At 69.2% G+C, this 56969-nt stretch carries 50 protein-coding genes and 3 tRNA genes (1 of these 53 running past the window's edge); 32 read left to right on the top strand and 21 right to left on the bottom strand.

Features of this window, described 5'->3' with window-relative positions:
- On the top strand, positions 1-631 hold the 3' portion of the coding sequence (locus tag H516_RS0104580) for an acyl-CoA dehydrogenase family protein (protein WP_022888540.1). 1508 nt of this gene lie to the left of the window's left edge; the window shows 631 of its 2139 coding nt (coding positions 1509-2139); its start codon lies off the left edge, out of view; the stop codon is at positions 629-631.
- A gap of 115 nt (positions 632-746) precedes the next feature.
- Positions 747-1517, top strand: a complete 771-nt coding sequence (locus H516_RS0104575) for a TetR/AcrR family transcriptional regulator (RefSeq protein ID WP_026378425.1) — start codon at positions 747-749, stop codon at positions 1515-1517.
- 14 nt (positions 1518-1531) lie between these two features.
- Here the strand turns inward: H516_RS0104575 and H516_RS21985 are convergent, their stop codons facing one another.
- Both H516_RS21985 and H516_RS0104565 read right to left on the bottom strand, forming a co-directional pair.
- The gene (locus tag H516_RS21985; RefSeq protein ID WP_022888538.1) at positions 1532-1705 is read right to left on the bottom strand and encodes a hypothetical protein; all 174 of its coding nucleotides are present in this window, start codon (positions 1703-1705) and stop codon (positions 1532-1534) included.
- A gap of 40 nt (positions 1706-1745) precedes the next feature.
- Positions 1746-2756: a malate dehydrogenase gene (locus H516_RS0104565; RefSeq protein ID WP_022888537.1), complete on the bottom strand. Its 1011-nt coding sequence runs from the start codon at positions 2754-2756 to the stop codon at positions 1746-1748.
- A 40-nt stretch (positions 2757-2796) separates the two neighbouring features.
- Here H516_RS0104565 and H516_RS0104560 point away from each other — a divergent pair, with 40 nt between their 5' ends.
- From H516_RS0104560 to H516_RS0104535, 5 genes are all read left to right on the top strand, one after another.
- A complete protein-coding gene (locus H516_RS0104560) occupies positions 2797-3468 on the top strand; it encodes a hypothetical protein (protein WP_022888536.1) in 672 nt (223 codons plus the stop codon).
- A 77-nt stretch (positions 3469-3545) separates the two neighbouring features.
- The gene (pip, locus tag H516_RS18300) at positions 3546-4628 is read left to right on the top strand and encodes a prolyl aminopeptidase (RefSeq protein WP_022888535.1); all 1083 of its coding nucleotides are present in this window, start codon (positions 3546-3548) and stop codon (positions 4626-4628) included.
- 9 nt (positions 4629-4637) lie between these two features.
- Positions 4638-5519, top strand: coding sequence for a KPN_02809 family neutral zinc metallopeptidase (gene ypfJ, locus H516_RS0104550; RefSeq protein WP_022888534.1), 882 nt, complete (start codon positions 4638-4640; stop codon positions 5517-5519).
- 328 nt (positions 5520-5847) lie between these two features.
- Complete coding sequence (locus H516_RS18295) at positions 5848-6084, top strand: hypothetical protein (protein ID WP_022888532.1); 237 nt, start codon at positions 5848-5850, stop codon at positions 6082-6084.
- A gap of 165 nt (positions 6085-6249) precedes the next feature.
- Positions 6250-7290, top strand: a complete 1041-nt coding sequence (locus H516_RS0104535) for a zinc-dependent alcohol dehydrogenase family protein (protein WP_022888531.1) — start codon at positions 6250-6252, stop codon at positions 7288-7290.
- 123 nt (positions 7291-7413) lie between these two features.
- Here H516_RS0104535 and H516_RS0104530 read toward each other — a convergent pair whose 3' ends face one another.
- Positions 7414-8856 carry an MFS transporter gene (locus H516_RS0104530; RefSeq protein ID WP_022888530.1) on the bottom strand — a complete coding sequence of 481 codons (1443 nt, stop codon included), beginning with the start codon at positions 8854-8856 and terminating at the stop codon, positions 7414-7416.
- 128 nt (positions 8857-8984) lie between these two features.
- On the opposite strand from H516_RS0104530, the gene H516_RS0104525 reads away from it, so the two are divergent.
- Positions 8985-9998, top strand: a complete 1014-nt coding sequence (locus tag H516_RS0104525; protein ID WP_022888529.1) for a PHP domain-containing protein — start codon at positions 8985-8987, stop codon at positions 9996-9998.
- A gap of 62 nt (positions 9999-10060) precedes the next feature.
- Positions 10061-10693 carry a VOC family protein gene (locus tag H516_RS0104520; RefSeq protein WP_026378424.1) on the top strand — a complete coding sequence of 211 codons (633 nt, stop codon included), beginning with the start codon at positions 10061-10063 and terminating at the stop codon, positions 10691-10693.
- 22 nt (positions 10694-10715) lie between these two features.
- Here the strand turns inward: H516_RS0104520 and H516_RS0104515 are convergent, their stop codons facing one another.
- The gene (locus H516_RS0104515) at positions 10716-11036 is read right to left on the bottom strand and encodes a DUF3467 domain-containing protein (RefSeq protein WP_022888527.1); all 321 of its coding nucleotides are present in this window, start codon (positions 11034-11036) and stop codon (positions 10716-10718) included.
- 106 nt (positions 11037-11142) lie between these two features.
- Here H516_RS0104515 and H516_RS0104510 point away from each other — a divergent pair, with 106 nt between their 5' ends.
- Both H516_RS0104510 and cls read left to right on the top strand, forming a co-directional pair.
- A complete protein-coding gene (locus H516_RS0104510) occupies positions 11143-11928 on the top strand; it encodes a phosphotransferase (protein WP_022888526.1) in 786 nt (261 codons plus the stop codon).
- Positions 11929-12050: 122 nt separating this feature from the next.
- On the top strand, positions 12051-13523 hold the full coding sequence (gene cls, locus H516_RS0104505) for a cardiolipin synthase (RefSeq protein ID WP_022888525.1): 1473 nt from the start codon (positions 12051-12053) through the stop codon (positions 13521-13523).
- 56 nt (positions 13524-13579) lie between these two features.
- Here cls and H516_RS0104500 read toward each other — a convergent pair whose 3' ends face one another.
- Genes H516_RS0104500 through H516_RS18290 form a run of 3 tightly spaced genes read right to left on the bottom strand, consistent with a single transcriptional unit; the run spans position 13580 to position 15455 of the window.
- Positions 13580-14326, bottom strand: coding sequence for a hypothetical protein (locus tag H516_RS0104500; RefSeq protein ID WP_157432143.1), 747 nt, complete (start codon positions 14324-14326; stop codon positions 13580-13582).
- Entirely contained in the window at positions 14323-15105 is a 783-nt protein-coding gene (locus tag H516_RS0104495; protein WP_022888523.1) for a hypothetical protein, read from the bottom strand. The genes H516_RS0104500 and H516_RS0104495 overlap by 4 nt, the downstream gene beginning before the upstream one ends.
- Positions 15102-15455, bottom strand: coding sequence for a PadR family transcriptional regulator (locus H516_RS18290; protein WP_022888522.1), 354 nt, complete (start codon positions 15453-15455; stop codon positions 15102-15104). The genes H516_RS0104495 and H516_RS18290 overlap by 4 nt, the downstream gene beginning before the upstream one ends.
- Positions 15456-15627: 172 nt before the next feature.
- Here H516_RS18290 and H516_RS0104485 point away from each other — a divergent pair, with 172 nt between their 5' ends.
- The gene (locus H516_RS0104485; RefSeq protein ID WP_022888521.1) at positions 15628-16788 is read left to right on the top strand and encodes a DUF4232 domain-containing protein; all 1161 of its coding nucleotides are present in this window, start codon (positions 15628-15630) and stop codon (positions 16786-16788) included.
- Between the two features lie 459 nt (positions 16789-17247).
- Here the strand turns inward: H516_RS0104485 and H516_RS18285 are convergent, their stop codons facing one another.
- From H516_RS18285 to H516_RS18280, 3 genes are all read right to left on the bottom strand, one after another.
- Entirely contained in the window at positions 17248-20646 is a 3399-nt protein-coding gene (locus H516_RS18285) for a tetratricopeptide repeat protein (RefSeq protein ID WP_084620341.1), read from the bottom strand.
- Between the two features lie 167 nt (positions 20647-20813).
- Positions 20814-24209 (bottom strand): DUF5703 domain-containing protein, encoded by a 3396-nt coding sequence (locus tag H516_RS0104475; protein WP_084620338.1) that lies wholly within the window; start codon positions 24207-24209, stop codon positions 20814-20816.
- Between the two features lie 284 nt (positions 24210-24493).
- Positions 24494-25444: a hypothetical protein gene (locus H516_RS18280; RefSeq protein WP_022888518.1), complete on the bottom strand. Its 951-nt coding sequence runs from the start codon at positions 25442-25444 to the stop codon at positions 24494-24496.
- A gap of 164 nt (positions 25445-25608) precedes the next feature.
- On the opposite strand from H516_RS18280, the gene H516_RS0104465 reads away from it, so the two are divergent.
- On the top strand, positions 25609-26466 hold the full coding sequence (locus tag H516_RS0104465) for an AraC family transcriptional regulator (RefSeq protein WP_026378422.1): 858 nt from the start codon (positions 25609-25611) through the stop codon (positions 26464-26466).
- A 56-nt stretch (positions 26467-26522) separates the two neighbouring features.
- Here the strand turns inward: H516_RS0104465 and H516_RS0104460 are convergent, their stop codons facing one another.
- From H516_RS0104460 to H516_RS0104450, 3 genes are all read right to left on the bottom strand, one after another.
- The gene (locus H516_RS0104460) at positions 26523-27347 is read right to left on the bottom strand and encodes a carbohydrate ABC transporter permease (RefSeq protein ID WP_022888516.1); all 825 of its coding nucleotides are present in this window, start codon (positions 27345-27347) and stop codon (positions 26523-26525) included.
- Complete coding sequence (locus H516_RS0104455; RefSeq protein ID WP_211217069.1) at positions 27347-28318, bottom strand: carbohydrate ABC transporter permease; 972 nt, start codon at positions 28316-28318, stop codon at positions 27347-27349. Before H516_RS0104455 ends, H516_RS0104460 begins: the two co-directional genes overlap by 1 nt.
- A 76-nt stretch (positions 28319-28394) precedes the next feature.
- Positions 28395-29687, bottom strand: coding sequence for an ABC transporter substrate-binding protein (locus H516_RS0104450; RefSeq protein ID WP_022888514.1), 1293 nt, complete (start codon positions 29685-29687; stop codon positions 28395-28397).
- 340 nt (positions 29688-30027) lie between these two features.
- On the opposite strand from H516_RS0104450, the gene H516_RS0104445 reads away from it, so the two are divergent.
- A complete protein-coding gene (locus tag H516_RS0104445) occupies positions 30028-31086 on the top strand; it encodes an ROK family protein (RefSeq protein ID WP_169513498.1) in 1059 nt (352 codons plus the stop codon).
- On the opposite strand, the gene H516_RS0104440 is transcribed toward H516_RS0104445, so the two are convergent.
- From H516_RS0104440 to mobF, 3 genes are all read right to left on the bottom strand, one after another.
- Positions 31073-33241: an alpha-galactosidase gene (locus tag H516_RS0104440; protein ID WP_022888512.1), complete on the bottom strand. Its 2169-nt coding sequence runs from the start codon at positions 33239-33241 to the stop codon at positions 31073-31075. The genes H516_RS0104445 and H516_RS0104440 overlap by 14 nt on opposite strands.
- A gap of 125 nt (positions 33242-33366) precedes the next feature.
- Positions 33367-34845, bottom strand: a complete 1479-nt coding sequence (locus tag H516_RS22650; protein ID WP_245561724.1) for an ATP-dependent DNA helicase — start codon at positions 34843-34845, stop codon at positions 33367-33369.
- 92 nt (positions 34846-34937) lie between these two features.
- Positions 34938-36056 (bottom strand): MobF family relaxase, encoded by a 1119-nt coding sequence (gene mobF / locus H516_RS22645; protein WP_245561723.1) that lies wholly within the window; start codon positions 36054-36056, stop codon positions 34938-34940.
- Positions 36057-36338: 282 nt separating this feature from the next.
- On the opposite strand from mobF, the gene H516_RS0104430 reads away from it, so the two are divergent.
- Positions 36339-38393, top strand: a complete 2055-nt coding sequence (locus tag H516_RS0104430; protein ID WP_084620327.1) for an ATP-binding protein — start codon at positions 36339-36341, stop codon at positions 38391-38393.
- Positions 38371-39426 carry a DNA cytosine methyltransferase gene (locus H516_RS21560; protein ID WP_084620324.1) on the top strand — a complete coding sequence of 352 codons (1056 nt, stop codon included), beginning with the start codon at positions 38371-38373 and terminating at the stop codon, positions 39424-39426. The genes H516_RS0104430 and H516_RS21560 overlap by 23 nt, the downstream gene beginning before the upstream one ends.
- 136 nt (positions 39427-39562) lie before the next feature.
- Here the strand turns inward: H516_RS21560 and H516_RS0104425 are convergent, their stop codons facing one another.
- A complete protein-coding gene (locus tag H516_RS0104425; RefSeq protein WP_022888510.1) occupies positions 39563-40252 on the bottom strand; it encodes a hypothetical protein in 690 nt (229 codons plus the stop codon).
- A 139-nt stretch (positions 40253-40391) separates the two neighbouring features.
- Here H516_RS0104425 and H516_RS0104420 point away from each other — a divergent pair, with 139 nt between their 5' ends.
- Positions 40392-40589, top strand: coding sequence for a hypothetical protein (locus tag H516_RS0104420; RefSeq protein ID WP_022888509.1), 198 nt, complete (start codon positions 40392-40394; stop codon positions 40587-40589).
- Positions 40589-41818, top strand: coding sequence for a tyrosine-type recombinase/integrase (locus H516_RS0104415; RefSeq protein ID WP_022888508.1), 1230 nt, complete (start codon positions 40589-40591; stop codon positions 41816-41818). Before H516_RS0104420 ends, H516_RS0104415 begins: the two co-directional genes overlap by 1 nt.
- A gap of 34 nt (positions 41819-41852) precedes the next feature.
- On the opposite strand, the gene H516_RS0104410 is transcribed toward H516_RS0104415, so the two are convergent.
- From H516_RS0104410 to H516_RS0104400, 3 genes are all read right to left on the bottom strand, one after another.
- Positions 41853-41928 (bottom strand) — tRNA-Phe (locus tag H516_RS0104410).
- A 71-nt stretch (positions 41929-41999) separates the two neighbouring features.
- A tRNA-Asp gene (locus H516_RS0104405) sits at positions 42000-42073 on the bottom strand.
- Positions 42074-42109: 36 nt separating this feature from the next.
- Positions 42110-42182: transfer RNA gene (locus H516_RS0104400), tRNA-Glu, on the bottom strand.
- Positions 42183-42563: 381 nt separating this feature from the next.
- On the opposite strand from H516_RS0104400, the gene H516_RS18270 reads away from it, so the two are divergent.
- Positions 42564-43775 carry a peptidoglycan DD-metalloendopeptidase family protein gene (locus H516_RS18270; protein ID WP_245561721.1) on the top strand — a complete coding sequence of 404 codons (1212 nt, stop codon included), beginning with the start codon at positions 42564-42566 and terminating at the stop codon, positions 43773-43775.
- Positions 43768-45060 carry a C40 family peptidase gene (locus H516_RS0104390; protein WP_022888506.1) on the top strand — a complete coding sequence of 431 codons (1293 nt, stop codon included), beginning with the start codon at positions 43768-43770 and terminating at the stop codon, positions 45058-45060. The genes H516_RS18270 and H516_RS0104390 overlap by 8 nt, the downstream gene beginning before the upstream one ends.
- Positions 45061-45207: 147 nt before the next feature.
- Here the strand turns inward: H516_RS0104390 and ppa are convergent, their stop codons facing one another.
- Positions 45208-45693 (bottom strand): inorganic diphosphatase, encoded by a 486-nt coding sequence (ppa, locus tag H516_RS0104385; RefSeq protein WP_022888505.1) that lies wholly within the window; start codon positions 45691-45693, stop codon positions 45208-45210.
- Positions 45694-45760: 67 nt separating this feature from the next.
- Here ppa and tilS point away from each other — a divergent pair, with 67 nt between their 5' ends.
- The 12 genes from tilS to panC all read left to right on the top strand — a co-directional run bounded on the left by tilS (position 45761) and on the right by panC (position 56618).
- Positions 45761-46855, top strand: a complete 1095-nt coding sequence (tilS, locus tag H516_RS0104380) for a tRNA lysidine(34) synthetase TilS (RefSeq protein WP_051138700.1) — start codon at positions 45761-45763, stop codon at positions 46853-46855.
- A gap of 137 nt (positions 46856-46992) precedes the next feature.
- Complete coding sequence (hpt, locus tag H516_RS0104375; RefSeq protein ID WP_022888503.1) at positions 46993-47544, top strand: hypoxanthine phosphoribosyltransferase; 552 nt, start codon at positions 46993-46995, stop codon at positions 47542-47544.
- Positions 47545-47766: 222 nt separating this feature from the next.
- Positions 47767-49782, top strand: a complete 2016-nt coding sequence (ftsH, locus tag H516_RS0104370) for an ATP-dependent zinc metalloprotease FtsH (RefSeq protein ID WP_022888502.1) — start codon at positions 47767-47769, stop codon at positions 49780-49782.
- 23 nt (positions 49783-49805) lie between these two features.
- Positions 49806-50402 carry a GTP cyclohydrolase I gene (gene folE / locus H516_RS0104365; protein WP_022888501.1) on the top strand — a complete coding sequence of 199 codons (597 nt, stop codon included), beginning with the start codon at positions 49806-49808 and terminating at the stop codon, positions 50400-50402.
- 109 nt (positions 50403-50511) lie between these two features.
- A complete protein-coding gene (gene folP, locus H516_RS0104360; protein WP_033196842.1) occupies positions 50512-51303 on the top strand; it encodes a dihydropteroate synthase in 792 nt (263 codons plus the stop codon).
- Positions 51296-51682 carry a dihydroneopterin aldolase gene (gene folB, locus H516_RS0104355; protein WP_026378416.1) on the top strand — a complete coding sequence of 129 codons (387 nt, stop codon included), beginning with the start codon at positions 51296-51298 and terminating at the stop codon, positions 51680-51682. The genes folP and folB overlap by 8 nt, the downstream gene beginning before the upstream one ends.
- On the top strand, positions 51679-52164 hold the full coding sequence (folK, locus tag H516_RS18265; RefSeq protein ID WP_033196818.1) for a 2-amino-4-hydroxy-6-hydroxymethyldihydropteridine diphosphokinase: 486 nt from the start codon (positions 51679-51681) through the stop codon (positions 52162-52164). Before folB ends, folK begins: the two co-directional genes overlap by 4 nt.
- A complete protein-coding gene (locus H516_RS18260) occupies positions 52161-52634 on the top strand; it encodes a DUF3180 domain-containing protein (RefSeq protein WP_022888499.1) in 474 nt (157 codons plus the stop codon). The genes folK and H516_RS18260 overlap by 4 nt, the downstream gene beginning before the upstream one ends.
- Positions 52627-53205: a PH domain-containing protein gene (locus H516_RS18255; RefSeq protein WP_022888498.1), complete on the top strand. Its 579-nt coding sequence runs from the start codon at positions 52627-52629 to the stop codon at positions 53203-53205. The genes H516_RS18260 and H516_RS18255 overlap by 8 nt, the downstream gene beginning before the upstream one ends.
- Complete coding sequence (locus H516_RS21980; protein ID WP_051138699.1) at positions 53202-54998, top strand: PH domain-containing protein; 1797 nt, start codon at positions 53202-53204, stop codon at positions 54996-54998. Before H516_RS18255 ends, H516_RS21980 begins: the two co-directional genes overlap by 4 nt.
- Entirely contained in the window at positions 54988-55746 is a 759-nt protein-coding gene (locus H516_RS18245; RefSeq protein ID WP_084620465.1) for a Rossmann-like and DUF2520 domain-containing protein, read from the top strand. Before H516_RS21980 ends, H516_RS18245 begins: the two co-directional genes overlap by 11 nt.
- Positions 55743-56618: a pantoate--beta-alanine ligase gene (gene panC / locus H516_RS0104325; RefSeq protein ID WP_022888495.1), complete on the top strand. Its 876-nt coding sequence runs from the start codon at positions 55743-55745 to the stop codon at positions 56616-56618. The genes H516_RS18245 and panC overlap by 4 nt, the downstream gene beginning before the upstream one ends.
- Positions 56619-56969 lie beyond the last annotated feature (351 nt).

Raw genomic sequence — 56969 nt, 5'->3', positions numbered from 1 at the left:
GCGCGCGTATCACGGCACCGGCCTTCGTCGCCTCGCCCAGACGATCGCCGACTTCGGCTCGACCGCGCGATCGGTGAGCGAGCTCCGCGACGAGAAGTCGCAGCGCGAGCTGCTGACCGATCGCGTCGAGACGATGATCGCCGAGATCGCCGGTCGCCTGCGCGACGCGCGCAAGCTGCCGAAGGCCGACGCCGCCGCCGCGTTCAACCGCAATCAGAACCAGCTGATCGAGGCGGCCCGCGCCCACGGCGAGCTGCTGCAGTGGGAGGCGTTCACCCGCGGCCTCGCCCGCGTCGAGGACGAGGGCACCAAGCAGGTGCTGACCTGGGTGCGCGACCTGTTCGGGCTGGGCCTCATCGAGAAGCACGCCGCCTGGTACCTGATCAACGGGCGTCTCTCGCCGCAGCGCGCGCAGTCGGTGACCGCGTACATCGACCGGCTGATCGAGCGGCTGCGCCCGCACGCGCAGGGCCTCGTCGACGCGTTCGGCTTCGGGCCCGAGCACCTGCGCGCGACGATCGCGAGCGGCATCGAGCAGGAGCGCCAGGACGAGGCGCGCGCGTACTTCGAGGAGCAGCGTCGTGCGGGCACGCTGCCCGTGCCCGAGAAGGCGAAATCGAAGAAGAGGTAACGACGAGCGAGCGGCTCGGGGCCGGGGCATCCATTTCTCGGATGCCCCGGCCCCGACTCGTTCGCGGGCGCCCGTGAAACTTCGTGAGGGCTACGGAGAATGTATGCTGGCGCGCATGGCCGGCGATTCGACGGGGCTCGAGGAGCCCGACCTGACGCTCCGACTGCTGTGGCGCGAACGGCTCGGCCGACCCGTCGGCAGCCGAGGCCCCAAGCAGAGCTCGAGCATCGACGAGGTGCTCGGCGCGGCCATCCGGCTCGCCGACGACGAGGGCATCGGCGCGCTCTCGATGCGTCGCGTCGCCGATCGGCTGGGGCTCAAGCCCATGTCGGTCTACACCTACGTGCCCGGCCGGGCCGAGCTCATCGACCTCATGGTCGACCACGTGGCCGGAGAGGTGCCGCTGCCGCGCCCACGCGGATCGCTGCGCGACCGGCTCGCGTTGATCGCCCGCATCCAGTGGGAGGAGTACCTGCGCCATCCGTGGTTGCTCGACATCGACACCAGCCGTCCGCCGCTCGGTCCGCACATCTCCGACCATTGGGAGTGGTGCCTGCGCGCCCTCGACGGTTTCGGTCTCGACGACGTCGACCTCGATCGTGTACTCACGATGCTGCTCGGCTTCGTCGCGGGGCCCGCCCGGTCGCACATCGACGCCCAGCGGCTGCAGCGCAGCTCGGCCCAGACCGACGACGACTGGTGGGCGCGAAACGCGCCGCTGCTCGACCGCATCATGGACCCTGGGCGCTATCCCGTCTCGGGCCGTGTCGGCCGGGCCGCCGGTGCCGTCGAGACCGCACCGGGCGAGGCGTTCGAGTTCGGGCTCGCACGCCTCATCGACGGTATCGAGGTCTACGTGCGGTCGCGCCTGCGGGAGTCCGCGTAGGGGAGGGTCGGGGGCTATTCGGCCGGCGGGCGCATCAAGAGGCCCGCGACCGCGCCGACCACGGCGCCCGCGGCGAGCCACAGCCAGAACCCCGTCCAGAGGCTCACGCCCACGCCCACGAGAAGGCCGACGACGAGGCCGACGATGAGTTGCTTGCGACGGGCTGCGGGCGAGGGGGAATCGGCCATGCCCTCAGTCTACGAGGCGCCGTGACCGGGGGGCTCGGGCTCAGATGAGCCCCAGCGCGCGCACGGCATCGCGCTCATCGGCGAGTTCGGCGACGGATGCCGCGATCCGGCCCCGCGCGAACTCGTCGACCTCGAGGCCGGAGACGATGCGCCACTCGCCGTCCACCGACTCGACCGGGAAGGAGGAGATGAGCCCTTCGGGCACCTCGTAGGAGCCGTCCGAGACGACCGCAGCGCTCGTCCAGCCCTGGGCCGTGCCGAGCACCCAGTCGCGCAGGTGGTCGACCGTCGCCGAGGCGGCCGACGCCACCGACGAGGAGCCGCGCACCTCGATGATCTCGGCGCCGCGCTTCGCGACCCGGGGGACGAACTCGTCGACGAGCCACTCGCGGTAGCCGTCGAGGCCGAACCTCGCCGTGAGCAGGGCCGGCACCGAATCGCCCGACGCGGTCGCGTGCGCGAGGTCGGGGAACTGGGTGGCGGAGTGGTTGCCCCAGATCGTCACGCCGCGGAGCTCGCCGACGGGCGAGTCGACGGTGGCGGCGAGTTGACCGAGTGCCCGGTTGTGGTCGAGCCGGGTGAGCGCGGTGAAGCGCTCGGCCGGGACATCCGGTGCATGCGATGCGGCGATGAGTGCGTTCGTGTTCGCCGGGTTGCCGACGACGACGACCCTGATGTCGTCGGCGGCGCCGGCGTTGATCGCCGCACCCTGAGGGCCGAAGATGCCGCCGTTCGCGGCGAGCAGGTCGCCGCGCTCCATGCCGGCCGTGCGCGGTCTTGCGCCGACGAGCAGCGCGACGTTCGCACCGTCGAACGCCGCGGTCGCGTCGTCGAAGACCTCGACGCCGTGGAGGAGCGGGAACGCGGAGTCCTGCAGTTCGAGTGCGGCGCCCTCGGCGGCTCGCACCCCTTGGGGGATCTCGAGCAGGTTCAGTCGCACGGGAGTGTCGGGGCCGAGCATCGCACCGGAGGCGATGCGGAACAGGAGTGCGTACCCGATCTGACCGCCCGCGCCCGTGAGCGTGACGGTGACCGGCTTCTTCGCTGCCATACCGAAAGCCTAGCCGCGTGGCGGGAGTAGCATCGGCCGCATGGAACGCCATCCGGCGGGGACCTCGGCCGAGACCGCGTCGGTGCGAGCATGGGCGCTCGTGACCGGCTATGTCGGCGTCGCCTCGGCGCTCGCGCTCGTACTCTTCTTCGGCCTCTCCGACCCGTTCGGGCAGAACCTCCGCACCTGGTCGTGGCTCGGCCCGGCGAACGACGTGCTGTTGATCGTGATGGTGCCGGCACAGGCGGTCGCAATGGTGCTCGTCTGGCGGGCGATCCGGCCCGCCCCGATCGTGGCCGGCCTGACCTGGCTCACGATCGCCGCGCTGGTCGCCGCTGCGACCGTCACGGCGCGCATGCTCGCGGGGGCGGCGACGCTCGACACCCAGTTCATGTTCGCGGTCCCGCAGATCGTGCTCATGTTCTGGTGGCTGCTCGCCGTCGGGCTCCGTGCGCTTCGGCGACGCCGCGATGCGGCGCCCGATGCGGCGCGCGATGCGGCGCCCGACGCGCTCACCCGCGGACTCGCGCGGTGGGCGGTCATCACCGGAGGTGCCGGCCTCGCCGCGCTCCTGCTGTTCGCGCTCGCCTACGTGTTCCCCGCCGAGTCGGCAGGCCGACTCGCCTTCTTCGTCATCGGCGGCGTGCCCGGCGCGGTCGCCTACCTCGGGTTCCCCGTGTGGTGGCTCATGCTCGGGGTGCGACGCAGCTGACTCGCCCTGCCGCGAACCGGGGCTGCCCTGCGGCGCGGCGCCGGGACGCGGCATCCGCCGCTCGCTACCGTGAGCAGATGCGAGAGATGTATCCGGAGATCGAGCCGCTGGAGACCGGCATGCTCGACGTGGGGGACGGCCAGCACATCTACTGGGAGGTGTCGGGCAACCGCGAGGGCAAGCCCGTCGTGTTCCTGCACGGGGGCCCCGGGGGAGGCACCAGCCCGTCGCACCGGCGTCTGTTCGACCCCGAGCGCTACCGCATCGTGCTGTTCGACCAGCGCGGCTGCGGCCTCTCCATTCCGCATGCCTCCGAGCCCGAGGCCGACCTCTCGTCGAACACCACGTGGCACCTCGTCGCCGACATGGAGCGCCTGCGCGGGCACCTCGGCATCGACCGCTGGCAGCTCTTCGGCGGCTCGTGGGGGAGCGCGCTCGCCCTGGCCTACGCGCAGACCCACCCCGAGCGGGTGACCGAGATGGTGCTGCGCGGCATCTTCACGCTGCGCAGGCAGGAGCTCGACTGGTTCTACGAGGGCGGCGCCTCGGCGATCTTCCCCGACCTGTGGGAGGAGTTCCTCGCCCCGGTGGCACCCGCCGATCGCGCGCACCTCATCGACGCGTACGGGCGGCTCCTCACCGACCCCGACCCGCTCGTGTACGAGCCCGCCGCGATCGCGTGGTCGCGTTGGGAGTCGTCGACCATCACGCTGCTGCCGCAGGCCGAGAACATCGCCCGGTTCACGGCGCCCGAGTATGCCGCGGCGTTCGCGCGCATCGAGAACCACTACTTCCGTCATGGCGGCTGGTGGGAGGAGGGGCAGCTCATCAGGGATGCCACGCGACTGCGCGACATCCCCGCGGTGATCGTGCAGGGCCGGTACGACATGTGCACGCCCGTGATGACCGCTTGGGATCTGCACCGCGCCTGGCCGGAGGCCGAGTTCACCATCGTCGACGACGCCGGGCACGCCTTCGACGAGCCCGGCATCCTCGACGCGCTCATCACCGCCACGGATCGCTTCGCGGAGGAGTCCGCGCTCGCCGAACGTGCCGAGTCCTACGAATCGGACGAACCGGGGCAATCGGATGAACCGGGGGATCCGGAGGATCCGATCGAACCGCGCGCGGATGGCCCGGCCGAGGCCGCGTCGGAGTAGCGTCGGGCCATGACGTTCAATCCCGAGGCGGACATCAGCGGCGGCAAGGCCTCCAAGCGCGGAAGGAACACGGGCATCGCCGTCGGCGGCGGCCTCGGTGTCGTCGCGCTGTTCGTGCTCTCGCAGTTCCTGGGGGTCGACCTCACGGGCCTCCTCGGCGGCGGCGGCGGCGGTGCTCCGGCGGCGAGCGACTCCTCCCTCGAGCACTGCCAGACCGGCGCCGACGCGAACGAGGACGTCGAGTGCCGCATGCAGGGCGCTTCGGCGTCGCTCGAGGAGTACTGGGAGCGGGAGTCGGTGGACCTCGGCTTCGACTACGCCGGCCCGCAGGCGTTCATCCTCTTCGACCAGGCGACGACGACGGGGTGCGGCAACGCCTCCTCGGCCACGGGGCCGTTCTACTGCCCGCCCGACCAGACCGTCTACATCGACGTGACGTTCTACGACGAACTGCGTCAGCGCTTCGGCTCGAACGGCGGACCGCTGGCCGAGATGTACGTGATCGCCCACGAGTGGGGCCACCACGTGCAGAACGTGCTCGGCATCCTCGAGCGGGCACAGGACGGCCAGACCGGGCCCGCGTCGAGCGCCGTGCGGGTCGAGCTGCAGGCCGACTGCTTCGCGGGGGCGTGGGCGGCGGACGCCTCGGAGGTTCCCGACGACAGCGGGGTCCCGTTCCTCCAGCCGATCAGCCAGACGCAGTACCGCGACGCGTTGAGCGCCGCCGCCGCCGTGGGCGACGACCGGATCCAGCAGGCCGCCCAGGGACAGGTGAACCCGCACACCTTCACGCACGGCACGAGCGAGCAGCGGGTGCGCTGGTTCGAGACGGGCTTCGAACAGGGCGCAGGAGCGTGCGACACCTTCGCCGTGTCGGGTTCGCAGCTCTGAACCGATTTCGGCGAACGGCGTCATGATCGGCACGTCGATCGGTCTCTTCGGATGAGGGACGCCGACGGGGTGCGTCCGACGGGAGCTCCGAGGCCATGCGACGACGACGTGCAGTTCAGATTCCGCACCGCGAGTTCTTTCGCGCGGTGACGATCGAGGAGACCGTGGCGCTCGCGTGTTCGTGCCCTCGTGGTGAGGACCACTGGTACGCCGAACCCCGGCGCCCCGGGAAGCAGGCGACGGCCGTGCCGGTGTCGATCGCGCCGCTGTCGACCGCGCCGGCACCGCGTGATTGATTAGTGTACTAACAATCAGTACACTGAAGACCGTGAGCAGCACGATGAACCCGTACAAGGGTCGCCCCGGCTTCTGGAATCGTCTGAGCGCGGCCATCTACCCGATCACCGGGCCCGCCGACGTCGGCATCGGCGTCGGGGTGACCGAGGCGCCGTACGTTCCGCCCGCGAACCCGAGATGCCCGATCTGCGCGGCACCGATGGCCGATCACGCCATCGCCCGCGGCGACGCCTCGACGCCCACCTACTTCACCTGCCCGCGCCCCTGACCCTCGGCGACCGGGTCTCCGCCCGGCGCGTGCGTCGCGTGCACCGCGTTCGCCGCGGTGCAGGTAGGCTCACGGATGTCGCGCACGCGGCGCGGTGAGGGGGCCGCCCGGCCACGCGGCATCCCGGCCCGACCCGACGGGCCCGCCTGAACCGAGAGGACCCCTGTGCGCGCCGTGCTCTTCACCGAATTCGGCGCCCGGCCCGAACTCGCCGAAGTCCCCGAGCCCGTCTGCCCGCCGCGCGGTGCGGTCATCCGCGTGCGCGCCACGGGCGTGTGCCGCAGCGACTGGCACGCCTGGATGGGGCACGACGAGGGAGTGACCCTGCCGCACGTGCCCGGCCACGAGTTCGCGGGCGAGATCACGGCGCTCGGCTCCGAGGTCTCGGTCGAGAGCGGCTGGCAGGTCGGCGACCGCGTCACCGCACCTTTCATCTGCGCGTGCGGCCGCTGCGCCGAGTGCCGTTCGGGCAACGAGCAGGTCTGCGACCACCAGTCGCAGCCGGGCTTCACCCACTGGGGCTCGTTCGCCGAATTCGTCGCGATCGACGAGGCCGAGCTCAACCTGATCCGGCTGCCCGACTCGCTCGGCTTCGTCGAGGCCGCCTCGCTCGGCTGTCGCTTCGCGACCGCCTACCGCGCGATCGTCTCGCGCAGCCGACTCGCGCCGGGCGAGCGCATCGCCGTGCACGGCTGCGGCGGCGTCGGCCTCTCGGCGATCATGATCGCCGTCGCCGCCGGCGTCGAGGTCTACGGCGTGGATGTCTCGGACGCCGCGCTCGCCGCGGCCGCCAAGCTCGGTGCGGTGCCGGTGCAGGGCGGTGACGGCGCCGCCGAGCGCATCATCGACGCCTCGGGCGGCGGGGTGGATGTCTCGGTCGACGCGTTCGGCTCGAGCCAGACCTCGTTCGCCTCGGTGCGCAGCCTGAAGAAACGCGGCCGCCATGTGCAGATCGGTCTCATGGTCGGCGACTCGGCGCTCTCGGCGATGCCGATGGACGCGGTCATCGCCGGTGAGCTCGAGATCCTCGGTAGCCACGGCATGTCGGCGCACGAGTACCCGTCGATGCTCGGGGCCGTCGCCTCGGGCGACTTCCGGCCGATCGAGCTCGTCGGTCGGCGCATCGCACTCGACGAGGTGCCCGATGCCCTCGTCGCGATGGGCGCCGCTTCGACCGGATCGGGGATGACGGTCGTCGAGCTGTAGTCGCCGCCCGGTCGACCCCAGCACGAGTGAGTGAGGTTCGCGCCGCTGAGGCGAGTTCGAGTCTCGCTCAGGGGCGCGAACCTCACTCGGGCGTGCGAACGCCGAGGCGACCGCACGTGCCGATCAGGCGTCGACCGTTGCTCGCGCCGCGGTGTCGGTGCCGGATGATGCGGCCGTTGCGCGGGCCCCGCGCAGCAGGACCGCGGCGGCGAGGAGCCCGGCGAGGGCGAGGATGCCGGCCCCGAGGAACGCCGCCGAGAACCCGCTCGTCAGCGCCGTGGCATCCGACCCGCCTGCGGTGACCGCGGCACTGATCGCGGTGAGCACCGCGAGCCCGACCGCCGAGCCGATCTGGTAGCTCGTGTTGACGAGGCCCGAGGCGACACCCGTCTCCTCGGGGCGGGCGGCGCCGATCGCCGTGCCGAGCGAGGGCACGAAGGCGAGCGCCATGCCGAGGGCGGCGACGAGCGACGCGGGCAGCACATCGGCGACGTAGCTGCCATCGGGGCGAACCAACGCGAGCCAGCCCAGCCCGACCGCGAGCAGGGCGAAGCCCGTCACGATGAGCGGCTTCGCGCCGAAGCGCGCCTGGAGCCGCGGGGCGAGTGCGACCATGCCGATCACGATGAGGGCCGTCATCGGCAGGAGCGCGGCGCCCGAGGCGAACGCGCCGGCGCCGAGCACCTGCTGCAGGTAGAGGTTCAGGAAGAACCACATCGGCACCCACGCGGCGCCGAGCAGGAGTTGCGCGAGGTTCGCCGCGCCGAGTTGCGGAGCTCGGAAGATGCCGAGTCGCAGCAGCGGCTGGCGGCTCTTGGCCTGGATCACGAAGAATGCGATGAGGAGGGCGGCACCGGCGACGAGCGCCGTGATCGTCTCGATCGAACCCCAACCGACCTCGGGTGCGCGCACCACGCCGTAGACGACGGCCGCGAGGCCGGCGGTCGCGGTGATCGCACCGGCGAGGTCGACCGCACCCCGTCCGCCGCGGACGGCGGGCAGCGCGAGCGGGGTGAGTGCGACGACGAGCACGGCGATCGGCACGGTCACGTAGAACACCCACGGCCAGCTCGCGTACTCGGTGAGCACGCCGCCGAGGAACACGCCCGCGGTTCCGCCGATCGGCGCAGCGGCGCCGTAGACGGCGAAGGCGCGGGGGAGCTCGGGGGTGCCGCCGAAGAGCACCATCAGCAGGGTGAGCGCGGCGGGGGCGATGAGCGCGGCGCCGGCGCCCTGCACGGCGCGGCCGGCGATCTCGAGGCCGACGTTCGACGCGGCGCCGGCGAGCACCGAGCCGAGCGCGAGGGTGACCCAGCCGGCGATGAACACGCGTCGGGCGCCGAACACGTCGGAGAGCCGGCCGCCGAGCAGCAGCAGTCCGCCGAAGGCGACGACGTACGCGTTGAACACCCACGAGAGCGACTCGGGCGTGAAGCCGAGTTCGGCCTGGATGTCGGGCAGGGCGACGCCGATGATCGACGTGTCCATGATGACGACGAACTGGGCCGCGGCGATGAGCGCGAGGCCGAGCCACCGGCGTGGTGCCGGTGCGGTGGAGGTGGACATGGTCTGATTCCTTCTCTCGATCTGAATACCCCTAGGGGGTATAGATATACCGAGGTTTGGATGCCGCTGTCAACTCCCGTGACGATCGGACACTCGCGGCGCGCCGAACGTCGCGCCACAATGGGGGGATGGATCCGGTCGCGGCACTCGAGGAGATCGCGTTCCTCCTCGAACGCGACCGCGCCTCGGCGTTCAAGTCGAAGGCGTTCCGCAAGGCCGCCGACGCCATCCGGCAGCTCGCGCCCGACGAGGTCGCCGCGCGCGTCGTCGACGGGCGACTCAGGCGGATGCCGGGCATCGGCGACTCGAGCTTCACGGTGATCGCCGAGGCCGCCGCGGGCACGGTGCCCGAACGACTCGCGTCGCTTCGCGCGAACGCCGGGCTCTCCCCGACCGGCGAGGTCGCCGGACTCCGCGCCGAACTCCGTGGCGACCTGCACAGCCACACCGACTGGTCCGACGGCACGACGAGCCTCGAGGTGATGGCGCGCGCCGCCGAGGCGCTGCGCCTCGAGTACCTCGCGGTCACCGACCACTCGCCGAGCCTGCGGGTCGCGAACGGGCTCAGCGCCGAGCGGCTCACCGAGCAGCAGTCGCTCATCGACGAAGTGCAGGCGCGGGTGCCCGGCATCCGGTTGCTGCGCGGCATCGAGGTCGACATCCTGGTGGGCGGCGAACTCGACCAGACGCCCGAGATGCTCGGCCGGCTCGACGTCGTCGTCGGCAGCGTGCACTCGAAACTCCGCATGGAAGGCGCCGAGATGACGGCACGGATGCTTCGCGCCATCGCCGACCCGCAGCTGAACGTGCTGGGTCACTGCACCGGAAGGCTCGTCGAGGGTGCGCGCGGCACCAGGCCGCAGTCGACCTTCGACGCCGAAGCGGTGTTCGCCGCGTGCGCCGCGCACGACGTCGCCGTCGAGATCAACTCGCGCCCCGAACGGCAGGATCCGCCCGACGAGCTCATCGCGCTCGCGCTCGACGCCGGTTGCCTGTTCTCGATCGACAGCGACGCCCACGCGCCCGGCCACCTCTCGTTCCTCGAGCTCGGCGCGGCCCGCGCCGAGGCGAACGGCGTGCCGGCCGATCGCATCATCACGACCTGGCCGGTCGAGCGGCTGCTGGAGTGGACGCAGGGCTGAGCCCGGCGATCGGTCAGGAATCGAGAAGCAGCCCGGCGGGCCGCGGAAATAGCGTGATCGACATGAACACGAGAACCGCATCCACCGCCATCGACTCCATCGTCATCGAGGCTGCCGACCCGGCCGCCGCCGAGCGCTTCTACGCCGATGCCTTCGGGCTCGGTCGCCGCCTCCGCGTCCGCGCGGCCGACTCGCCGTCCACCGGCTTCCGCGGCTTCATGGCCTCGCTCCTCGTCTCTCAGCCGGCCGCCGTGCGCCGGATCGTCGACGCGGCCGTCGCCGCCGGCGGCACCCTCGTGAAGCCCGCGGCGAAGTCGATGTGGGGCTTCGGGGGCGTCGTGCAGGCGCCCGACGGCAGCGTCTGGAAGATCGCGACCGCCGCGAAGAAGGACACCGGCCCCGACACCGGCGAGATCGACCGGATCGTGTTGCTGATCGGCGCCGACGACATCCTCGCGAGCAAGCGCTTCTACGTCGAGCAGGGCTTCAGTGTCGGCAAGAGCTTCGGCCGCAGCTACGTCGAGTTCGCGAACCCGGAGGGGGCGATCCAGCTCGGCCTCTACCGCCGCGGCCCGCTCGCGAAGGACGCCGGGGTCCCCGCGGAGGGGTCGGGCTCGCACCGCCTCGTCCTCGTCGGCGGCCGTGCAGCGGCGATCGACCCCGACGGATTCGAGTGGGAGCCAGCCGAGCACTGAGCCCGGGTCGACTTCGCGCCGGTCAGCCGTCGAACAGCGGCCGCTCGGGAGGCTTGCGCCCGGTCTCCTGCTCCCACGCCTCGAGTTGCTGGGTGAGCGCCTTCGCCAGTTCGAACACCTGCTCGGGCGGGATGCGGATCCGGCTCACGATCTGACCGGGCACGGCAACCGCCCGCGTCCCGTCGGCGTCCTCGACGGTGGCGGGCGGTTGCGTCAGTGCGACGTAGTCCATGACGAAGACGTTCGGTGTGTGCCAGACCCGCGCGAAGTCGGCGAAGACGCCCTGCGCCCGATCCGACGGCAGATCGATCTGGAATCGGCGCGGGAGGTGCTCGTCGGTCATAGTGCTCCTTCGCGTTCGCTCGGCGACGTGACTCGTCGTCGCATTCTCGCCGACCGTCGACGCTCCGACAAGGGAGACGGTCGCGCGGCTCTGGCAAAGTGGTGGGGTGGATGCCGCGGACGAGCCCCAGGAGACCGAGCTCTCCGGGGGCAACATGGAGCCCGTCGTGCGGATCGGCGACACCGTGCGCCGTGTCGCCGGGCCCTGGACGCCGGCGGTGCACACGCTCCTCGCCGCCCTCCGCTCGGCGGGCATGCGCGAGGTGCCCGAAGTGCGGGGGTTCGACGCCGCCGGGCGCGAGGTGCTCGGGTTCCTGCCCGGCACGATGCTCGTCGATGCTCCGCCCGAGGTGCTGTGGTCGAGTTCCGTGCTCGATCAGGCCGGTCGGTTGCTGCGGCGCGTGCACGAGGCATCCGTCGCCCTCGCGACCGAACCGGGGCGCATCTGGCGCGCGCCGGTGCGCGAGCCCGTCGAGGTCGTGTGCCACAACGACGTCGCGCCGTACAACCTCGTCGTTGACGGCGGGCGAGTGACCGGGCTCATCGACTTCGACTTCGCGGCTCCGGGGCCGCGCCTGCGCGACCTCGGGTATCTCGCGTACCGGCTCGCGCCGATCGCCGAAGACGCCGAGGGCTACGACGCCCGACGTACCTCCGAGGGGGAGGATCCGATCACGAGGGTTCGGCGCCTGATCGTCGCGTACGACCTGCCGTACGGCGTCGGCGAGGTGCTGGCGGCCGCAGCCGACCATCTCGACGACCTCGCCGCGTTCACCGAGGCGAGGGCCGTCGAAACGGGCCGCGACGACTTCGCCGGGCACGCGGCGATGTACCGGCGAGACGTCGAGCGGCTGCGGGCCATGCTCGACTCACGGGTCCGGCCCGTGAGTTGAGCCGGTCCCCTCCGGCATCGCGTGTCGCCGCTATCGTTGTTCCGACCCTCCGGCGCATCGGCCGACGGGCGGCGCCGTTCGAGGAGGACCATGCACATCGACATCGCCCGGAGTGCGCACCGATGAACATCGACCCCGCGGTCGTCACCACCGTCGCGCTCGTGGTGGCCGACTGGACCATCCGCATCGTCGCGCTCATCGTCATCCCGCGCGATCGCAAGCCGACCGCCGCGATGGCGTGGCTGCTCGCCGTCTTCCTCATCCCGTTCATCGGGGTCGCGCTTTACCTCCTCATCGGCAACGTGCGTCTGCCGAAGCAGCGCGTCGAACGCCAGCGCGAGATCGACGCCGAGATCGCCGCGCGCACCGCTGATCTCCCGCCCGTCGAAGGGCAGGCCGAGTGGCCCGCCGCGTTCCGTTCGATCACCGAGCAGAGCCGGGTGCTCGCCGCGCTGCCCGCCGTCGGGGGCAACGACGCCGAACTCATCGGCGACTACCAGGCCTCGATCGATCGCATGGCCGCCGAGATCGATACCGCCACGAGCTTCGTGAACATCGAGTTCTACATCGTCGCCTTCGATGAGACGACCCGCGGGTTCTTCGCCGCGATGGAGCGCGCGGTGGCGCGCGGCGTGACGGTGCGTCTCCTCGCCGACCACGTCGCCTCGCGGCGCGTCACGGTGAGCGACGCGACCGCCGCCGAACTCGACCGCATCGGGCTCGAGTGGCACTACATGCTGCCGGTCCGCCCGTTGAAGGGCGAATTCCAGCGGCCCGACCTGCGCAACCACCGCAAGCTCGTCGTCGTCGACGGGCGGGTCGCGTTCACCGGCTCGCAGAACCTCATCTCGCGCGACTACGACTCGCCGAAGAACCAGAAGCGCGGACTCATGTGGCAGGAGCTCGTGACGCGCGTCACCGGCCCGGTCGTGGCATCCGTGAACGCCGTCTTCTGCTCGGACTGGTACATGGAGACGGGCGAGTCGCTGCTCGAGACCGCCCATGTACCGGCCGCCGAGGCCCGGGCCGAGGGCGGGGCCGGTGCTCTCGTCTGCCAGATCGTGCCGAGCGGTCCGTCGTTCGCGCAGGAGAACAACCTGCGGCTCTTCCTCTCGCTCGTGAATTCGGCGCAGGAGCGGGTGATCATCACGAGCCCCTACTTCGTGCCCGACGAGGCGATGATGTACGCGATCACCTCCGCCCGCTACCGCGGCCTCGACGTGCAACTGTTCGTCTCGGAGATCGGCGACCAGGGCTCGGTGTGGCACGCGCAGCGCTCGTACTACACGCCGCTGCTCGAGGCGGGCGTGCGCATCTTCCAGTACCCGGGCCCGTACATCCTGCACTCGAAGCACCTCTCGGTCGACGACGACGTCGCGGTGATCGGCTCGAGCAACATGGACATCCGCTCGTTCAACCTCAACTTCGAGATCTCGATGCTCGTGCACGGCGCCTCGTTCGTGCGCGACATGCGCGAGGTCGAGGAGGGGTACCGCTCGATCAGCCGCGAGCTCACGCTCGAGGAGTGGCGGCAGGAGCCGGCGACCGCAACGTTCCTCGACGGAGTGGCACGGCTGACGTCGGCGCTGCAGTAGGGCGGATGTCCCGCGGTGCACTCGACCGTCGGCGCGGGTGTTCCGGGTGTGCGCGATCAGTGCATGTTGTCGTTGCCGGTGGCGTGGGTGGCGTAGCCCGAGCAGCCAGCCTCCTCCCATCGGTAGGCGGCCCCGGCGCCGGTGTCGCCGTACATCGCGAGCTCCCACGCCGGCGTGCCGTCGTCGTCGAGGCCGAAACCCGCCTCGGCCATGCACGACTCGATCACCCCCCAGAAGGCGGTGAGCTCCTCCTCCTCGGTCAGCGCGTTCGGGTCGGGCTCGGGTAGCGGTGCCGACAGCGGGGTGCCGGCTGCCCGTGCGACGGCGACCGCGTGATCGCCGACCCCGAGGCATCCGCGTCGCTGCCAATCCGACGCCGGAACAGCCCAACCGTCGCGCGCCTCGCCGTAGTAGGCGTTGAGCCAGATGACCGACTGCTCGAAGCTGAGGCCTCGTGGCTGTCTGTCCTGATTCAGCCAGGGCGCGGCGGGCAGGTACTCGACGCCCTGCCAGCCCATGCACTCGGCGATGACCTGCTCGCGGCCCATGTACTCCGAGCGGTCTTCGTCGGACTCGAGCGGCGAGTCGAACGCCTCGACGATCACGCCGTCGTCGGTCGCCGTGCCCGCTGCGCTCGCGGCGGCGAGGTCGCCGCCGCCGGTCACGGCCGTCCGGGATGCCGCGTCGTTCGGCAGCTCGAACGGCGTGAACCCGTACGCGCCCGCGACGGTGAGCCCGACGGCGACGGCGCACACGACGAGGCCGCCGAGGGCGATGGGCGCGGTCAATCGTCTGAGGTTCATCGCGACGCTCCAGTCGGCTCGGCGGATGCCGTCGGCACGGTCTTGGGGTCGGCCCACCAAGCCCCGATCGAGAGGAAGAAGAGCGCCGCCGCACCCGTCGCAACCCGGTTCAGCAGCACCATCTGCGCCGTCGAGGACGAGTAGAACGCCGTGAGCGTCACGCTCGTCTCCACGAGCGCGTACATGCCGAAGCGGATCAGCAGATAGGCCGCGACCGCGAGCACGAGCCCCGCGAAGCCACGACGTCGCAGGGCCACGAGCAGCCACGAGCCGAGGAGGGCGAGCACGAGACCCACGACCGTGAGCTCGGCCACGTCGGCCGCGCCGCGCCAGTCGCCGAGGAGCACGCTGCGGGCGACCCGCCAGACGACGAACACGCCCCAGGCCACGAGGGCGAGCGCGGCGAGGTGCGCGAGCGCCGGCATCGCGAGCGGGAAGGTGCCCGGCGGTGCACCGAGCGCGACTCGCCGGAGGCGCGCACCGCGCCAGGCGAGGTCGGCGGGGATGCCGCGGATCGCTCGGCCGAGGATCGATGCGGATGCGGATGCGGATGCGTTTGCGTGCGCTCGCTCTTCGAAGAGGTCTGAGGCGAGTTCGGCCCGACGCTCGGCGGCGACCTCGTCGGGCAGGTCGGCGGTGTACCAGCGGCACCAGCCGACAACGACGGCGTCGATGCGCCCGGCAGCGGGGTGCCGCGTGCGAGCGGATGCCTCGAGTGCGAGTGCTCCGTCGGGCACTCCCTGGCGCGCGGCCTCGGGCTCGAGCGTGGTGTCGCTCATGCGAACGCCGATCGCGGGCTGGGTACGGGCGCGGTGCGCAGTTCGGTCTCGGCGCGGCACGCCGCCGCGCCGGCGCCGGTCACCCGGTAGAGCCGTCGTCGTGGGCGGCCTTCGGCCGCGGCGATCTCGGGATCCTCCCACTCGGATTCGACCAGACCGCGCTCGGCGAGACGGCCGAGCGCCTTGTAGAGCGTGCCGTGCGCCGTGAGCGCCGAGGCTCCCGAGCGGTCGGCGATGCGTTTGGCGAGGGCGAAACCGTAGAAGTCGCCGTCTTCGACCTGGAGTTCGATACCCGCGCCGAGGATGTCGACCTCGAGGTCGACCAGTCGGCCTTCTCGTCTGCGTGGCATGGGGCCAGTATAGGAAGATATCGCCGGGCTGTATAGGAAGATATCGGTCGGGCTGTATGGGAAGATATCGGTCGATCGGGGAGAAGATCTCGATTCTTCTATAGGAAGATATCTGCCCATATGCTAGCGTCCCCCTCGAGCCGCCTGATCGGGCGGCGCAGAAGGGAACGACATGTACACCAAGAGGGTGATGTTCCAAACACTCGTCGGGGTGGCGCTGACGGTGGCGCTCACCGGCGGTTCGGCGCTCGTCGCCGGCGCGCTCGACGCCGGCGGTGCGAAGGCCGCAGCCGCGGCATCCGCGCCCTCGGCGGCAGATGACGTCGTGACTGCCGATGCCCGCGCGACCAGCGCCGCCCTGCGGGCGGCGAACGCGAATCGTGGCCAGGCAGCCGCTCGAGTGGACCAGAACGACCGCGCCGCGATGACCGGGCCCGTTCGCTGCGAAGACGCGCAGCTGAGCATGGATTACGTCGAGCGTCCCGACCGCTCGACGTCAGGGGTGGACGCCTTCGATCTCGTGTTCACGAACATCGCGTCGCAGCCGTGCTCGCTCGACGGATGGCCGGGTCTCGTCGCGGAGGACGCCGACGGTGCGACTCTGACATGGGCGCTCGCCTCGGGAACGACGAGCAAGCCGGCCGTGCTGCCCCCGAACGGCGGCCGTGCCGTCGCCGAGGGGACGGCCGACGTGCCCGCCGCGACGGGGTGCGCCGAGGCGACCTCCGACCATCTGCGCGCCTACATCTCGTCGGACGGCGCGGGCGGCGGCATCGTCGACGATGTGCAGCTTCCGGTCTGCACCGACGGCACCTGGACGCTGTGGCTCGGGCCACTGACGGCGCTTCACGGCAAGCCCGGCGAGGTGACCCCGCCCGCGGAGCTGGAGCCCGAGCCGCAGCCCGAGCCGGAGCCGCATCCCGCCAAGTGCCAGGACGAGCAGCTGGCGCTCGAGTTCGTCTCGCGGCCCGACCTCTCGGCCGATGGTGCGTCGGCATTCGAGTTCGTCTTCACGAACATGAGCGACACGCCCTGCGCGATGTGGGGATGGCCCGGACTGGTCGTGGAGTCGGCCGACGGAGCCCGGATCGGCTCGTCGTGGGCGGTCGGAACGGACGGCGAGCCGTTCGTCATCGCGAACGGAGACGCCGCCGTCGTGGTCGGCACCGCCCTCACCCCCACGTCATCGAGCTGCGAGGCGACCACTGCCGACCACGTGCGGGCGAATGTCACGTCAGACGGTGCCGGTCCCGGCGTCGTCGCCACTGCCCCGTTGGAGGTCTGCGCCGACGGCTCGAGCGTGCTCGAGATCGGGCCGCTCACGCCGGCCTGATCTGCCGCGCATCGCAGGAACGGCGTCGCGAGTCAGCTCGCGGCGCCGTTCCTGCGTGACTCGCCGGGCCGTGGCGCACGAGCGGCGGAAGAAAGAAAGTCCCCGGTTACCCGGGGGTTTACTGGTGGCTCCGACCGGCATCGATCCGGTGACCTTTCGATTTTCAGTGAGCCTGGGCCATTTTCGCTCAATTCTTAAGGACATGATATCGCGCTGATCAGGGATTCTTCGAAACGGTCACAGTTGGTTTCAGTTCGTTTTCGCGCATTTAATGGCACATTAATGGCACAGATTCGACCCAAACCAGGGTCGACGATCAGGTCCACGGTGCGTGTCGGTTTAACGACCGGAGGCGCCACGTCTTCGACCGGCGGGATGAGCTCGCCAGCTATCCGATGTACCGCGCGCGCAGCCGCTCGGCCAATCCTGAGGCCTGGCCGAGCAGCCGCGCGCGCGGAGTCACGATTCTTCGGCGATTCCCTCGTCGCGTCGCTGCCCCTCGTGGCCGAGCACTTCGGCGAGCCGCGCGTGCGCGGCCCGCAACTCGCTGACTCGTTCCGCCTGGGCGTCCGCCGGATCCTCATGGAAGAGCAGCATGGTCGGCAACGACGTTGCGAAGTAGTCGATCGACGCAGGAGTGGCGGCAAGCTGGTCGATGAATGCCCCGAGTGCAGCATGCTGCGTCGCCGCCTCAGTCCTGCGTCCGACCTTGAGGAGCGCACGGATCGTGTACTCCGTCTGCGTGCTGAATGAGCTCGGACTCATGTCCAGAAAATCGCCGTCCGAGGACGCCGCACGGTCCCAAGCATCTTCGGCGATCGCGCGGTCTCCGGCGGCGTCGGCGGCGCAGCCGACGAGCCAGTGGATCCTGGCGCAGTTCGCGAGCGGGTGCCTCGCCTCGCCGAGAGTCGTCGGCGGTTCGAGAGCGCTGCGAAGGAAGCCCAGCGCGCCGTCGGCGTCGCCTGCGTCGAGGCGCTGCTCCGCCAGGGCGAGGTTGGCGGCGTCCCAGGCCGCGAGCACCTGCCCCTCACCGCCCTCCCACGGCTGGAAACGACGCGCGAGAAGTCGCTCCCGAGCGAGGCCGGAGTCGCCGGACTCGATGAGGAGAGTCGCATTTGCGATGCCGAGATCGTCTCGTTCGAGGACGAGCCCGAGGTTCGCCTCGTGCGCGGAGAGCCGCTCGGCTGCGTTCCGACCCAGACGCTCGACCAGTTGGTCGTACTCGCTGAAGAGCTTCGCGTCGTCGGGCGCCGCGGTACGGGCGGCCTCGAAGTGTTCCAACGCGAGTTCGGTATCGGCGAGCACGTTGTAGGCCGCGATGCCGAGGTTCCGGTGCGCGACCACGCGGATCCACGCGTCGTCGTCGTCGTCGCCGTCGGCTGCGGACCGCTTCCGCTGCACGCAGCGGTTCCACAGGTCGATCGCGTCGTGGTGCCGACCGCGGTCGTAGGTCCAGTTTCCGAGCATGAGCGCCGCACGGGCATCCGTCGGATCCGCATCGAGCGCGACCAGCAGCGCGTCGACGTCCTCCAACCTGGATGCCGCGGTGTTGTGCTCGGGGCTCGTACGGGCCTGCGACCGCGCATCGGCAGCCTCCTCAGTGCGACCGATCCGGTCGAGGATCGCCGCGCGGTGGTAGAGGATGAGCGCGCCGGTCTGGACTTGGCCGTCTGCCGTCGCGGGAGCGGCCTCGGATGCGAGCCGGAGCATCCGCAGTGCATCGAGGTGCGAACCCGCCGCGGCGTACTCGAGTGCGACATCGAGCAGGATTCCGGAATCATGCGACAGCGGACGACCGGCGACATCACGCGCCCACTGGTCGAGCGGATCGCGTTCGAGAACACGCTCGGCGCTCGCCACCGAATCGTCAAGACGCCCGATTCGACCGAGGAGGTGCGCGCGCAGCACCTCTGCCTGTCCGTGCACGCCTCCGGCGAGGACGGCGTCGAGCGTCTTGAGCGCCACGGAGAGCTCACCGTGACGCGCCTGGATACGGGCGAGCGCGTACCCGGCGGGTGCGTGCCAGGCTGCCGTCCACATCGCTTTGGTGAGTGCGGCGACGGCGCGAGTGTCCTGCCCCTGCCGGACGAGATTCACCCCGAGGCGGTAATGCGCTTCGCCGTCGGCGGGGTTCGGCACCCACGTCGTCAGGCGGTCGACCGCCAGCAGCAGGTGGTCCTCGGCAGATTGAAGGAGCCCAGCACGCCCGAGGGTGCCGGCCAGCGCGACATGCGAGCCCACATGCCCGGGGTCGCGACGCACGGCTTCCCGCCAGTACGGTTCCGGCTTGCGGGTCGCGTGCCGGTACTGCTCGAGGTACTGGCCGATCAGGAAGAGCTCCTCTACCGAGCCCACCTCGGCTGGAGCCGGCGGCTCGACCGCGGGCCGAATCGGACGATGCGCGGCATCCGCCCGGTGGGCGAAGCCGATGAGCTCGTCACCGTCGTCGCCGGTGACGACGAGCAGGATCTCGCTCGTCTCGAAGGCGCCATCGAGGGCCTCCTCGGCGAGGTATGGGCGGTCGGGGCTGATCGCCGTGCTGCGGCGGGACAACACAGAGCCGGAGCTGCGGTCGCGCAGCTCGACGACGACCCGATCCCGATCCCGGGTCGAGCCGACGCCGAGGCGCACCACGGTGCCGTTTTCCCGTCGCTGCACGTCGAGGCGGATGGCGAGGTCGAGGTTCGCCTGATGGGCCGGTCCGATCTCGCGGATCGGGTACCAGTGCTGGCTGAACGTCTTGGTCTCCCCAGGCGCCAGCCATGAGAAGTCGGGCTGGTTGTCGGTGAACGCACCGGCCATGAGTTCCACGTACGGTCCGTCGGCATCCGTGAGATTGTCGTCCCACGCCCAGCCGAAGGGTGCGTTCCCCCAGGTCCAGAGCTTCTTGCCCGGCGCGAATCCGTGATCCGCGACGGACACGAAGCCGGCGCCACGGCCATGGTCGTAACCGCCGAAGAAGTCGTCCTCGGTGTCGAGGATCATGTACGAGGTCGGAACAGGGATGTTCCGGTACCAATCGAGCCGGTCGCCGTCGGGCCGATCGGCAGAGACCTGCGCCGGGTAGTCGACGCCGTAGTAGCGGTCGGCCACGGCGGGATAGGTCGTGACGGCCCGCTTCGCGTGGTCGGCGACCTCATGCACGTCGGTGGGGAAGAACACCTGGTAGTCGTCGTTCACGGCCGCGGCCACGTTCGCCCACCAGAGGAACGTCTGCGGGTCCTCGGTGCGGTTCGTGACGCGGACCCTCGCCTCGATGACCGTCGAGTCCGCGCGAAGGCGGATGCCGTGCGCGCCCTTCATGCGGGCGAACGGGTCGTGGTCCGAGCACCAGACCGTGACGGCGCCGTCGGCCTCGTGCTCGATCTCCCAGTCCATCGGCAGGAAGGTGGCCGGGCGGTGGTGCTGCGGCCAGTTGAACTCGACGCCGCCCGAGATCCAGGGGCCCGCGAGTCCGACGAGCGCCGGCTTGATGACGTTGTTGCGGTAGAAGAAGTCGTAATCGGCACCCTTGTCGTAGCCGATGTGGATCCGCCCGCCGAGCTCGGGCAGGATCACCAATCGGATCCACGCGTTCTCGAGGTGGATCGCCTCCCACAGGTGCGGCGCCTTCTGCGCCGAGATCTTCTCGTGGAACGGGAGAGGGTGCACCCGCCCTGAGGAGCCCTGGTAGACGCGTCGATCGAGGAAGGCGGGGTAGTCGGACGGCTTCTGTGGCAGGTAGGTGTCGATCAGGATCGACTCGGACCACGCCGCGACCGGTGCATCCACTAGCTCGGCTGGCACCGGGGGGAGCACGATGCGCGAGGGGTCGTTCGGGCTCGAGGGGATCGGGGTGGAGGGTGTTTCTTTGACCATAAGGCGAACCTAGGTTTCCGATCGGCACTAGGAGAATGAGCATTCCGCCGGCAACTTGGATGAAACGAGGATCTCAGGCCGAGCATGCGAAACGGCTCCGGTTGAGTGACCGGAGCCGTTCGCACTGCATGACTGTTCGACGTGACGGTGGCGCCGTCAGCCGCCGATCAGCCGCACGAGCGTGCCGCGTACGGCACGGTGATCGTGTTGGTGACGGCTTCGCCGTCCACCTCGGCCGAGGTCACGATCTGCACCTGGCCGCCCGGGAGTTCGGCCGCGCGCACCGTGAACGCGTGGGTCGCGTTCTTTCTGGGAGCGACGGAGGCGAAGGACTTGTCGCCGTGCTCCGTCGTCATCTCGACGGCCGCGGGGACCTCAGCGGTGTTGCGAGCGAGCACGCTGAGCGCCACCTTGCCGGCGATGCACTTGCTCGTCGCCGTCACGTCGGCCGTGGGCGCGACCGCCGGGGCGCTCGCCGCCATGTCGTACCGGGTGACCCACTTGCCGTTCGATGAGGTCCAAACGACGAGGTCGTCCTTGCCGTCGGCGTCGATGTCTGCCGAGACCGGGCTGCCGCTCCCGGGTGGGCTGATCGTCGAGGAGGCCGCGGCGAAGCCGCCGGTGCCGTTCCCGAGGCGGACCGCCCAGCCGCTCCCCGTCGAGTACGCGAGGTCGGCGTCGCCGTCTCCGTCGTAATCGCCCGCGGTGATCTTCGACGAGGCTCCCGGATGCGCGATCGACTGATGGGTCTGATTGCCGAAGGTGCCGTCGCCGACCCCGTACCGGATGTAGAAGTGCCCATCCGTCTGCCAGACACCGAGGTCCGTCTTACCGTCGGCGTTGAAGTCGCCGGTCACGAGGCTCGATCCGGCCTGAGCCGCCCATGAGTACGGCGTCTCACCGCTGAACGTGGTGCCCGTTCCATAGCGAATCTTCCAGTTCCCAGCCCCGGAGCCCGACCACGCGCCGACGTCGAGCTTCCCGTCGCCGTTGAAGTCGCCACCGAACCGCGTGCCCGGTGCGGCCCAGACCGTCGGTTCCGTGTGGGTGAACGCAGTACCGGTGCCGTCGCCGACGCGAGGGAAGATGTACCCGTCCGCGCCCTGCCAGGCGACGATGTCGCCCTTGCCGTCGCCGTTCACGTCTCCGGCGAGTGCGGTCGAGCTCGGCTGTGCCGTCCACGTGTAGCTCGTCGTCACAGCGACCTCGATCGGGCGCACCGTGATGGTTCCCACGCCGGGGGAGACGCCGTAGTCGACGACGCCTGCGACACGGGACCCCTCCACGATGCGGCCGTTGGTGGTGTGCAGCTTGAACCTGACGTCCCAGTTGCCCGGCCACGCGTTGAACAGGATTGCGTCGTCGCCGGCGCCGGGGTGCAGCAGCATGGCCTGGAGCGCGATCTTGCCGATCGAGCGCGGCTCGTTCCCGGGCTCGCCGTCACCGGCGCCCGGACCGAAGCCGGTGTAGCGCCAGGCGCCGTTCCGGAAGGCCTCCACCGTCTGGTATCGAGCTTCGTCCGTGAGCCCGAGGTAGGCGGCGTGCGTGGCATCGTGACGCCAGTCCTGAGTGCCGTTCGTCGGGTACTTGCCCCGACGATCGTTGTACGAGGCCACTGCGAGGTCGAGGTCGGGCTGTCCGTTGCCGAACATCCGGAGAGGGAAAATCGGCCACAGGTTCTGGTTGTTGGTGTCGCTGCCGAGGAACACGCTCGCGGCCGTCTTCATCCGGTCGTTCGGACCGTAGTTCGTGTCGTTGTCGGTCGTTGACGAGCCGATCGGCAGGTTGGGCAGGCGTCCCTTCACGGCAGTCCAGTAGTCCCGGTCGACCTGCGTCGTCAGCGACGTGGGCAGGGCGAGCAGGCCGTCGATCGTGTTGTGCAGACCGGCGGTGTCGGCCATCGGGTTGTGCAGCATCCGATCGCCTTCACCCGAGTACATCGGGTACATGTCGATCTTCCCGTTCGAGAGGTTCCAGTGAGTGTCGTAGAACTTGACGACTTCGCTGGCGACGGGCAGCAGCTTCGACGTCGCGAAGTCCGTGTCGCCCGTGTAGGTGTAGTAGTCGAGCATCATCGAGGCGAGTTCGACGTTGTTCGCGTAGAGGTAGCGCGTCCACGTCCCCGAGAACCAGTTGGCCGGCTTGCCCGCGCGGTTCCATCCGTACTCGCCGCCGACGGCGTGACCCCAGAGACCCATGACCTCTGGCCACATGGCGCCCTCCGACGGCGGCAGTTCGATGCCGCCGTCCTCGGTGGCGCCGTCGCCCCAGAAGACCTCCACGCGCTTCTTCGCGAGGTCGAGCGAGGAGGCGTACTGGTCGAAGTAGGGCTGCATGAGGTCGAAGTCACCCGACGGGAGCATGCTCCAGTAGGCGAAACGCTGATTGAAGCCGTGGTAGCTGTTCCACAGGCGGGCGTCGGCATCGGTCGACGTCCCTGGCGTGAAGAGCGAGCCGTTGAAGCGGATGGGCATGTTCGGCGTGCGTCCGGCGATCGCCTCGGTGTAGCGGGTGTGCAGCCAGCCCTTGGTGACGCGATCGGCATCGGCATCGCCCGTAGCGAAGATGTACGACCGGTTCCAGAAGTCCGCCCAGTACTCCTGGTGCGCAGCGCGCAACGTAGCGATCGGCGTGTCCGCAAGCGCGGCCGCGGCCGCCTCGATGCCGTTCTCCCAGGTGTCGAGCCAGTTGGCCTCCAGGTCGATGCTCGACTCCACGTTGATGTCGAGGCGCTGCGACGTCGCCGCCGACGAGACCAGACGGGTCGGGGAGATGGTCGTGAACCCCGGGCCCTGCACGAGGCCGCCGAACGTGCGCCCGGTAAGCGGATCGTCGAACTCGGCGGGGTCGAGGCCCTGGAGTTCCATGATCTGGTCGAAGTGCGACGTGTCGTTTCGGTGCGCCCAGAGCAGCTTGTCCGTGCGCTCGTAGACGGTGTCCGCGGTCACCTTCGGCGGGATCGGCGCTGCCGTGTACGGCGACTCGGTGTCGACCAGGTCCATGAAGTTGAAATTGTTGCGCGACGGATTCGTCACGGTGGCCGGTCTTGCGCTGGCGAAGTCGACCTGCATCGTGAACGCGGCCGGAGCGTCGCTCTCGACGTGCAGCGCCTTCTCGTTCGCATCGGCCCACACACGAGTGGTGATCACCGGGTCGCTGCCGGAGGTGATCACGATCTCGCCCTCCTCGAGCTTCAGCTCCTGGCGGAAGGCCCCAGTGGCGAAGGGGTTCGGGCTGAACGTGATGTCGAGCCGGCCGAGCTTGGCGAGCCGGACGTTCTCGTCCCAGGCGTCGCCCGCCGAGAGCAGCAGCTTCAGCGTGCTGCCCTCGACCCAGACGTTGGCCGCCTGGATTCCGTTGCCGATCGGCATCGAGCCGGTGACCCCGGTGCTCTTCGTGGTCCAGATCTCGTTGTATGCGGGAAGCCGCTGGTCGAGGATCGGGTCGATCGCGGCGTTCGCCGCCACGGGGCCGGTGATCGCGGCCGAGGTGACGGCGATCAGAGCGGCCGTCGCGGCCGCGAGCACCGCCCTGCCTGGCCGTCGTCGATGGGTGCGTCTCATGTGTCCTCCGTTGTCGGAACCGGCGGCCGATGACGAGGATCGCGACGCGAGCGCGCGCCCCGACCTTCGTTGGCCAGAGTTATGGAAGGTTGTTCTTTAATACCCTCGGCGACCCTATGTCGGGAGATGAGGATGGGTCAAGAGGAAGGGAAAGATCCGATGAAATCGAGGGCGAACTCTCGCACAGGTCCGACTAGCTCACGGCTGTGGCGCCACGACGCCGGGCCCAACCTCCGAGAAATCCGACGTCTCGCCGCCTGACGGGAACCTCAGGCCGATCGCGATCAGGCCATCTCCCAGCCGATGGACCAAGTCGAAGAAGCTCCGGGCTGCAGCGTGACCGACGGCCCCATCACCTCGAGCTCCACGAGCCAGTCCGACGGCTGCATGGCCCCGAGGCTCTCGATCGGAGCGGCGGCGGGGTACTGCATCCAGACCTCCACGCGGCATCCGTCGTCGGGTCGTGGGAGAGCGGGCGCCGGGTCGAAGTTCAGCGACAGGCTCCCGCCATGCGCGAAGCGATACCCGATGGTTCCGGCCGCTGTTCGCCATCCGAGCTTCGCGATCACAGGCTGGATGGGCAGGAGGATCTCGGATGAGTTGGGCGGGAGTTCGAGGACGCCGTCGTATGAGCCTAGGTCGACCGGCGGTGCCGGCGGATCGAGGGGGATCACGACCCCGCACCCGGCGATGCCGAGTTCCGCGCCGGAGGCGACCTGCGCGACCTCCCACGGCGCCCAGGTGATGGTGCGACCGGACGTGTTCTCGAGCGTGATGCGCTGGTCGAACCGGTGTCCGACCCTGGACAGGTCGAATGCGCGCGTGATGCGCAGTCCCGTCCGCGGGTCAGCGGCGCTCGCCATCTCGACGGCGATGCTGTGTTCGCGATCCTCGACGGCGAACGAGTACGCCCCGGTGTCGAGCACAGGATCGGGCGGGCCCGCCCAGGCGTCATCATCATCCCAGCCCTGAGGTGCCGGCCAGGTCTTCGAGCCGCCGGGGTTCGGCCACGATCCCATCGAGCCGTCGAGCGGCGGCCACGTCCGGCGAGGTGAGAGGACCCGCAGGTCGGCGTCGAAGAGGCGGGGGTTCCGCCAGAGGAATTCGTGCCCGCCATGTCGCAGTGACAGCATGCGGCCACCGAGCGAGGGGGCGAACGTGACGTCGTAGGCCGCGAATTCGAAGCGGTGGAGTCCGATGTCGGGGTCACCGGACTCGATCGTCCTCACCGCCATGCGGCGCTCCGTCCATTTGCAGCGGAGTGCGCGGCCCGGAATCGGCGACGGGGCCCTGGTTGGATGATCCGGCGATCTTGAATGGCGGAAGGACCCACTAGCGTTGGCACGAGGGTCGTCAGATGCGACGAATCACTGATCACCGCAGCCAAGGAGGCGTGCCCGTGCCAACGGAGGGATTCTTCGGACAACGGCTCGTCGTCCTGCCGGCGTCCACCGTGGCCGATGCCCGGCGCGCACCCGTGACGAGGCGGCTGCTGGTCACCGACGTCGGCGTGTTCCCACGTGCCGCCGGTCATGAGCGGGAGAGACCCGACGGCACCGATCGTGCCGTCGTGCTGGTCTGCGCTGAGGGACGCGGGTGGGTGGAGACCGCCCGGGGTCGCCGAGAGGTGCTCGCCGGGGAGTTCGCGATTCTGCCGGCCGGCGTCCCGCACCGATACGGCGCGCACGACGCCGATCCGTGGAGCATCTGGTGGCTGCACGTGGCGGGCAGCGATGTCGACGAGCTCTTGGCCGACGACGGCAGCCTCGCATGGTCGGTGCGCCGTGCGAACCGGCTCATCGAGGCGACCGCGCTCATCACGGAGGCTCTTGAGGTGCTCGATCGCGGGCTCGGACCGGCGAACCTCCGACGGGCGTCGGGAGCGGCCTGGCACTTGCTGACCTCGCTGGCGGATGCCGCGGCATCCGCCTCGTCGCAGGAGGTCATCGAGCAGGCAGTGGCGATGCTCCGGCGGCGACTGGCGGACACGGTCACCGTCGCAGAACTCGCGGCGCTGGCCAACCTCAGCCCCTCGCATTTCCAGGTGCTGTTCAAGGCGGCGGTCGGCATGCCGGTCGGTCGCTTCCATCTGTCCCTCCGTATGCAGCAGGCACGTCAGTTGCTCGATGGCGGCGACCTGCCGATCAGCGAGGTCGGAGTCGCCGTGGGGTATCCCGACGCGGCGTTCTTCTCGCGTCAGTTCGCGAAGGTGCACGGCACGAGTCCTTCCGCCTATCGCCGCCAGGCGAAGGGCTGAGGCGCGGCGAATGGCGGCGGCGGGAAGCACGACCGATCGAGCTTCCCGCCGTGTCGTCACCCCTTCGTCGCGCCGCCCGTGAGGCCGCGCACGAAGTGCTTTTGGAAGAGCAGGTAGAAGATCAGTACCGGGATCGTGGCCAGGAACATGAACGCGAAGACCGCGCCGTAGTCCCTGAGGTACGTTCCGATCGACCGGTAGATGCCGACGGTCACGGTGTTGCCGGCGCCCGGGCCGAGCACGAGGAGCGGAGTGAGGAAGTCGTTCCAGATCCAGACGCCGAGGAAGATCAGCACGGATGCGGATGCCGGCCGCAGCAGCGGGAACACGATCTGCCAGAAGGTGCGGAACTTGCCGGCGCCGTCGACCCAGGCCGCCTCTTCGAGATCCCGCGGGATCGAGCGGACGAAGCCCATGAAGACGAACACGGCGAACGGGAGGTAGTAGCCGACGTTCACGAGGATTGCGCCGGGCACAGTGGCCATGAGGCCGATCTCGCGGAGGATGCGGGTGATCGGCACCATGATGACCGCGGGCGGGATCATGAGTCCGAGCAGCATGATGCCGAGCAGCACACGCCCCCAGGCCTTCTCGGACCGCACGAGGTAGTGGGCGCACATCGCCGCGAGGAGCGTCGTGATCACCATCGAGACGCCGGTGAGCTGGATGGAATTCGCGAGGCCCGACCAGAAGAGCCCGTCGGGCCGGGTCGCGACGCCGATGATGTTGTCGAGCGTCGGCTGCAGAGGGAGCGCGAGCGGCGAGGCGATCACCTCGGAGCTCGGCTTGAACACGTTGACGATCGCGATGTACAGCGGGAGGAAGAAGAATCCCGCGACCACGACGGCGAGGATCGGGCGGATCCAGGTGAATCGGTGCATCAGTGGGTGACCTCTCGACGCTGCAGGACTCGGAGGACGATGAGGTTGGCTGCCGCCACGATGATCAGCATGATGCCGGCCATCGCGGAGGCCATGCCGGTACGTTGCTCGACGAAGGCCGTCTGGATGACCTCGAACGCGATGGTGGCGGTGCTGCCGGAGCCGGGACCGCCGTTGGTGAGGACGGCGACCTGGTCGTACACCTTGAACGAGCTGATCATGAGCATGACGGTGGTGATCGTCAGCGAGGGGGCGAGCAGCGGCCAGGTGATCGCGCGGAATCGAGCTAACGGCCCGGCGCCGTCGATCGAGGCGGCTTCTTCGAGTTCGGTGGGGATACCCGCGAGCCCGGCGAGATACACGACGACCGCGAAGCCGAGCATCTGCCAGACCATGATCGAGGAGAGGCTGTAGATCGCGATGGCCGGGTCGGAGAGCCATCCGGGGGGATCGGTCACGCCGATCGAGCGAAGCGTCGTGTTGAGCAGCCCGTCGTCGACGAGGATCGAGCGCCAGATGACGGAGACGATGACCGCCGAAAGGATGACGGGCGTGAAGAACACGCTGCGCAGCAGGTTGTAGAGCCATCCCGACTTGTGCAGCATGAGGGCGATCGCGAGGCCGAGCGCGTTCGTGAAGATCACCACGATGGCCGTGATGAGCAGGGTGTTGCCGAGCGCCTGCAGGAACGACGGGTTCGTGAGCAGGAAGACGAAGTTGTCGAATCCGATGAATGATGTCTCGGGGCGTGTGGCTCGTTCGTCGGTGAAGCCGATGGCCAGCGTCCAGACGATCGGAACGAACACGATCGCGGTGAAGACGGCCAGTGAGGGCAGGACGAATACGGCGAACGTGCCGGCCTCCTGCCAGCGACGCAGGCCGCGGCGGATCACCCCGTTCGACCGGGGTGTCGCGCGATGCTCATCGCGCTCGCGTGTGGGGGCCACGCGGGTGGTGCTCGAGATGGACACGGTCCATTCCTCTCCGGCGCGCCTTCGCGCCATGACGTGGCTCGCCGCCGACCAAGGGCCGGCGGCGAGTCGTTCGTCATTGCGTCAGTTCGGTGTACTTCTGGTTGAGCTGGTCGATGAATCCGTCCACGTCGGTCTGTCCGTTGACCAGGTCTGTGATGGCGGCGTTGACCTCGGCGTTGAAACCGCTCGGAAGCGAGGGGATTCCGCCTTCGTTGCCGAAGACCGTCACGACCGTGCCGTTCTCGACGGCGTCGTTGTAGAGCGCGAGCGACTCGTCGTAGAGCTTCGTGGTGCCCTCCGGCACGGTGAAGTCCTTGAGCGCGACGAACAGGCCGTCGTTCAGGACGCCTCCGGCATTGTTCTCCTGCACCTGCGACCAGGCGAGCGCCCACTCCTTGGCCTTGTCGACGTCGGGGGCGCTCGAGCTCACCGAGAGGCCGCCGCCGGTGTAGGTCGGCATGATGAGCGAACCGTCGTCCGAGGGCCAGGCGAACACGCCGAGGTCCTCCTGTGCCGCCTCGTCGGGTGCCACGCTGAACCACGAGCCCATCGGGTACATCGCGCCATCACCCGCGAGGAAGGCCTCCTGGCCCTCGGCATAGGTCTTGGACAGCGTGGTCGGGCTGACGTAGCCCTTGTCGATGAGCTCCTTGAACTTCGTCACCGCGGTCACGAAGTCGGGGTCCGAGAAGTCGGTGTCGCCCGAGGCGAGCTGGGCGAGGAAGTCGGGGTTCTTCGCGTAGACCTCGGTGCCGATCAATCCGTCGAGTGCATAGATGTTCGCCCACGTGTCGGCGCCGCCGCCGTTGACGACGATGGGCGTGATGCCTGCGGCCTTGACCTTCTCCGACGCGGCGAGCAGCTCATCCCAGGTCTGGGGGACCTCGGCGACGCCGGCCTTCTCGAAGGCCGCCTTGCTGTAGTACATGTTCGGGATCGTCTGCGTGTTCGTCGGCAGCTGGTAGATCGTGCCGTCGAAGCTGTTCGAGGTCGGGTCGATCCAGTTCTCGAGCTCGTCCTCGGAGAACTCGGCGAGCTTGCCGGCCTCGGCGAGCCCGGTGGGGTTCACGGCGACCATGATGTCAGGCAGCTCACCCGTGGAGTCGAGCTGGCGGGCGTACGCGTCGCGGTCGTTGTTCGGCGCCACGAGGCGCTCGATCTTGACGCCGGGAACGATGGCATTGGTGCGCTCGATCGTCTCGTCCCAGTAGGCCGCGTCGAGATTCGGCGTCTCGAACGTCAGGAAGGTCAAGGTGACGTCGCCTGACGCATCCGTTCCTTCCGAACCGGCGCCGGCGGTGCAGCCGGCGAGCAGGGCGACGGCGGCGACACCGGCGCCGACCGCTGCGATCGTTTTCTTGAACACGGGATCTTCCTCGATTCGTGGGGGAACGGCTGGCTGTGATGGTGCAACGAAGTTTCCCCGGGTATCGATGGAATCACGTTGCAGCTGAATGCGACTTACTAAAGCACCCTTCTTATGTATATAGGATTGTCCTGCCCGGCGCAAACGACGGGACGAAATGATGACGCACACCGCCCCACGGAGGTTCGGTAAGTTGAGTGGATTACGCCCGGCGTACGCGCGGCAGATTCGACGGCCCCCACAGGAGATGAGCGATCAGATGAACGGTCGGACCGGAGACCCGTCGGCTCTTCGTCGTCTCAATCTCCAATCCGTCCTCCGGGTACTCCATTCCGGTGGCGTGCACACGATCTCCGAGTTGGCGCAGCAGGCCCAGCTCTCCCGCCCGACGACGAAGCAGGCGGTCGACGACCTCGTTGCCAGTGGATGGGTGGCCGCCACCGAGAACCACCGCGACGAGACGGTCATCGGCCGCCCTGCGCAGGCGTTCGAGTTTCGGCCAGGGGCCGGGTACGTCCTCGGCGCCGACATCGGCGCGGCCAAGGCGATGGTGCTCATCAGCGACCTCGACGGCACGGTCGTCGCCCGCTCGAGGATCGACGTCTCGCCCGAACTCGACCCCGATCAGAGGCTCGAGGCCCTCGGGGGCGCGATCGACGAGGCCCTGGCCGCGCTTGGCGCGCCGATCGAGGCAGTGACCGACGCCGTCATCGCGACGCCCGGGACTATCGATCGCGAAGGCCAGGTCGTCTGGGGGCGCGCGATCCCCGGCTGGCTCGGAAGTAACCCCGCACGATGGGTGGCCGAGCGGTACCCGTTTCGTACCGAGGGCGCCAGTGACATGCCGATGGCCGCCCTCGCCGAGCACTGGCGAGGTGCTGCGACGCTGGCGACCGGCGTCGTCTACGTTCACGTCGGACGCCGGCTCGGCGCCGCCGCACTCATCGGCGGCCGACCCCATTACGGCCATCACGGCGCGGCCATCCAGATCGGTCTCTGGCGCGCGACGCCGTGGCGTGAGCAGTACACCGACCTTCTGCAGCTCGACGGCGATCAGTCGCAGTCGGGCGCTCCGGCAGTGTTCGAAGCGGCGGCCCGCGGCGACGAGGACGCCCGGTCTCGCGTCGACGCCCTCGCTGACGAACTCGTGGCGGGTCTCCTGCCGATGGTGATCGCCATGGACCCCGAACTCCTCGTCATCGGCGGCGGCGTCTCGGCCGCGGGCGAGGGCATCGCCGCTCCCGTCCGCGAACGCATCAGAGCTGAGACGCCGTTCGCACCAGAGGTCGTGTGCTCTTCGCTCGGGGATGAGGCGGTCGCGCTCGGGTCCCTCCGCACGGCGCTCGACCGTGCGGAGGAACGGCTGTTCGCCGAGCTGGCGCCCGTCACACGCGGCTGAGCGCGATCACCAGCACCTGCTCGGGGTCCATCACGGGTGCCTCGAGCCCATACCTGGCCAGAACGCGGCCGGGCAGCGTGGTGCCCTCGGCGACCCAGGGCATCGGCGTGTAGGCACGCGTGCGCAGTGGACGATCCGGGGTGACGACATCGACTCGGTACGTCGACTCGGGGTCGAGCCCGGGCAGTCGCACGCGACCGGACGATGGGGCGAGCCCGGAGGTCAGCTGCGCAAGGGTGAACACTGCCTCCGACCCATCGCGGGCGACCACCCCGCGGACGAGCAGCGAGGGGTCAGGGTGGTCAAGGTTGACCGCCCGCCCCGAGTGCAGCGTGTCGCGATAGCGCTTGTAGAGGGTGATCCAGGCCGCGAGTTCAACCCGCTCCTTGGCCGTGGCGCGGGTGAGGTCCCACTGGATGCCGAGATATCCGAGGAGCGCGACGCCACCGCGAAGGTCGATTGTTGAGTGCCGTCCCGTGGTGTGGGAGTGCGTCGTCGCGATGTCGTTGCCGCTCATCTCGATGGGCATGAGGAGGTTGGTGTACTGCTGCGTGATCGCGCGCTCGATCGGGTCGGCGCAATCGCTCGTCCAGGTGCGTTCCGTACGGGCGAGGATCTCGAGGTCGATCCTGGCGCCGCCGGACGCGCAGTTCTCGATCTCGACGTTCGGGTGGCGTCGGCGCAGTTCGTCGATCAGCCGGTAGACGGCGAGCGTGTGCTCGCGGAGCACGGCGCGACCGTCGCGGCCGGGCTCGAGTACGTCCCGGTTGTGATCCCACTTCAGGTAGTCGATGTCGTGCGAGCCGAGTAGCCAGTCGAGGCGCCCCAGGATGTAGTCGTAGACCTCGGGGTTCGAGAAGTCGAGCACGTGCTGCCACTTGCCGACGGGCGGGAATCGCTCGCCCGGTCGCAGGATCCACTCCGGATGCTCCGTGGCGAGTCGCGACTCGACGCTGACCATCTCGGGCTCGACCCAGATGCCGAAGCCCATCCCACGCGACCGGACGTGGCGGATGATCGGGTCGAATCCCTCGGGCCAGACATCCGGATCGATGTACCAGTCGCCGAGCGCGCGTCGGTCGTCGCGCCGGCCGAGGAACCATCCGTCGTCCAGCATGAAGAGCTCGGCCCCGACCTCGGCACCGAGATCCGCGAGCTGGATGAGCTTGTCCATCTGGTGGTCGAAGTACACGGCCTCCCAGACGTTCATGACCACGGGGCGCGGATTCGAACGCGCGCGCTGCTGCGATCGCACCTGGTCGTGGAACCGTGCTGCCAGCTCGTCGAGGCCGTCGCCGTGGGCTGCGTAGATCCAGGGAGAGCGGTACTCGTCGCCAGGTTCGAGGATCACTTCGCCTGGGAGGAGGAGTTCGGCGCCGCTCAAGACGGCGCCCCCGAGGATGGTCTGCTCGACGGCCAGCTCGTGATTGCCGCTCCAGGCGACGTGGACCGCGCGTACTTCGCCCCGTTCGAACCCGAACCCGGGCACGCCCGCGACGAGCATCAGCGAGGCGTCGGCTCCGGGTCGTCCCTTGCGGCTCTCGCGAACGTATCGACCGGTCGTGAGTACGTGGCGCTGCGGGATCCGCTCACGCATCCACCGCCCCGAGAGGTCGAGGATCTCCGTCATACGGTCCTCGAGCGGGAGGGTCGCGCGAAGTGATCCGAGCAGGTAGGCGTTGTCGGCGATGTTGCGCAGTGTCAGCCGCTCGCGCACCAGGCCGGATACGGTGAGCTCCAACTCGATCGTCAGGCGGAGGCCCGCCTCGGTGTCGAGGCACTCGAGGGTAATGCCGTGCGCCGAACCGGCTTGGCCAGTCTCTCCCGTGCGGTCATCAGTCAGCCGTCGGGTTTCCTCGACCCGAACCGTTGCGAATGCGGGAGAGAAAGCCGACGCCCGCCCATGCCCCTCCAGCCCCGGCGTTCCCGTCCATCCCTGTGACGCGAGGGGCACCAGCGTGACCGCGACGGGTTCGTCGACGTCGCCGACCCGATGCTGTGGTGCGTTCGTACTGATGAGTGCCGTCACGTCGTCGTGTGTCAGCGGGCCGAGGTCGGGGCCCCAGTACCGTACGGTGGGTGCACCCCGGGAAGGAAGTTCGACGACGAGGGAGGTCCCGCCCCGTCGGAGGTGCAGTGGAGAGTTGTCGAGCATTGCGTCCCTTCAGATATGAAAGAAGGTTACGTAAGAACGCGGCATTATTGCAACCCGTGAGGCGGAATGGCAGCTCTCGCCGCCGCGCGGCAATCATTGGGCGGCGCAAGTAGTGCGCCCGCCGCTCACCGGCCCAAGCCCGTTTCCGGGGTGCTCCGTCTTGCCAGGTCTCGATTGAATCTGGTTCCATCCGGCAGATTTGCTTCGCGCTGCCGCCGCTCCGTACCAGTGACGAGGCCGCGGATGGACTCTCGTGCAGCGGCCGTCGCCTGCAAGAGTCCGCGATCGGCGCGATTGCGTTCCATTGCGAGCACGAATTGCTCCCGCGCGTCGTCCAGATCAGTCGCGACGATGTGGAGGCGGTTGGAGATTCGTCCGCGGGTCATTCCGACGTAGACGGTGGATGCATCCATGGTGTCAGCTAGCACCGTCTGCGAGGCGGCCACGGTCGTGCCCTGCATCCCATAAGCAGTCGAGGCGTACGCCAGATGGGTGTGCTCGGCAACGTATTCAGCAGGCAAGTGCACAGTGCTGCGTCTGCGGGCGTTTCGCTCCCTCGCCCACAACGAACCATCGCTGCTTACGCACTGGACGATCCAGGTCTGCCGGTTCGCCACGTGCACGGCGGCGTCATTCTGCCTGGTCTGGATCACGTCGCCGCGTCCGATGCTCAGGCCGTCGCTCCCGGTTGCCGTGCGATCGTCATCGACCCGCCGTGCCCGTATCCGTTCCTCACGGATGCGTGCGTTCAACTCGCGGGCTCCGTCGTTCGTCGCAACCGTGAGGGCATCTCCATCCCGCCACTCGCATGCGACCGCGTCCTGGAGGGCATCCGTGTCTTCATGCGTCGCGACGAGGCCGAGCGCTGCGAGACGGTCGAACAGCGATGCAAGGCGAGCCCCATTGCGCATCTGCACAGTGAGCGCGGCGTACGCGGGGTTGGTGAAACGGTGAACGGTCGTCATGCTGTGCACGCGGGGGAGCAGTTGCGCCGCCATGTCGAGTACACCTCCGCGCCCGACCGCTGCGAGTTGCGCGCGGTCGCCGATCAGGGCGACGGTGGCGCCGTGCTCATCGGCAACGGTCAGGAGCGCGAGCGCCGTGTCCTGGTCGAGCATCCCCGCTTCGTCGACGACGATGCGCTCACCACGAGCAAGACGAGCGGATGCCGCGGGGCCGGCGTACGCGGCATCCGTATCAGGATCTGTATCGCCGACGGCGAGCCGGGTCCAGACGCCGTCTCGATTCCAGCGCCAGCCGTGCTCGTGCACGAGCTTCGCGACGCTGTCGGTTGCAACGCCGAGTTCCTGGCGGGCAACGTCGGCGGCCTTCTTCGTCGGCGTGACCACGCGGATCGCGCGGCCGTGCGCAGCGGCGGCCTCAATTGCGGCGGCGAGCATCGTCGTCTTGCCCGCGCCGGCGGCGCCCTCCACGACGACGAGCGGCTCGGTGGATGCCACGGCCGAGGCCGCTCGCACCTGCGCGGCGTCGAGCCGGTGCCGGCGTCCGATGCGCGTCAGGTCCGGCCGGCGACGTCGGCCGGCGTATGCGGCCCGTGCCGTGAGCAGGTCGCGCAGCCGGGTCTCGGCGGCGATGACGTGCATGCTCGTGAGGTGTGCCACGTGCTCGGGATGCGGGCTGTCGGGTGGCAAGACCGAAAGGCAGTCATCCGCGGCCAGCCCTGTCGTGAGCACGGTCAGCTCTTGCAGAGTGATTTCGCGTCGGCGCGCACGCCGGTCTCCGTGATGATGCGCGTGACCTGCTCCTGGATGTCGTGCACCGTCCACGTCGACGCTGCAGCCGCGCAACGGTCGAGCGCACGCGATGCGACATTCCGAATACTCACGTCGTCCAGCGACGTCGGCGCCGGCGCAGGACGTCGCTCGAAGTCGGGGCGGTAGCCGGCGTCCGCAAGCTCGGCGCGCCATGCCGCCTCGCTGCCGAGGGAGGACGGTCGCTTGTGCGGCCGCTCGTGATCCCACGCCATCGTGATCAGCCGCGACATCGCCGTCGGGCCAGGCTCCGCGTCAGGATGCGTTGCCCGCCACTCCTTCTCGAAGTGCGCGAGGTTGCGCGCGACCTGCTCGGCCCGCTTGCTCATCACGGCGTTGAAGGGCTGAAGCTCCGCGACCTCTCCGGTCACAGGGTCGAGGGTCAGACCGTGGGCATCGAGGACGGTCGCGAGCTGGGGGTGTGCGGCGATGACGGCCGTGCCCAGCGAACGGATCGCGCCCTGCTGTCGGAACAGTGCCGCAGTGTCGAGGCCGCGCCATGTTCCGGCTGCCCACACCCGCGTCCCGATCTGGAAATGGATATGTCGGTGCGGGTCTCCCGCACGGGAGGTCTTGTGCGAGACGGCGACCGTTTCCAGCTGCTCGACGGGAACGACCCGCTGCTGCCCGCGCGGGCCGACCCTCGTGACCGAGTGCTGGCCGAGCCACGAGCGAATCGCGGCGACCGCGTCGCGCTGCGCAGCATCGAGAGTGACGGATACCTCGGGGTGCAACGCCGCGGCAATTGACAGGGACTTCGGCGCATTCACGACCATCTCCGCGAATCGCGGCGATCCTTGCCGGCCATCGCCCGGCAAGCGGGGCTTGCCCATCGACTCGCTGGTGAGCGGGTTGATCCAGTCCACCCAGTTCGCGTATTGGTCTGGGGTGAGTGCGCCTTCGCCGATGACCTCGCCATCGCCGCCGACGACGGAGAACTCGGCGAGGGATGTCCCGCCCTCGAGGTAGTAGTCGTCGGCGCGGGAGCGATCCGACTCGAGGTACCGGCGCGCGTCGGCCCCAGAACCCCGGTACAGGATCACGCCACCCTTCACTGCCTTCCTCCGAGCTAGCTCAGGTTCTTGCAACTACCTATGGTAGCATACGTCCATTCAACTTGTGAATATCGAAACTCGGGCTCGATGGCGCTTGTCGCTGTGCGTCAAAGAATTCGTTGGCCGTTCCGACATCGGCGCATCTGGCGCTGAGTGCGGCGCTACGCGGCGACAGGCCTAGCCGACAAATGAGATCGCTGGTCCCACGTCGGCGATCGTAGAGGCAGTAGGTTTGCCCGTAACTCTTCGACTATCAAGACTGGGCATTCCATGACGACTTCCTTGCCATCACCACGTCTGCTCGAGATGAAATTCGCGGGTTCGCTCGTGAGGCATCTAGGTCTGCAGATGTACTCGGGGGCCGTCGCCTCGATCGCCGAGTTGGTGTCCAACGCGTGGGACGCGGATGCGTCGCTCGTAGACGTTACCATCCCGTTCGATGAGCCCATTCTGCCGACATCTGAGATAGTGATTCGTGATTCCGGAATCGGCATGACCTTCGATCAGGTGAATGAGAAGTACTTGATGCTCGGCCGCAACCGGCGGGTGGCGGAGGGGGACTACTCGCCAGCCGGCAGGCCTGTCCTTGGCCGAAAGGGCATCGGAAAGCTCGCGGGATTCGGTATCGCCAAGGTCGTCGAGGTCTGGACCGTGAACGATGGTCATCTGACGGCATTCCGCATGGACTACGACAAGATCACTGATTCCGAGTCTGAAGTTAAGCCCTACGAGCCGGAGATTCTCGAGGATCGACCAGTACAGCCGACCGATCCGATTTCCAGTGGCACCGAGATCACACTCAAACGGCTGCAACTCCAGAACCGGATCAGCAAGGACCGATTCCTAAGAGGAATGATTCGTCGGTTCTCACTGATGTCCGACGCCTTCGTCGTGCGCATCAATGGTGATGCGCTCAAGCGTTTCGACATGCCGCTGCAGTTTCGCTTTCCCGAGACCGGGTGGAGTGTGGACGAAGTTCCAGGCATCGGCACTGTTCGGTGGTGGGCCGGGTTTACTGAAAAGCCAATCCAGGTCGAGGAATCTCGCGGGATCGCCGTCCTTGCTCGCGGCAAGATCGCTCAGGCACCCTTCTTCTTTGAACTGTCGGGTGGTGCTGGGAGCCAGCTTGGCCTTCAGTATCTGACAGGTGAAGTCATCGCGGATGGGCTGGACGCCGGAGCGGACCTCATTGCCACCGACCGGGCAAGCGTGCTTTGGGAGGATCCGGTCGCGAGGCCAGTCCTGGATTGGGGTCAGGCGCTCGTACGTCGACTTCTAAGGGACTGGAGTAGGGGTCGACGCGACAATCAGATAAAGCGCCTCACCGACACGACGCGGTTCATGGACTCGATTGCGAAGTTTCCCGAGCGCGAGCGCGCCGAGCTGGTCAGCGCGATCGACACCCTTGCGCGTATCGAGACCATCGACAATGAGCGCCTGGATGAAATCGTGAAGATCCTCATCCAGGCATACGAGAACGATCACTTCCTGGCGGTGATCAGGTCACTTCGGGATCTCGATGCAGCAGCGCTCGATGAGGTGGCGAGTGTTATTGCGGAGTGGGATGTGATCGAAGCCGTTCAAACCGCTCAACTCGTGCGCGGACGGGTAGAACTAATTCGCACGTTTGAGGAAATGATCGATCTCGGGCTGCCCGAGAAGCCAAACATGCAGGATTTCCTTCGGGACCATCCCTGGCTCATCGATCCGAGTTGGCAGATGATGGCGCATGAGCAGTCTCTTGACAACATCCTTGCGAAGCATTTCAACAAGCCGAAGTCTGTCAAGAAGCGGGGTGGCAAGCGCCTCGACTTCCTTTGTATTGGAGATTCTGCGCACGCCGTGGTTGTAGAAGTAAAGCGGCCGGGACTCAAGGTCGGGCGCGAGGAAATCCGGCAGTTGGAGGACTACCTTCTCTATCTCAACCGATGGAACAACGCCACGAATGGCGGTCCGGCGCACAGAAGTCGGATCACGGGTGTGCTCATCTTCTCTCGTATGGATCCGGAGGCTGCTGACCTGGCGGAGAGGCTCCGCCAGACCGGTGACGTGATCATCGTGACGTGGGACGGTCTGCTCGAGACTGCGCAGCGCCTCCACCGCGAGTATTTGGAGCTCGTGAAGTCACGAGCGCCTGAGGGCGACCCACGCATCGCTGCCATCGGCTCGCTCGACGGGAATTCTCAATCTGAAGACGAAGAAGACATCACGGCCGATACCGTCCTCACCCCCGAAGGACACCACGAAGCGGCCGAGGACGTCCAGGGGGCGGAGGAGCTCGCGAGGACAATAGGGTTGGAAGATGCTGAGACCGACCGCAGTTGATCTTTTCGCGGGAGCTGGCGGAGCCAGTCAAGGGCTCACCGACGCCGGATTCTCCGTGCTCGGCGCAATCGAAAACGATGCCATGGCTGCCGCGAGTCTGCGAGAGAACCATCCCGCTATGAGCGTGGCCGTCTCTGATATCCGAGAGGTGGATGAGTTCCAATTTAGGGACGACTTGGGCCTCAGCCAAGGGGAATTGACGCTGCTCAAGGCTTGCCCGCCTTGCCAAGGCTTCTCGACACTTGCCAGTGGAGAAATCGACGATGCGCGAAACGACCTGGTGCTCGATGTGGCCCGATTTGTTAGGGCATTTCTTCCCCGCGCTATCTTGCTCGAGAACGTACCCGGGCTAGCGCGGGATGCTCGTCTTCCGAAGCTCCTTGCTGAGATCCACGGGCTCGGCTATCTGTCGCGCCAGTATGTGGTTCAGGCGGCGGACTTTGGAGTGCCACAACGTCGCAAGCGCTTGATCGTTATCGCCGTTCGAGGCGCACACGATGCCGACTTTCCACATGACTTGCGATCTTTGTTGCCCGGTTATTTTGATCATGCCGAAGCAACTGCAGGTGATGCCTTGTCACGAATTCCTATTGGTGGACTTCACGACGACCCGCTGAACATTGCTCGTCGGTCTTCCCCCATCGTGGAGCGCCGAATTAGAGCGATTCCCATCGGCGGAAACCGGTTTGACCTTCCCGAGGACCTCAGGCTTGCGTGCCATGGGCGCATCGAAGCTAAGGGCCGCAGGAATGCAACTTCTTCATACGGTCGCATCAAGGCCGATCGTCCTGCGCCAACGATGACGACGAGATGCACGACACCTTCGTGTGGTTCATTCGTCCATCCAACCGAGCATCGCGGGATAACCTTGCGCGAGGCTGCGAGTCTGCAGACCTTCCCACACCGCTATAGGTTCCGGGGCACGTACGGCCAGATCGAGCGTCAAATCGGCAACGCTGTTCCGGTAAAGCTTGCGCACGCTCTAGGCTTGGCGGTCCTTCAGCTTGTGAGTGAACCAAGGCCAGTCTCTTAGTTCGCTGGAGCCCTACCGGACTCAGCGAAGCGGTGAGCTCCGACCTCCCAAAGAGGTTGCGCCAGTTCGCTTATGACGCGTCCTTCATTGGCTAGCGTGAAATGCCTTGACGGTTTGACGGTTTGATGGTGCGATGCTACCCCGCGCGCCCGCGTCGACCCGGGGGAAGCAGCCCGCGCTCGCGAGCTCTCGTCACCCACCCCTGGGCCGTCGACAGGGCGACGCCGTTGACCTGTGCCATCGTCGCGCTCGGGTTTGCATCGCCCTGCTGCGTCAGCCGGCCGTGCTGCAGCGCGACCAACTCGTAGAAGTCGGGCACCTTCTTCGGATCGCCCAGCGGCTTGAGCAGGTCGCGCTCGCTCACCTTGCGGCCCGACGGCAGCACGATCTTGCCGCCGGTGATCGTCTCGGTGCGCTTCATCGCGAAGAGGCGCTTGTTGATCGCGGCCTCGATGCGAGCCGTCGGCAGTTCGCGCAGGAGCTGGCTCGTGATCGGGTCGCCCGGGCGCCACGGCAGGTAGATCACGCCGGTGATGCGGATCTCTTCGGGCACAGCGAAGAGCTGCCGCTGCAGCCGGATCATCACGCGGGTGTGCGTGGCCTCGTGCTCGAGGTAGCGCCAGCGACCGCCCGTGGTCTCGTTCTGGTCGGAGTCCGCCGGCGAGCCCTGATCGTCGTACCCGAGTACTTGATCGATCTGCTCGCTCGCGTCGTCGTCGCGTTCGCCGGGGAATCGGCTCGGCAGGTGCCACCCTTCGGGCAGGTCGTCGGCGACGAGCAGGCCGTCGTACGACTGGTCACCGGAGCGGGGCGTCGAGGCGGGCATGTGTCGAGTCTAATCACTCAACTCAGGTACTTGCCGAAATACGCGTGGTGGTGATATTCTCAGATACTTGCAAATAGCCGCGCTTGCGCTGGCATGCACGAGATGCCAACACTGCGGTGATTAGCCGAAGGGGTGCATCATGGTCGACGTCGCGCTGAGGGTCGAGTATCTGAGCCGAGTCGAAGCGGCCGAGCGGTGCCGCATCCCGGTCTCGAGCTTCGACAAGCTGCGCCACGACGGGCTCATCCCCGAGCCCGACGCCCGCATGGGCAAGCACCTGCTCTGGAGCGCCGACACGATCGACGACCTGCTCGCCCGGGGCGGCACGGAGCACTGATGGCCGGGCGGCCGACGAAGGACACCCCGTCGCGGGTCGATCCGCGCACGGGCCGGCCGCTGCCTGAGGGCATCCGCTGGCGCGCCGACCGGCAGCGGTACCAGATCCGCGTCGTCGGCCCGAGCGTCGACGGGGGAGCGGCCGAGCGGTCCCGCACGTTCCTGACGCTCGCCGAGGCCAAACGCGAACTCGCCAAGGCCATAGCGGGCCGCAACCCGAACGGGTCGATGACGCTCGAGCAGTGGTACGAGAAGTACTGGCCGGCGATCGCGTCATCCGTCCGCCCGGCGACCGGGCGCAGCTACGGCGTGGCCTGGCGACTGCGGGTGAAGCCGAGCCTGGGCCGGCACCGGCTCGAAGACATCACCTCGCCCATGATCGAGTCGGCGATGGTCGCGTGGTCGGGCGGAGCCTCCGCCAAGAACGACGCACTCGCCGTCCTTTCACGCCTGCTCGACGGCGCACGCCGCTCCCGATTCATCGACTACAACCCTGCCCGTGAGGTCAAGCGGCCGAGCATGCGCGACTCGATCTCGCCGGTCTCCCGCGCGCTCACGCTCGAGCAGATCCAGATGCTGCTCGACCTCGTCCCCGAGGGTGCGTACCGCGGTTACCTCGCGGCGCTCGTCTACACCGGCATGCGGGCGGGGGAGGCGACCGCGCTGCGCGTCGGCGACGTCGACTTCGAGCGCGGCATCATCCGCGTCAGCCGGTCGCTGAGCCCAGGCCAGCGCGGCGAGCTGATCGAGCAGTCGCCGAAGAGCCACAAGTCCCGCGACGTCCCACTGATCGACGCCCTGCGTCCGTACGCCGAAAAAGCGGCGAGAGGCAAGCAATCGAGCGACCTGCTCTTCGCTGGTCCCGACGGTGGCCGCCTCACGAATCACAACGCGCGCCGCGGCGCCGACTGGGAGACACTTCGCGAGGCGATCGGCCGACCCGACCTGCGCATCCACGACCTCCGGCACACCTTCGCCACGATCCTGTTCGATGCGGGCGCGAGCGCACCCGACGTGCAGGCGACGCTCGGGCACTCGAGCCTGCAGGTCACCGAGCGCTACTCGCGTGCCCGCGAGGGTGTCGCCCTCCGTGCCGGCGCAGCCCTGAACGACGCACTGAAGAGTGCAGCCGGCGAACCACAGAAGCGAACCAGACGGCGGGCCCCCGCCGACATTAATGGCACATTAATGGCACAGCCTCGCGAGCGCCCCGGCGAGATCGCCCGCTGAAACAAGAAAACCCCCGGTTGCCCGGGGGTTTTGATGGTGGCTCCGACCGGCATCGATCCGGTGACCTTTCGATTTTCAGTCGAACGCTCTACCAACTGAGCTACAGAGCCTCGAGGTGGAAAGACCGCCTCGAAAGGAGAAAAGCCCCTTCTCTCGTAAGGGAAAGGGCTTGTCGCCTGAGCGACCCTGACGGGACTTGAACCCGCGACCTCCGCCGTGACAGGGCGGCACGCTAACCAACTGCGCTACAGGGCCTCGAAGTGAAGCTGTTCAATTATATGCCTTGCGAAGTGACCCCAACGGGATTCGAACCCGTGCTGCCGCCGTGAAAGGGCGGTGTCCTAGGCCACTAAACGATGGGGCCGGAGGTCTCGCTCTGCAGCGCGACCGCCGAGAAGCAAGCATACGTGGTGATTCGATTCTGCGCAAAACGACGGCGAGACGATCACGACGGCGGCGTGAGACGCGCGCGCAGGATGCCTCGCGGCGGGTGCCGCGCATCCGCGGACATGCCCGTCAAATCCCCGGAAACGGTTCTCGGCCTGCCTATCGTAAGGGCTGCCAGTGCCCGGAAACGAGAGCGAGGAGCGCGGGGTCCCGAAGCCCGCGTGGACGGGGAACCATGGACCGCACCACACGACGATCGCAGACCGCCCGAGCCCGAACGAGCCCGCAACCCCGCTTGAGTCGGCAGGGTCCACCGAGCCTGATCCGGCGGGCCATCGCCGGCGCGGCACTCGTCGCAGTGGCCCTCGTCGGTTCGGTGGCCGCACCGCAGGGCGCCTTCGCCGCCGACTACCCCAGTTGGGACGAGGTCGAGCAGGCGAAGGCCGACACCGCCGCGGGCGCCGCGGCGGTGAAGCAGATCGTCGGACTCATCGGCGAGCTCGAGGCGAATGTCGAGCGCACCCGGATCGAGGCGCAGCGACGCACCGACGAACTGCTCGTCGCGCAGCAGAAGTACGACGACGCGGTGCGCAGGGCCGATCAGATCCAGGCCGAGGCCGACGCCTCCGCGGCCGAGGCGGCCGAGGCCGAGCAGCACGCCGGGCAGGTCGCCGCACAGCTCTACCGCACGGGCACCGGCGACCTCGGCGTGAGCCTCTTCCTCGAGGCGGGCGATGCCCGGTCGACCGATGCGCTGCTCTCGAAGCTCGGCAACATGAGCCAGATGGTCGAACGCAGCTCCGAGGTGTACCGCACCGCGCAGGAGAAGGCGAACTCTGCACAGTCCCTCGGCGACCAGGCCGAGGTCGCGCAGGGCGAGCGAGAGAAGCTCAGGGTCGCCGCCGAAGCGGCGCTTCAGGCGGCGCAGGAGGCGCAGGCGGCCGCGGAGGCGGCGCTCGCCGAGTCGCAGGCGAAGAAGGTCGAGCTCGAGGCGCAGCTGAGCTTCCTGAAGGATGCTGAGGCGAAGACCACGGCGGCCTACGAGGAGGGCGAGCGCAAGCGCAAGGAGGAAGAGGAGCGCAAGCGCAAGGAGGAGGAGCGCCGTCGCAAGGAGGCGATGGAGAACGGTTCGCCGGGCGGGGTCGCGACCTCGGGCTGGGCACAGCCCGCCTCGGGGTGGATCTCGGGCGACTACGGACCCCGTGAGGTCATCTGCGAAAACGGCTACTGCTCGAACTCGTTCCACTACGCGACCGACCTCGCGACCGGTTGCTGGGCGCCGATCTACGCGGCCAACAGCGGCACCGTCACCTACTCGGGCTGGTCGGGCAGCTACGGCAACTTCGTGAAGATCGATCACGGCGGCGGCATCTCGACGGGGTACGCGCACATCGTCGACGGCGGCCTGCTCGTCGGCTACGGCCAGTGGGTCTCTGCCGGGCAGCAGATCGCGTGGTCGGGGACGACCGGCGCCTCGACCGGCTGCCACCTGCACTTCGAGGTCTACGACGGCTGGGACCGCATCGATCCGGTGCCCTTCATGGCGAACCGGGGTGTCTACCTTGGCTGAGCACCGCACGCGGCCGATCTCGCGGGTGAAGCCCGCGACCGTCTTCTCCGCCATGGCGGTCGGCGCGGTGACCGCGTCGGTCGGCCTCGTCGGCCCGCCTGCGGCAGCCGAGCCCGACTACCCCTCGTGGGGCGAGATCGAGCAGGCCAAGCAGAACGAGGCGACGAAGCAGGCCGAGATCGGCCGCCTGGGTGCGCTGCTCGCCGGGTTGCAGCACACGGCGGATGCCGCGGTGCAGGTCTCGATGGTCGCCGACGAGGCGTACCGGGTCGCCGTCGATGCACGGGATCGCGCGGCCGAGCGGGTGCAGACCCTCGGCAAGCAGGCCGAGGAGGCCGAGGCCGTCGCGGAGATCTCGAAGATGCGGGCAGGCCTGCTCGCGGCGCACCTCGCGCGGACGGCCGGAAACGACTTCTCGGCGGAGCTGGTCTTCGGCGGCGACGACGTCGATGGGTTGCTGAAGCAGCTCGGCATCGCGTCCAAGCTCGGCGAACAGTCGCAGGGCGTCTACGAGCAGGCCGAGAGCGACCGCAATGCGGCCGAGTCGTTGCGTGCCCAGGCGAGCGAGGCGCGCGCCGAGCACGAACGGCTGACCGCGCTCGCCGAATCCCGGGCCGACGGCGCACGGGCGGCCGCCGATGCGGCGCTCGCGGCGGTCGCGTCGGCCGAGCAGCGCTCGGCCGAGCTCTACGCGCAGCTCGCCTCTCTGAAGGACACGACCGCATCGCTCGAGCGCGAACGGGTCGAGGGTCAGGCCCGTGAGGCGGCCGAGGCGGCGCTCGAGGAGGCCGAACCGGATGATTCGTCGACGGGCGGATCCGATGGCGGCGGCAACGGCGGATCCGGCACCGGCGGCGGCAGCTCGAACCCCGCTCCGAACCCCGCTCCCAACCCGGCCCCGAAGCCCCCGAACCAGAACGCCGTCGAGACGGCGATCGCGTTCGCACGGCAGCAGCTCGGCGAGCGGTACGTGCTCGGCGGAGCCGGCCCCGACGTGTGGGACTGTTCGGGCCTCACCCGGGAGGCGTACGGCTACGCGGGCATCGGCATCGGCACGCACTCCGCCACGAACCAGTACTACACGCTCGCGGGCCGCGGCAAGGCCGTCTCGCTCGGCAGCATCCAGCGCGGCGACCTGCTCTTCTGGGGGTCGGGCGGCGACTACTACCACGTCGCGATCTACCTCGGCGGCGGGCGCATCCTCGAGGCCCCGCGCGAGGGCGTGCCGGTGCGCGAGTACTTCATCTGGGGCAGCCCCTCGGCCGCGGCACGACCGGCGGGCTGACGACCCCGCACCTCACCCGTGGCATCCCCGAGCACCCGGGGTTTACAGGACAAAGGCCTGTTCACAGGACGAACTCGATCAAGAGTGTCCTGCAAACAGGCCGATGTCCTGTAAACCCGAAGGGGGTGCGGCGCGGGCGTTCCGCGCTCAGTGACCGGGGAAGGCCTCGATCGCCTTCTGGATCAGCCGCTCGGCCTCGGCCGCGTCGGCCCAGCCCTCGGTCTTGACCCACTTGCCGGGCTCGAGGTCCTTGTAGTGCTCGAAGAAGTGCTCGATCTCCTTGCGCGTGAATTCGGGGATCGAGTCGACGTCCTGGATGTGGTTCCAGCGCGGGTCGCCCGCGGGCACCGCGATGACCTTGGCGTCGCCGCCGCCGTCGTCGGTCATGTGGAAGACGCCGACCGGGCGCACCTTGACGCCGACGCCCGGGAAGAGCGGGTACTCGAGGAGCACGAGCACGTCCAGCGGGTCGCCGTCGTCGCCGAGGGTGTCCTCGAAGAAGCCGTAGTCGGTCGGGTAGACGAAGCCGGTGTAGAGCACGCGGTCGAGGAACACCCGGCCGGTCTCGTGGTCGACCTCGTACTTGTTGCGGCTCCCCTTGGGGATCTCGATGACGGCGTTGTACTCGCCCATGCGTTGGGTTCTCCTGTTCTGGAAGTCTCGCCGGGCACTCGGCACGCGGCGGAATAAGGTTACCCCGATGACTTCTGACGATCACACGGATGCCACGGAGCCCCGCCGACCGCGATTGACGCCGCCGATCGCCGACGTCCGTCGCGCCGTCCGCGCCGCGCTCACCGCCGTCGGTCGAGAAGCGACGCCGCCCGTCGGTCGAGAAGCGACGAAGGAGCGTATCGAGACCCCGCTCATCCTCGTCGCGCTCTCGGGCGGCGCCGACTCGCTCGCGCTCGCCGCAGCCGTCGCGTTCGAGGCGCCCCGCGCCGGGCTCCGCGCCGGAGCGGTGGTCGTCGACCACGGTCTCCAGGCCGGCTCTTCGGATGCCGCGTCCGCCGCCGCGGCGACCGCCCGCGAACTCGGGCTCGATCCGGTGCTCGTGCGCCGCGTGGAGGTGGGCGACGAGGGCGGCCCCGAGGCATCCGCTCGCATCGCCCGATACGCCGCGCTCGACGACGCCGCCCGCGAGACGGGCGCCGCGCTCGTGCTGCTCGGGCACACCCTCGACGACCAGGCCGAGACCGTGCTGCTCGGTCTCGCCCGCGGCTCGGGCGCGGCGAGCCTCTCGGGCATGGCGCCGGTCGCCGGCCGGTACGCGCGGCCGTTGCTCGGCATCCGTCGCGCGACGACCCGGCGGGCGTGCCTCGACGCGGGGCTCGAGCCGTGGGACGACCCGCACAACCTCGACCCGGCCTACGCGCGAGTGCGCGTGCGCGAGCGTGTGCTGCCCGTGCTCGAGGCCGAACTCGGCCCGGGCATCGCCGAAGCGCTCGCGCGCACCGCCGAGCAGTTGCGCGAAGACGACGCGGCGTTCGCCGAGCAGATCGAGGAGTTCATCGAGGAGATCTGCGAACCCGCGGAGGCCGGGATCGCGGTCTCGGTCGCCGCGCTCGCCGCGAACCCCGCGGCCCTCAGGCAACGGGTCATCCGGCACGTCGTCGCGAGCGAGTTCGGAGTGTCGCTGAGCCGAACGCAGACGCTCGAGGTGGCGCGGCTCGTCACCGACTGGCACGGTCAAGGTCCGGTCGACCTGCCCGGCGGAGCGCTCGCCACCCGCGCCGGCAAGCACCTCGTGTTCTCGACGACCGGGTCGACCGAAATCCTCGAGCACGATCACTGAGCACGGATCGCGGGTTGAGGAGCGGAGCGTCTCGAAACCCGGCGCCGGTTTCGAGACGCTCGCTGTGCTCGCTGCTCAACCCGCAGACGCTCGCTGCGCTCGCTCCTCAACCGGCCGGCTCGTCTAGGATCTACCGCATGGATGCGCGCGAGATTCAGGCCGACCTCACCGAGACCCTCGTCACCGAGGCCGAGATCCATGCGAAACTCGCCGAACTCGCCCGGCAGATCGAAACCGACTACGACGGCAAAGACCTGCTGCTCGTCGGTGTCCTCAAGGGCGCCGTCATGGTCATGGCCGACCTCGCCCGCGAGCTCAGGAGCCACGTCAACATGGACTGGATGGCGGTCTCCTCCTACGGCGCCGGCACGCAGTCGAGCGGCGTCGTCCGCATCCTGAAAGACCTCGACGCCGACCTCACGGGCCGCCACGTGCTCATCGTGGAGGACATCATCGACTCGGGCCTGACCCTCAGCTGGCTGCTCGGCAACCTCGAGTCGCGCGGCGCCGAGTCGGTCGAGATCTGCGCCCTGTTCCGCAAGCCCGACGCGGCGAAGGTCGAGGTCGGTGTCAAGTACCTCGGCTTCGACATCCCGAACCAGTTCGTCGTCGGCTACGGCCTCGACTACGCCGAGCGCTATCGCAACCTGCGCGACGTCGCGATCCTCGCGCCGCACGTCTACAGCTGAGCCCGGCCGCGTTCAGACCACCCGGACTGGGGCGGGCGCAGCCCCGCGGCGTCACCGCAGACGGCCTAGAGTCGAGCCATGGGCGAGGGCGGCCGCCGAAGCAGACTGCACGACGCTGCCGCCGCTTTTGCGAGCAATGCGCGGAACCCCGCTTCATGCGCTGCGCGCTTTCAGCGAACAGGCAGCCGTCGCCCAGTAGCGGCGGGGTAGCCTTGCAAGATCATGAACATGAAGAAGGTCTTCCGCGGGCCGATCATCTACATCCTGCTCGCGATCGTCGCCGTGTGGATCGGCTCGAGCCTCATCACCGCGTCCGGTTTCAAAGAGGTGTCGACGCAGCAGGGCCTCGAGCTGCTGAGCGACGGCAAGGTCGCCGCCGTGAAGATCGTCGACGGCGAGAACCGCGTCGACCTCACGCTCGCCGAAGAAGACGAGAAGCTCGGCAAGCAGGTGCAGTTCTACTACGTCACGCCCCGCGGCGCCGATGTGGTCGCGGCCGTCGACTCGGCCGACCCGAAGGACGGCTACAACGACGAGGTGCCGCAGCCGAACTGGTTCATGTCGATGCTCGGCATCCTCCTCCCGCTGCTGCTGATCGGCGTCTTCTTCTGGATCATGCTGTCGGGCATGCAGGGCGGCGGCAATCGCGTCATGCAGTTCGGCAAGTCGAAGGCGAAGCTCGTCTCGAAGGAGAGCCCGAAGGTCACCTTCGACGACGTCGCGGGCGCGAGCGAGGCGATCGAGGAGCTCCACGAGATCAAGGAGTTCCTGAAGGAGCCCGCGAAGTTCCAGGCGGTCGGCGCCCGCATCCCGAAGGGCGTGCTGCTGTACGGCCCTCCCGGCACCGGCAAGACCCTCCTCGCGCGCGCCGTCGCCGGCGAGGCGGGCGTGCCCTTCTACTCGATCTCGGGCTCCGACTTCGTCGAGATGTTCGTCGGCGTCGGTGCGAGCCGCGTGCGCGATCTCTTCGACCAGGCCAAGCAGAACGCGCCGGCCATCATCTTCGTCGACGAGATCGACGCGGTCGGCCGTCACCGCGGAGCCGGCCTCGGCGGCGGGCACGACGAACGCGAGCAGACCCTGAACCAGCTGCTCGTCGAGATGGACGGTTTCGACCCGAAGACCAACGTCATCCTCATCGCGGCGACGAACCGCCCCGACATCCTCGACCCCGCGCTGCTGCGCCCCGGCCGCTTCGACCGTCAGATCGGCGTCGACGCCCCCGACCTCAAGGGCCGCCAGAAGATCCTCGAGGTGCACTCGAAGGGCAAGCCGCTCGCGAACGGAGTCGACCTCGAGGTGCTCGCCCGCAAGACGCCGGGCTTCACGGGCGCCGACCTCGCGAACGTGCTCAACGAGGCCGCGCTCCTCACCGCACGGTCGAACGCGCAGCTCATCGACAACCGCGCCCTCGACGAGGCCGTCGACCGCGTGATCGCCGGCCCGCAGCGCCGCTCCCGTGTCATGAAAGACAAGGAGAAGCTCATCACCGCGTACCACGAAGGCGGGCACGCACTCGCCGCGGCGGCGATGAACTACACCGATCCCGTGACGAAGATCACGATCCTCCCGCGCGGCCGCGCCCTCGGCTACACGATGGTCATGCCGCTCGAAGACAAGTACTCGGTCACCCGTAACGAACTGCTCGACCAGCTCACCTACGCCATGGGCGGTCGTGTCGCTGAAGAGATCGTGTTCCACGACCCCTCGACGGGCGCATCGAACGACATCGAGAAGGCCACCTCGACGGCCCGGAAGATGGTCACCGAGTACGGCATGTCGGCGAACGTCGGCGCGGTGAAGCTCGGCCAGTCGCAGGGCGAGGTCTTCCTCGGTCGCGACATGGGCCACCAGCGCGACTACTCCGAAGAGATCGCCGAGCGCGTCGACCTGGAGGTGCGCACCCTCATCGAGCAGGCGCACGACGAGGCGTGGCAGGTGCTCAACGACAACCGCGACATCCTCGACAAGCTCGCGGCCGAGCTCCTCGAGAACGAGACGCTCGACCACCACCAGATCGCCGAGATCTTCAAGGATGTGCGCAAGCTCCCCGAGCGCCCGCTGTGGCTCTCGAGCGACAAGCGCCCGGTCTCCGACATCCCGCCGATCTCGTTCCCGACCGAGAAGATGCCCATCGACCAGGGCGCCGTCGACGGCGGCGTCGACTCGGGCCAGGTGCCCGAAGAGGCGCCCGCGGCTCGCTCGCCGCGGTCGAACCCCCGCCCGGCGACGGCGTGACCGTCGCCGCCTGAAGGGCTGACATGGCCGGAGTGGATGCCGAACGCATCGAGCGGGCGGTGCTCGAGATCCTCCTCGCGATCGGGGAGGATCCCGCGCGTCCCGGGCTCGAGCGCACCCCGCAGCGGGTCGCCGAGGCCTACGCCGACTTCTTCGGCGGGCTCGACGTCGACCCGCTGACCCACCTCGCCGACACCGTGCCGCTCGGCTCGACCGAAGCCGGGGTGCCGGCGACGTCCGACGCGGTGATCCTGCGCGACCTCGCGTTCCGCTCGGTGTGCGAACACCACCTGCTGCCCTTCGTGGGCACCGCCCACGTGGCCTACCTGCCCGGCGACCGGGTCGTCGGCCTCGGCCGCATCCCCGCCGTCGTCGACACGCTGGCCCGTCGGCCCCAGTTGCAGGAGCGGCTCGCCGAGGAGATCGCCGACGCGCTCGTGACCGGCCTCGAACCGAAGGGCGTGCTCGTCGTGCTCGACGCGCAGCACCGCTGCGTCACGACCCGCGGCTCCCGGCAGGAGCGCAGCTCGACCGTGACCATCGCGAGCCGGGGTGCGCTCGCCGAGCCGGCCGGCCGCGCCGAGATCATCGCCCTCATCGGGGCCCAGACGAATGCCTGACGAGCAGTCGCGGGTCGAGGAGGCCGCCAGCGGCCATCTCGAAACCTCGGCGCCCGGGCAGCGGGGGTTCGAGACGCTCGCTGCGCTCGCTCCTCACCCCACTTTGGTCATGGGCGTCGTCAACGTCACCCCCGACTCGTTCAGCGACGGCGGCCGATGGTTCGACGCCGAGGCCGCGATCGACCACGGGGTCGAGCTCGTCGCCCAGGGAGCCGACCTCGTCGACGTCGGCGGCGAGTCGACACGTCCGGGCGCCGCGCGTGTCGAACCCGGGGAGGAGCTGCGCCGCGTGGTGCCGGTCATCCGAGAACTCGTCGGCCGTGGTATCCGGGTCAGCGTCGACACGATGCGCGCGGCGACCGCGCGCGCCGCGGTCGAGGCGGGCGCCGAGATCATCAACGACGTCTCGGCAGGGCTCGCCGACGCCGAGATGGCCCGCGTCGCGGCCGAGACCGGTGCGCACTACGTCGCAATGCACTGGCGTGGGCACTCCGACCGCATGGACCAGCTCGCCGAGTACGGCGACGTCGCGGCCGAGGTGCGCGACGAGCTCGCCGCGCGGGTCGAGGCGCTGCTCGGCGCGGGCATCACCGCCGACCGGCTCATCCTCGATCCCGGTCTCGGGTTCGCCAAACGCGGCGAGCAGAACTGGCAGCTGCTCGGCCGGCTCGAGGTGCTTGCGGAGCTCGGGCTGCCGATCCTCGTCGGTGCCTCGCGCAAGCGATTCCTCGGGGCGCTGCTTCCCGACGGGGCATCCGTCGCCGAACGCGACCTGCCGACCGCCGTGGTGAGCGTGCTCTCGGCACAGGCCGGTGCGTGGGGCGTGCGCGTGCACGACGTGGTCGGCACCCGGCGCGCCCTCGACGTGCTCGGGGCGTGGCAGAGTGGACGACGTGGCTGAACAGCGCGGACTTCGGCGGGGCGACCGCATCACCCTCACCGGGCTGCGCGTGCGCGCGCACCACGGGGTGTTCGACTTCGAACGCGCAGAGGGCCAGGAGTTCGTGATCGACGTCGTCGTCGCGGTCGATCTCGCTGTCGCAGCCTCGGGCGACGACCTCGCCCGCACCGTGCACTACGGCGAGCTCGCCGAGCAGGTGGTCGCCGCCGTCGAGCGCGACCCGGTCGACCTCATCGAGACCGTCGCCGAGCGGGTCGCCGCCGTCGCGCTCTCGTTCGAGGCGGCCGACGAGGTCGAGGTCACGGTGCACAAGCCGCAGGCGCCCATCACGGTGCCCTTCGCGGATGTCGCGGTCACGATCGTGAGGCGCCGGGCATGAGCCGGGCCGTCATCGCTTTCGGGGCGAACCTCGGCGATCGCGAACAGACGCTCGCCGACGCCGCACGAGCCCTGGCCGACGCCGACGGCGTCGAGCTCCTCGCCGTCTCGCCGCTCTACGAGACTCCGGCGCTGAAGACGACGGGCGTCGATCACGACGCCCCCGGCTACCTCAACGGGGTCTTCCTCGTCGAGACCGTGCTCGAGCCGCACGCACTGCTCGACGTGCTGCAAGGCATCGAGACGGCGCAGGGTCGGGTGCGCGCCGAGCGCTGGGGCGATCGCACGCTCGACCTCGACCTCATCGACATCGACGGGCTGGAGCTCGCCGACGCCCGACTCGAACTGCCGCACCCGCGGGCCTGGCAGCGCGCCTTCGTGCTCGCGCCCTGGCTCGACGTCGACCCCGACGCGGTGCTGCCCGGGCGGGGCCCCGTGGCGGCGCTCCGCGCCGAGGCATCCGATGAGGTGGTCAGGCGATGAAGCGCACGCACTACTCGACGCTGCTCGCCTTCGTGCTCGGCGGCCTCGTCGTCGGCTACCTCGGCGACCTCGCGATCGTGAACACGGGCGCGAAGGCGCTGGTGCCGCCGCTGTCGCTCCCGATCACCCTCGTCGGCGTCGGGGTGATCGTCATCGTGCTGGCGTGGCCGATCCGCCGTGCGGTGAAGGGCGCCGCGACGAAGCACCTCGACCCGTTCCGTGCGATGCGCGTCGCCGTGCTCGCGAAGGCCTGCAGCCTGAGCGGGGCGCTCGTGCTCGGCGTGGGGCTCGGCATCGGGCTGTTCCTCCTGAGCCGCAGCGTGGTGCCGCCCGCCGGAACGGTGTGGCTCGCGTTCGCGACCGCGATCGGCGCCGCGCTGCTGCTGGCCGGCGGACTCGTCGCCGAGTGGTTCTGCACGCTGCCCCCCGACGACACCGAGAGCGAAAAGGAAGAACACGCGCATGCCTGAGCACGACGGTGCCGCGACCGAGCACGACCGGGTCGCCCCCGAGCCCGGGGGCGGGCAGTTCGGCGGAGACGTCGACTCCGGCTTCGCCGGCCCGGCCGAGGCGGGCCCCTCCGACGAATGGCGACGAGTTTCGCCGAAGTACGTCATGGTCGAGGTGATCGGCTCGCTCATCGGCATGGTGGTCTTCGTCGGTGCCGCGCTCGTCGTGCACTTCCTCTGGCAGCAGCAGTGGGCGCTCTGGGCGGCCGCCGTGATCGGCGTCGTCTCGATCATCGGCATCGCGTTCGAGCCACGTCGAGTGCGCTCCATCCAGTACCGCTTGCGCGCCGACGACCTCGTGTTCCGGCGGGGCATCATGTTCCAGCGGCAGGTGGCGGTGCCGTACGGCCGCATGCAGCTCGTCGACATCACCCGCGGCCCGGTCGCGCGTGCACTCGGCCTCGCCGACCTGAAGTTCGTCACGGCGGCGGCCGCGACCGCGGTCACCGTGCCCGGCCTGCCGATGGAGGAGGCCGACCGGCTCCGCGACGAGCTCGTCGCCCTCGCCGAGACCCGTCGGGCGGGGCTGTGAGCGCTCCGGCGCGTCCGGCACCGGTCGTGTCGCTCGCCGACGGCGAATGGCACCGCCTGCACCCGGCGAGCCCGTTGCTTCGCGGCGGGCTCGTGTTCATCGCGGTGCTCGGCTTCGTGATCGCCAACCTGCGCGAGCGGGTCGTCGACTTCTTCCTCGTCGTGTTCGCGCCCGAGACCCGCGACGACCTCGGCGGCCGGTACGAGGGCTGGCAGGACGACTGGGCGAACGACCCCATCGGCGGCATCGTCACGCACGGCCTCGTGGGATGGGCGCTGCTCGGCGTCGTGGTGGTGCTCGTCGTGGTCATCGCGGCGTTCTGGCTGTCCTGGCGCATGCACACCTTCCGGGTGACGCCCGAAGCGGTCGAGGTGCGCAGCGGCATCCTCTTCCGATCGCACCGCAGCGCCCGCCTCGACCGCATCCAGGGCATCAACGTCACCCGGCCGCTGTTCGCCCGCCTCTTCGGCACCGCGAAGCTCGAGGTCTCGGTGGCCGGGCAGTCGGCGAACGTGCAGTTGGCGTACCTCGGGTCGGCGCTCGCCGACCTGCTGCGCGCCGACGTGCTGCGGCTCGCCTCGGGGGTTCGCGCCGAGAAGGCGGCGGCCGCCGCGGCGGCCGCCGGCCCCGTCGCCGACGGTGCGGATGCCACGGGGCCGGCGTCCGCGGCAGCGCTCGCGACTGAGCCGACCGTGCAGGCCGTGCCGGGCGCGCCCAGCGAGCCGGTCGCACCGGGCCAGCCCGCCCGCACCCCGGTCGCCTCGCGCGCCGGCGCACTCGTCGGGCAGCGCGTCGACGAGTTCCTCGCGCCCGAACTCGACCCCGAGCTCGCGGCACCCGAGTCGGTCGTGCGCCTCCCGCTCGGGCGGGTCATCGGTTCGACGCTGCTCGGCGCCTCGATGATCTGGATGCTCGCGCTCGTCGGCATCATCGTCGTAGGCGTCGCGACCCGCCAGACGTGGCTGCTGTTCAGTTTCGTGCCCGCGGCCATCGGTGTCGTGAGCTACACGTGGTCGCGCATCACGAAGTCGCTGCGGTACTCGATCGCCGGCACCCCCGACGGGGTGCGCATCGGCCACGGGCTGCTCTCGACGGCGAACCAGACCATCCCGCCCGGCCGCATCCACGCGGTCGACGTGACCCAGTGGGTCTTCTGGCGGCCGTTCGGCTGGTGGTCGATCCGCATCAACGTCGCCGGCACCTCGATCTCGAACGCGAACGAGATGGCGCAGCGCACGCTCGTGCTGCCGGTCGGCACGCCCGCCGACGTGCACCGGGTGCTCGCCCTGCTGCTGCCCGATGCCACGGCCGACGTCGAACCGTTCGTCGACGCCGGGCTCATGGGCAAGGGCGCCGACGGCGGCTACGCCGCCGCGCCGCGCCGCGGCGCCTGGCTGCGCCCGTTCTCGTGGCATCGCATCGGCTGGGCCGCGGCGTCCGGGGTCGCCCTCATCCGACGGGGCGCGCTCGTGCGCAGCCTGACCCTCGTCCCGCTCGCGCGGATGCAGTCGGTCGCGCTCTCCGTCGGCCCGATCGACCGATGGCTGCGGCTCGCCGGAGTCCGCCTGCACACCGTGGCCGGCCCGGTGAGTGCGGTGCTGCCGATCGTCGACCGCGGCGAGGCGGAGCGGCTGTTCGAGCGTCTCGCCGAGGAGGCCGTCGACCGTGCCGCGAGCGACACCACCCACCACTGGGGCGCGACCGGACACGAGCCCCCCGTGGCATCCTCGACGCCCGAAACGCCGCGCCCGACGGTGGCGGCCGACCAGACCGGTGCCGACCATGTCGGCTGAGCGTGCGGGCCGACTCGGTGTCGGCACGATCGGCGCGGGCCGGGTCGGCGCGGTGCTCGCCGCAGCCCTCGGCGGTGCGGGTCACGCACTCACCGGCGTCGCCGCCGTCTCGGAGTCGAGCCGCGAGCGCGCCTCGGTCATGCTGCCCGGGGTGCCGGTGCTCGCGGTGCCCGAGATCGTCGAACGCAGCGAACTCGTTCTGCTGGCGGTGCCCGACGACGAACTCGAGGCGCTCGTCTCCGGGCTCGCCGATGCCGGCGTCTGGCAACCGGGCCAGCTCGTGCTGCACACTTCGGCGCGGTTCGGGACCGGCGTGCTCGACCCCGCCCGCCGCTCGGGCGCGATCCCGCTCGCGGTGCACCCGGCGATGACCTTCACCGGCACGAGCCTCGACCTCGCGCGGCTGCCCGGCACCTGGTTCGCGGTCACCGCGCCGGCGCCCGTCCTCCCGATCGGGCAGGCGCTCGTCGTCGAGATGGGCGGCGAGCCGTTCGTGGTCGCTGAGGCCGACCGGGCCGCCTACGGCGAGGCCGTCGACACCGTCGTCTCGTTCTCGAGCGCGATCGTCGACCAGGCGAGCGCACTGCTCACCGGCATCGGCGTGCCGCGCCCGGGTGCCGTGCTCGGTGCGCTCGCGCGCAGCGCCGTCGAGAACGCGCTCGCCCGTCACGACAGCGGGCCGTGGCCCGACGGCGCCGGTACGATCGACGAGGCCGGATTCGACCGGCCGCTGGGAGGCGACGCGTGAGCGGAACGAACAACGCGACGGCGGCCACCCGCGTGGTGTCGACCATCTCCGAACTCCGGGGGCTCCTCGCCGAGCGGCGTGCGGGCGGGGCATCCGTCGCCCTCGTGCCGACCATGGGCGCGCTGCACGACGGGCATCTCGCGCTCGTGCGCCGGGCGCGCGATCTCGCCGACCTCGTCGTCGTGTCGATCTTCGTGAACCCGCTCCAGTTCGGGCCCGCCGAAGACCTCGACCGCTACCCGCGCACGCTCGACGCCGACGTCGCCGCGCTCGCCGCGCTCGGAGTCGAGCTGGTGTTCGCGCCGTCGGCCACCGAGATGTACCCCGACGGCCGCAGCTCGACCAGCGTCGTCGCGGGCTCCGTCGGCGGGCTCTACGAGGGGGCATCGCGACCGGGCCACTTCGACGGCATGCTCACGGTCGTGGCGAAGCTCTTCAACATCGTCGCCCCCGAGTTCGCGGTCTTCGGCCAGAAGGACGCGCAGCAGGTGTTCCTCGTCCGCCGGATGGTGCGCGACCTCGACGTTCCGATCGCGATCGACGTGGTGCCGACGGTGCGCGAGCACGACGGGCTCGCGCTGTCGAGCCGAAATCGGTTCCTCGACGAGGCCGCACGTGAGACCGCCCTGGTGCTCTCCGAGGCACTCGGCGCCGCGGCCGATTCCGCCGGCGAGGGGCCCGCAGAGGCGCTCGCCGAAGCGGCGGCGGCGTTCGGCGACCACGACGGCGCCGAACTCGACTACTTCGTGATCGTCGATCCCGAGACCCTGCTCCCGGTCGCGGGCGACGCCACAGGGCCCGCGCTCGCGATCGTCGCCGCGCGCGTCGGCGTGACCCGGCTCATCGACAATCGCACGATCCAGCTCGGCTGAGCCCCGAGCCCCCGAGCCCCCCCGGAGCCCCCGAGCCCCCGTTACCTTCTTCGTGAGCCTTCTCGGCGGCAAGCTGAGGGGCGACGGCCTGCCGGGCCCGGCATGATTACTGCCCCCTGTCGAAGTCATGATCTGGGGGGTGTTGTCACCGGGCCTGGTCTGGCAGTGCGTGATCGCTGATAGGGGCTGGGCCCGGAGACAGATCCGAGGTCATTCGTAACGTGGATGCCGACACTCACTGCCGATAGCAGGCCGTCAATGACCTGACGATCGGAGGAACGCGTGAACCTGAGTGTCGCTGGCTACGAGAGCGTGGAGATCTTCGTCGGCTTGGACGTCGGCAAGGGTGAG

Source organism: Agromyces italicus DSM 16388, assembly GCF_000421545.1.
In the GTDB taxonomy this organism is placed as follows: Bacteria; Actinomycetota; Actinomycetes; order Actinomycetales; family Microbacteriaceae; genus Agromyces; species Agromyces italicus.
The sequence above is the reverse complement of the archived record's forward strand: the minus strand, read 5'-3'. Positions and strand labels throughout refer to the sequence as shown.

What these genes read in the sequence shown, in the direction of transcription:
- H516_RS0104430 (WP_084620327.1), top strand. Translation starts at nt 36,339, where the DNA reads ATGACGACTTCCTTGCCATCACCACGTCTGCTCGAGATGAAATTCGCG.
- H516_RS0104525 (WP_022888529.1), top strand. Translation starts at nt 8,985, where the DNA reads ATGGATCCGGTCGCGGCACTCGAGGAGATCGCGTTCCTCCTCGAACGC.
- H516_RS0104530 (WP_022888530.1), bottom strand. Translation starts at nt 8,856, where the DNA reads ATGTCCACCTCCACCGCACCGGCACCACGCCGGTGGCTCGGCCTCGCG.
- H516_RS18285 (WP_084620341.1), bottom strand. Translation starts at nt 20,646, where the DNA reads ATGGTCAAAGAAACACCCTCCACCCCGATCCCCTCGAGCCCGAACGAC.
- folK (WP_033196818.1), top strand. Translation starts at nt 51,679, where the DNA reads ATGAGCCGGGCCGTCATCGCTTTCGGGGCGAACCTCGGCGATCGCGAA.
- hpt (WP_022888503.1), top strand. Translation starts at nt 46,993, where the DNA reads ATGGATGCGCGCGAGATTCAGGCCGACCTCACCGAGACCCTCGTCACC.
- H516_RS0104515 (WP_022888527.1), bottom strand. Translation starts at nt 11,036, where the DNA reads ATGACCGACGAGCACCTCCCGCGCCGATTCCAGATCGATCTGCCGTCG.
- cls (WP_022888525.1), top strand. Translation starts at nt 12,051, where the DNA reads ATGAACATCGACCCCGCGGTCGTCACCACCGTCGCGCTCGTGGTGGCC.
- H516_RS0104560 (WP_022888536.1), top strand. Translation starts at nt 2,797, where the DNA reads ATGGAACGCCATCCGGCGGGGACCTCGGCCGAGACCGCGTCGGTGCGA.
- H516_RS22650 (WP_245561724.1), bottom strand. Translation starts at nt 34,845, where the DNA reads ATGCACGTCATCGCCGCCGAGACCCGGCTGCGCGACCTGCTCACGGCA.
- H516_RS0104420 (WP_022888509.1), top strand. Translation starts at nt 40,392, where the DNA reads ATGGTCGACGTCGCGCTGAGGGTCGAGTATCTGAGCCGAGTCGAAGCG.
- H516_RS0104575 (WP_026378425.1), top strand. Translation starts at nt 747, where the DNA reads ATGGCCGGCGATTCGACGGGGCTCGAGGAGCCCGACCTGACGCTCCGA.
- H516_RS0104485 (WP_022888521.1), top strand. Translation starts at nt 15,628, where the DNA reads ATGTACACCAAGAGGGTGATGTTCCAAACACTCGTCGGGGTGGCGCTG.
- H516_RS0104415 (WP_022888508.1), top strand. Translation starts at nt 40,589, where the DNA reads ATGGCCGGGCGGCCGACGAAGGACACCCCGTCGCGGGTCGATCCGCGC.
- H516_RS21985 (WP_022888538.1), bottom strand. Translation starts at nt 1,705, where the DNA reads ATGGCCGATTCCCCCTCGCCCGCAGCCCGTCGCAAGCAACTCATCGTC.
- H516_RS18255 (WP_022888498.1), top strand. Translation starts at nt 52,627, where the DNA reads ATGCCTGAGCACGACGGTGCCGCGACCGAGCACGACCGGGTCGCCCCC.
- tilS (WP_051138700.1), top strand. Translation starts at nt 45,761, where the DNA reads ATGACTTCTGACGATCACACGGATGCCACGGAGCCCCGCCGACCGCGA.
- H516_RS0104440 (WP_022888512.1), bottom strand. Translation starts at nt 33,241, where the DNA reads ATGCTCGACAACTCTCCACTGCACCTCCGACGGGGCGGGACCTCCCTC.
- H516_RS18280 (WP_022888518.1), bottom strand. Translation starts at nt 25,444, where the DNA reads ATGGCGGTGAGGACGATCGAGTCCGGTGACCCCGACATCGGACTCCAC.
- ftsH (WP_022888502.1), top strand. Translation starts at nt 47,767, where the DNA reads ATGAACATGAAGAAGGTCTTCCGCGGGCCGATCATCTACATCCTGCTC.
- folP (WP_033196842.1), top strand. Translation starts at nt 50,512, where the DNA reads ATGGGCGTCGTCAACGTCACCCCCGACTCGTTCAGCGACGGCGGCCGA.
- H516_RS0104495 (WP_022888523.1), bottom strand. Translation starts at nt 15,105, where the DNA reads ATGAGCGACACCACGCTCGAGCCCGAGGCCGCGCGCCAGGGAGTGCCC.
- H516_RS0104520 (WP_026378424.1), top strand. Translation starts at nt 10,061, where the DNA reads ATGAACACGAGAACCGCATCCACCGCCATCGACTCCATCGTCATCGAG.
- H516_RS18245 (WP_084620465.1), top strand. Translation starts at nt 54,988, where the DNA reads ATGTCGGCTGAGCGTGCGGGCCGACTCGGTGTCGGCACGATCGGCGCG.
- H516_RS0104475 (WP_084620338.1), bottom strand. Translation starts at nt 24,209, where the DNA reads ATGAGACGCACCCATCGACGACGGCCAGGCAGGGCGGTGCTCGCGGCC.
- pip (WP_022888535.1), top strand. Translation starts at nt 3,546, where the DNA reads ATGCGAGAGATGTATCCGGAGATCGAGCCGCTGGAGACCGGCATGCTC.
- H516_RS18260 (WP_022888499.1), top strand. Translation starts at nt 52,161, where the DNA reads ATGAAGCGCACGCACTACTCGACGCTGCTCGCCTTCGTGCTCGGCGGC.
- H516_RS0104500 (WP_157432143.1), bottom strand. Translation starts at nt 14,326, where the DNA reads ATGAACCTCAGACGATTGACCGCGCCCATCGCCCTCGGCGGCCTCGTC.
- ppa (WP_022888505.1), bottom strand. Translation starts at nt 45,693, where the DNA reads ATGGGCGAGTACAACGCCGTCATCGAGATCCCCAAGGGGAGCCGCAAC.
- H516_RS0104425 (WP_022888510.1), bottom strand. Translation starts at nt 40,252, where the DNA reads ATGCCCGCCTCGACGCCCCGCTCCGGTGACCAGTCGTACGACGGCCTG.
- H516_RS21560 (WP_084620324.1), top strand. Translation starts at nt 38,371, where the DNA reads ATGCTGAGACCGACCGCAGTTGATCTTTTCGCGGGAGCTGGCGGAGCC.
- H516_RS18290 (WP_022888522.1), bottom strand. Translation starts at nt 15,455, where the DNA reads ATGCCACGCAGACGAGAAGGCCGACTGGTCGACCTCGAGGTCGACATC.
- ypfJ (WP_022888534.1), top strand. Translation starts at nt 4,638, where the DNA reads ATGACGTTCAATCCCGAGGCGGACATCAGCGGCGGCAAGGCCTCCAAG.
- H516_RS0104565 (WP_022888537.1), bottom strand. Translation starts at nt 2,756, where the DNA reads ATGGCAGCGAAGAAGCCGGTCACCGTCACGCTCACGGGCGCGGGCGGT.
- H516_RS0104460 (WP_022888516.1), bottom strand. Translation starts at nt 27,347, where the DNA reads ATGCACCGATTCACCTGGATCCGCCCGATCCTCGCCGTCGTGGTCGCG.
- folE (WP_022888501.1), top strand. Translation starts at nt 49,806, where the DNA reads ATGGCCGGAGTGGATGCCGAACGCATCGAGCGGGCGGTGCTCGAGATC.